This window comes from Microseira sp. BLCC-F43, assembly GCF_041929235.1.
Classification (GTDB): domain Bacteria; phylum Cyanobacteriota; class Cyanobacteriia; order Cyanobacteriales; family Aerosakkonemataceae; genus Microseira.
In genome coordinates, this window is record NZ_JBHFNP010000200.1 from 1 (window position 1) to 41,055 (window position 41,055).

The 41,055-nt window shown below is 45.8% G+C and carries 25 protein-coding genes and 1 pseudogene; 14 read left to right on the forward strand and 12 right to left on the reverse strand.

The genetic code is table 11. The annotated features are described in order from the left end of the window. The first annotated feature begins 450 nt into the window (after positions 1-450). The 8 genes from ACE1CM_RS27535 to glgA all read left to right on the forward strand — a co-directional run bounded on the left by ACE1CM_RS27535 (position 451) and on the right by glgA (position 9,352). On the forward strand, positions 451-645 hold the full coding sequence (locus tag ACE1CM_RS27535; protein ID WP_374882046.1) for a type II toxin-antitoxin system HicB family antitoxin: 195 nt from the start codon (positions 451-453) through the stop codon (positions 643-645). A 2-nt stretch (positions 646-647) separates the two neighbouring features. Continuing rightward, on the forward strand, positions 648-860 hold the full coding sequence (locus tag ACE1CM_RS27540; RefSeq protein ID WP_374882047.1) for a type II toxin-antitoxin system HicA family toxin: 213 nt from the start codon (positions 648-650) through the stop codon (positions 858-860). Between the two features lie 126 nt (positions 861-986). Next, complete coding sequence (mnmG, locus tag ACE1CM_RS27545; RefSeq protein WP_374882048.1) at positions 987-2,945, forward strand: tRNA uridine-5-carboxymethylaminomethyl(34) synthesis enzyme MnmG; 1,959 nt, start codon at positions 987-989, stop codon at positions 2,943-2,945. A gap of 123 nt (positions 2,946-3,068) precedes the next feature. Continuing rightward, entirely contained in the window at positions 3,069-3,680 is a 612-nt protein-coding gene (locus ACE1CM_RS27550; RefSeq protein ID WP_374882049.1) for a PH domain-containing protein, read from the forward strand. A 249-nt stretch (positions 3,681-3,929) separates the two neighbouring features. After that, the gene (locus tag ACE1CM_RS27555) at positions 3,930-5,270 is read left to right on the forward strand and encodes an RNA-guided endonuclease InsQ/TnpB family protein (protein ID WP_374882050.1); all 1,341 of its coding nucleotides are present in this window, start codon (positions 3,930-3,932) and stop codon (positions 5,268-5,270) included. A gap of 10 nt (positions 5,271-5,280) precedes the next feature. After that, positions 5,281-6,981, forward strand: coding sequence for a type II secretion system protein N (locus tag ACE1CM_RS27560; RefSeq protein ID WP_374882051.1), 1,701 nt, complete (start codon positions 5,281-5,283; stop codon positions 6,979-6,981). Positions 6,982-7,127: 146 nt separating this feature from the next. After that, positions 7,128-7,703 carry a TIGR04376 family protein gene (locus ACE1CM_RS27565; protein WP_374882052.1) on the forward strand — a complete coding sequence of 192 codons (576 nt, stop codon included), beginning with the start codon at positions 7,128-7,130 and terminating at the stop codon, positions 7,701-7,703. A 173-nt stretch (positions 7,704-7,876) separates the two neighbouring features. After that, a complete protein-coding gene (gene glgA / locus ACE1CM_RS27570; RefSeq protein ID WP_374882053.1) occupies positions 7,877-9,352 on the forward strand; it encodes a glycogen synthase GlgA in 1,476 nt (491 codons plus the stop codon). A 284-nt stretch (positions 9,353-9,636) separates the two neighbouring features. Here glgA and ACE1CM_RS27575 read toward each other — a convergent pair whose 3' ends face one another. From ACE1CM_RS27575 to ACE1CM_RS27600, 6 genes are all read right to left on the reverse strand, one after another. Then, positions 9,637-14,793 carry a PAS domain S-box protein gene (locus tag ACE1CM_RS27575; RefSeq protein WP_374882054.1) on the reverse strand — a complete coding sequence of 1,719 codons (5,157 nt, stop codon included), beginning with the start codon at positions 14,791-14,793 and terminating at the stop codon, positions 9,637-9,639. Further along, complete coding sequence (locus tag ACE1CM_RS27580; protein ID WP_374882055.1) at positions 14,741-16,771, reverse strand: response regulator; 2,031 nt, start codon at positions 16,769-16,771, stop codon at positions 14,741-14,743. Before ACE1CM_RS27580 ends, ACE1CM_RS27575 begins: the two co-directional genes overlap by 53 nt. Beyond that, positions 16,752-16,877, reverse strand: a complete 126-nt coding sequence (locus ACE1CM_RS27585) for a hypothetical protein (protein WP_374882056.1) — start codon at positions 16,875-16,877, stop codon at positions 16,752-16,754. Before ACE1CM_RS27585 ends, ACE1CM_RS27580 begins: the two co-directional genes overlap by 20 nt. A 236-nt stretch (positions 16,878-17,113) precedes the next feature. Beyond that, a complete protein-coding gene (locus ACE1CM_RS27590; protein ID WP_374882057.1) occupies positions 17,114-18,775 on the reverse strand; it encodes an ABC1 kinase family protein in 1,662 nt (553 codons plus the stop codon). Between the two features lie 110 nt (positions 18,776-18,885). Continuing rightward, complete coding sequence (yidD, locus tag ACE1CM_RS27595) at positions 18,886-19,182, reverse strand: membrane protein insertion efficiency factor YidD (RefSeq protein WP_374882058.1); 297 nt, start codon at positions 19,180-19,182, stop codon at positions 18,886-18,888. 362 nt (positions 19,183-19,544) lie between these two features. After that, complete coding sequence (locus ACE1CM_RS27600) at positions 19,545-20,606, reverse strand: mannose-1-phosphate guanylyltransferase (RefSeq protein WP_374882059.1); 1,062 nt, start codon at positions 20,604-20,606, stop codon at positions 19,545-19,547. Between the two features lie 1,395 nt (positions 20,607-22,001). Here ACE1CM_RS27600 and ACE1CM_RS27605 point away from each other — a divergent pair. The 3 genes from ACE1CM_RS27605 (at position 22,002) to ACE1CM_RS27615 (ending at position 32,500) form a co-directional block, all read left to right on the forward strand. After that, positions 22,002-22,820 (forward strand): squalene/phytoene synthase family protein, encoded by an 819-nt coding sequence (locus ACE1CM_RS27605; RefSeq protein WP_374882060.1) that lies wholly within the window; start codon positions 22,002-22,004, stop codon positions 22,818-22,820. A gap of 495 nt (positions 22,821-23,315) precedes the next feature. Further along, entirely contained in the window at positions 23,316-29,801 is a 6,486-nt protein-coding gene (locus ACE1CM_RS27610) for an AAA family ATPase (protein ID WP_374882061.1), read from the forward strand. Between the two features lie 11 nt (positions 29,802-29,812). Next, the gene (locus tag ACE1CM_RS27615; protein ID WP_374882062.1) at positions 29,813-32,500 is read left to right on the forward strand and encodes a response regulator; all 2,688 of its coding nucleotides are present in this window, start codon (positions 29,813-29,815) and stop codon (positions 32,498-32,500) included. A gap of 507 nt (positions 32,501-33,007) precedes the next feature. Here ACE1CM_RS27615 and ACE1CM_RS27620 read toward each other — a convergent pair. Next, positions 33,008-34,609 carry a metallophosphoesterase family protein gene (locus ACE1CM_RS27620; protein WP_374882063.1) on the reverse strand — a complete coding sequence of 534 codons (1,602 nt, stop codon included), beginning with the start codon at positions 34,607-34,609 and terminating at the stop codon, positions 33,008-33,010. A 264-nt stretch (positions 34,610-34,873) separates the two neighbouring features. Here ACE1CM_RS27620 and ACE1CM_RS27625 point away from each other — a divergent pair, with 264 nt between their 5' ends. Beyond that, positions 34,874-35,587, forward strand: coding sequence for a hypothetical protein (locus ACE1CM_RS27625; protein ID WP_374882064.1), 714 nt, complete (start codon positions 34,874-34,876; stop codon positions 35,585-35,587). Positions 35,588-35,737: 150 nt separating this feature from the next. Here ACE1CM_RS27625 and ACE1CM_RS27630 read toward each other — a convergent pair whose 3' ends face one another. From ACE1CM_RS27630 to ACE1CM_RS27650, 5 genes and pseudogenes are all read right to left on the reverse strand, one after another. Continuing rightward, positions 35,738-36,679 carry a calcium-binding protein gene (locus ACE1CM_RS27630; protein ID WP_374882065.1) on the reverse strand — a complete coding sequence of 314 codons (942 nt, stop codon included), beginning with the start codon at positions 36,677-36,679 and terminating at the stop codon, positions 35,738-35,740. Between the two features lie 226 nt (positions 36,680-36,905). Then, a complete protein-coding gene (locus tag ACE1CM_RS27635) occupies positions 36,906-37,208 on the reverse strand; it encodes a Calx-beta domain-containing protein (protein WP_374882069.1) in 303 nt (100 codons plus the stop codon). Continuing rightward, positions 37,109-37,894 (reverse strand): Calx-beta domain-containing protein, encoded by a 786-nt coding sequence (locus ACE1CM_RS27640; protein WP_374882070.1) that lies wholly within the window; start codon positions 37,892-37,894, stop codon positions 37,109-37,111. The genes ACE1CM_RS27635 and ACE1CM_RS27640 overlap by 100 nt, the downstream gene beginning before the upstream one ends. 36 nt (positions 37,895-37,930) lie before the next feature. Next, positions 37,931-39,187 (reverse strand): annotated as a pseudogene (locus ACE1CM_RS27645) (Calx-beta domain-containing protein); the annotation flags it as partial. Positions 39,188-39,199: 12 nt separating this feature from the next. Further along, positions 39,200-39,793 (reverse strand): DUF4347 domain-containing protein, encoded by a 594-nt coding sequence (locus ACE1CM_RS27650; RefSeq protein ID WP_374882066.1) that lies wholly within the window; start codon positions 39,791-39,793, stop codon positions 39,200-39,202. Between the two features lie 23 nt (positions 39,794-39,816). On the opposite strand from ACE1CM_RS27650, the gene ACE1CM_RS27655 reads away from it, so the two are divergent. Further along, entirely contained in the window at positions 39,817-39,978 is a 162-nt protein-coding gene (locus ACE1CM_RS27655; protein ID WP_374882067.1) for a hypothetical protein, read from the forward strand. Positions 39,979-40,512: 534 nt separating this feature from the next. Beyond that, on the forward strand, positions 40,513-40,704 hold the full coding sequence (locus ACE1CM_RS27660) for a hypothetical protein (RefSeq protein ID WP_374882068.1): 192 nt from the start codon (positions 40,513-40,515) through the stop codon (positions 40,702-40,704). Positions 40,705-41,055: the final 351 nt, after the last annotated feature.

The following is a 41,055-nucleotide window of genomic DNA, read 5'->3' on the forward strand; positions in this document are numbered from 1 at the left end:
AAGACTCTCGATTGAGCATTGATTCAACGCCTTCTATGCAAGTAAAGATTTAATTAGAAGAGCGCCCTGATGCAGTTTAATCCTGTGGTTTGTGGCAGTGCTTTTACACCACTGTTAGCAGATTTGATTGCTTAATATCCACGATATTAGATTCACGGGCGTAGTGGTGACAACCGTATAATTACTTAAGCTATTTTTAAAGATTTTGAAAAGAGGCCGTGTTAATTCTAAGTTATCCGTATGTATAATTGTATTGATGGCGAGGTGTACCGAACTGCACGGGAAGTTATGGCGCGATATGCCAAAGGCACGCTAGCGCGATCGCAATACCGCGCGCCTAGTCGAGACTAACAACATCGAATTTACGAACCCACTGCGACAACAGTCGTAGGTTCCTGATAAATTCCTTTCTTCGGCGTATGCAGCAAACTAGAAACTGAGAATTTAGCTATGCGATACAAAGTAAAGTTAAAAAAATCGGATGAAGGATATGCCGTGTGGTGTCCAGCTTTGCCCGGTTGTTGGTCGCAGGGAGAAACAGAGGAAGAAGCTTTAGACAATATTAAGGATGCTATTCAAGCATACCTTGAAACGCTTGAGGAATTAACTCAGGATGCAGAATTTCGTTATGTGGAAGTTGGATAATTATGCCTAAGCTTCCAGGTATCAATCACTTACGAGCCGTTAATGCTTTTGAGAAAGCTGGTTTTAGGATTGTACGGCAAGGTAAGCACATCATAATGACAAATGGTGAACGAATTATTACCATTCCTAGAGCGAACCCAATCAATGCTTATACGATGGCTGGTATTGTTAGAGATGCTGGACTAACGATTGAGGAATTTCAGCAGCTTTTGTAATTTCAAGAAAGAAAGATTGTTGAACGGGTGGGATATGCATCCGGCACGAGTAGAGCGATCGCTTCAATGTCCAAAGGGGAACGGCTAAAATTAATCAAGAGTCCTTGCTGCATCTTGCCCTAACCCATGACCATGCACGCTCCAGTAGAATTTCAAGACGAATTTGATGTCATCGTAGTAGGTGCAGGTCACTCTGGCTGCGAAGCTGCACTCGCTACTGCACGACTCGGTTGTCGTACGCTGCTGCTGACACTAAATCTCGATAAAATTGCTTGGCAACCTTGTAACCCGGCGGTGGGTGGCCCAGCGAAGTCGCAATTAACCCACGAGGTAGATGCGCTGGGTGGGGAAATCGGGAAGATGAGCGATCGCACCTACCTACAAAAGCGGATTTTAAACTCTTCCAGAGGGCCTGCGGTTTGGGCGTTGCGCGCGCAGACGGATAAGCGCGAATACGCCGCTGTAATGAAGGGAATTGTCGAAAATCAGGAAAATCTCAGCATCCGCGAAAGCATGGTGACCGATTTGGTGCTGGGTACAAATGATGAGATTATCGGCGTCGAAACTTATTTTGGTGTGGGGTTTGGCTGCAAGGCTGTAATTCTGACAACTGGTACGTTTTTGGGCGGTAGAATTTGGGTGGGTAATAAATCCATGTCCGCTGGACGTGCGGGGGAATTCGCCGCTGTTGGTTTGACGGATACTTTAAATCGGCTGGGTTTTGAAACTGGACGCTTGAAGACGGGAACTCCGGCGCGGGTGGATAAGCGGTCTGTAGATTACAGTAAGATGGAACCCCAACCAGGGGATGCAGAGGTGCGCTGGTTCAGCTTCGACCCCTCTGTTTGGGTGGAAAGGGAACAAATGTGTTGCTATCTCACCCGCACTACCGCAGAAACTCACCGACTGATTCGGGAAAATTTGCACTTGTCGCCAGTATACGGCGGTTGGGTGGATGCGAAAGGGCCGCGTTATTGTCCCAGCATTGAAGATAAAATTGTCCGCTTTGCGGATAAGGAAAGCCACCAAATTTTTATCGAACCAGAAGGTCGAGATATTCCGGAATTGTATATCCAAGGGTTTTCTACTGGGTTGCCGGAAAATTTGCAGTTGCTTTTGCTGCGGAGTCTTCCCGGTATGGAAAACTGCGTCATGCTGCGTCCGGCTTATGCGGTTGAGTATGATTATTTACCCGCGACTCAGTGTTATCCCACAATGATGACTAAGAAAGTTCAAGGGTTGTTCTGTGCGGGGCAAATTAACGGTACTACTGGATACGAAGAAGCGGCGGCACAGGGAATCGTAGCCGGAATTAATGCGGCGCAGTTTGTGCGCGGACAGGAAATGGTAATCTTTCCCCGTGAAGAAAGTTACATCGGGACGCTGGTAGATGACCTGTGTACCAAAGATTTGCGCGAACCTTATCGAATGCTGACTTCGAGGTCAGAGTATCGGTTATTATTGCGGTCGGATAATGCGGATCAGAGACTAACGCCTTTGGGGCGGGAAATTGGGTTAATTGATGACCGACGGTGGGAATTGTATAGCCGGAAACAGGCGAATATTGCAGCGGAGAAAGAGCGGTTGCAACAGATGCGCGTAAAAGAGCATGATGAAGTGGGAATTGCGATCGCTAAAAACACCCAGCAAGCAATCAAAGGTTCGATTACCCTGGCAGAACTATTGCGCCGTCCCGGTTTCCACTATATTGATTTAGACCGATACAATTTGGGCAACCCCAACCTGGAACAGGCAGAAAAAGAAGGGGCAGAAATCGATATTAAATATTCTGGCTATATCCATCGCCAGCAACAGCAAATCGATTTAATTGCGCGTCAAGAGCATCGCAAACTGCCGCCAGACCTAGATTATGGGTCAATTTCCACCCTGTCGAAGGAATCCCGCGAAAAACTTGCCAAAGTAAGACCGCTGACAATTGGTCAAGCAGCGCGGATAGGAGGGGTGAATCCGGCAGATGTGAATGCTTTGATTGTATATTTAGAGCTGTGTAAGCGCAGCCTCTCCACAGCAGATCGTCCTGATGCAGAAGAGAAGGTGTATAAGGTTATAGCTGCTCAAAACTAAACTTTGGGGTGGCGGATGTAAAATTAAGACCGGGCGCGCGCGATCGCATTACTTGCTGCATCAAGCTTTAGTATGTTAGCGCGCGCAAAAGCACAATACAGTCAAGATAAAGGAAAATTTACAATGTTTAAGAAGTTAGCCGCAGAAACGCTGGGAATTAGCGATATAGGGACAATCGTCGCACCGGCAAATTACGACAAAGTAGATGCGGATGATTATTTGTTTCACGAAGATGGCGAGAAAATATTTTTCCTCATCAAATCAAAGAAAGATGAATATTGCTTTACAAACTTTGCCTTAATTCACGTTGATGGAGATTCGGCGGTTTCCAGCAAGCGGGTTGTCAAGCGTTATGAATACGCTGACCATAAAGTTTCAAATGTAGTAATTCAAACCGCAGGCACCATCGATTTGGATGTGGAATTGAAGTTTGGCTTAGAGGGAGGGGCTGAATTTATCATTAACGTAAATAAAAATTGCCTAGAAGGGCTGAAAGATATTTACAAAGCTTTAATTGCTATAAACAGAATTCAGAAAAAAGAAGAGATCGCCCTCAACAACGCCTACCATAGCCTGGAATTATTAAAATCAATGTATAAAATCGGTAACGTCGAGAGCGAGGAAGAAATTGTCAAGCATTTCAATGCTGCTTTCAGTAGCCTCAATGTCACGATATTAGACCGCTGCAACAAACGTAACTTTAGCGATGTGTTTGAAAAATACATTCGCGCATAAACCAAAGTTGAAGCCGCTCAACCAGCCTAACCTGCTGGCTAGCTTAAGTTTTGTATCAGCAGTTGCAGCGATCGCTTTTTTCAACATAATTCGCCAGGATTCCCCCATCCTCGCTCGCGAGTGAGCGTCCAGCTCACGATGCTCAGGTGGGGGAGGAATGGCTCGACGGCTCCGGTATGGAGCCGTCCAACACAATGCTTGCTTCTTACGACTGTGGTAACATAAGAGAAAGTCGTAAGACCAAGAACAATGTTGCAGTCCCTGACCGCCAAACTAAAACTCGTTGCAACTCCAGAGCAGAAAGAAATGCTCGCCCGTGCTTCTTTGGCTTATAGGGACGCTCTAAACTTTACTTCTTCTGTTGCTTACCAGATGGGTAAAACCTACAACGGGACTAAGATTCAGAAGGAAGTTTATTACACATTGCGGGAGGGGTTTAAACTCCCGTCGCAGATGGCTTGCAATGTTCCTCGACAAGTGGGAGCAACTTACAAGTCATTGCGAACAAAGTTGAAACAAAATGAGGAGGCTCTGATTGCAGGTCGCACAAAGAAGCGATACAAGGGACTGGATAAACCGCCCAAGTTTGTTTCTCGTACCTGCACGCTTAACTACCAACGTGATTACTCATTTGTGAAAGACCAGAAAGTAAGTGTCATCACTCTAGATGGTCGAATTAAAGTTAGTTATCAGGGCTACTCCAAACACTTGCAAATGATTCAGTCAGGAGTAGCCAAAATCGGAGCAGCAAAACTTTGGTACTCGAAATCCACTAAGACTTACTACTTGCTAGTGAGTATGTCCGTCGAAGTATCAGACTTAACGCCAACCGATATTAATCGAGTGATGGGTGTGGATGTTGGACAGCGATACATTGCTGTTGCAGCAGACACTCGAAACAAGACTCAGTTTTTCAGTGGCGCATATGTGAGACACAAAGCTTCTCGTTACGTCAGAGCGAGAAAGTCTTTGCAGCGTAAAGGCACCCGTAGCGCAACTCGTAGATTAGTTGCATTGTCAAGACGGGAGAGACGGTTTATCGCTGATACGAATCACTGCATTGCCAAGAAAGTCGTAACACCTAGAACCCTAATCGGACTGGAGAACTTAACCCATATTCGAGAACGGACAAAGCCCAAGAAAAAGGGGAAGAAAGCATCCAAAAAAAAACGCAAGGCTAACAGCAATAGGGCTAGATGGTCGTTTGCCGAATTACACGGCTTTATTGACTACAAGGCTGTGTTGTCTGGAAGTTTGGCGGTAAAGGTAGATGCTCATTACACCTCTTGTGCTTGTCCGTGCTGTGGTCATACATCTAAAGAGAATAGACCCAACAAGGGTTTAACTTTTGTGTGTCAGCAGTGTGGTTATACTCTCCATGCCGACTTAGTTGGGGCTAGGAATGTTGCACTTAGAGTGTTGCTCTCTCGGCAAAGCTGGGAGAGTACGGGGCGTTTTTCAGCCGTCCCTGATGTGTCGTCGGATGAAGGTAAAGCCGAACGCCTTTCGAGGTATTCGGAACTGCGCTGGACGGTAGATACAATCTCCACCCTCAACGAAACGAAGCCCTTTGAGGGCGAAGTGGAGTAGGGTGGAGTCGTTGAAAATAAGCCCTAAATTAGATTCAGCAACTTTCACTAGCGAGGGATATATGTCTTTAGATGTGAGGAATAGCCAAGTTGCCCTCAAGCCGTTGAGCGAAGATATTAAGAGCCAGCCTTGGTCAATGGAAGCCGCTGCTGACCGCTTAATGGATGATGTATTTGCAGAAGTTGACACGATGCTCAAAACTGGCGGCGAACTCAGAAGCGAACCTGCCGAACCAGAATATGTGACGATGCAGCAGATTGCGGTGCCTAGAATCAACATGCCACCGACGATGCAGGCGCGTCCACTAGAAGCAGAACCGCCCGCGCCTGAAAAAGCCGAAAAACCGGAAAAATCGGGGAAGTCGTTTGAAAAATTGCTATTGGTTGCGGCTTGTACTTCCTTGGGAATTACCTTGCTGTTGTGGCTGGCAAGTTCTGGTAGGTTGAATGGGTTGCTTGGGGGTGACGCGCCGTCAAAATCCGTGGCGCAGAAAACAGTATCGCCCGCAGATAGCCAGTTTATGGATTATATGCAGCGATCGCTCGACAGGTTGGACCAACAATCAGCAGCGCCTCAATCAGAAGCCGCCCCCCAAGCAGCACCCCAAGTCGCTAACGCTCAAATTCCGGTTCCCTTTCCCGGAACGCTGCCAGCCTTGTCGGATCGCCCCCAAAGCGTTCAGCGATTTTACATCCCATCTGCGCCACGAGTCCAGACCGTCTACATCGATCCTACTGTTGTACAGCCAGCGCCATCCCCCCAACCTAGTCCAGCACCAAGGAATCGTCCGGCTGCCCCAGCGGCTGCCTCTGGTGCTAACGCTGCGCGGGCGCGCGTTGCTGCCCCAGTGACCGCCGCTGGTGTTACCCTGGCACCAAGGACTCGCGTTGCTGCCCCAGTGACCGCCGCTGGTGCTAACCTGGCACCAAGGACTCCCGTTGCTGCCCCAGCGCTATCTCCCCAAGCTACCCCAGCGCCAAAGCCTCGCCCAGCCGCCCCATCCCCCATGTCTCGACCGGAGATCAAAACCTCCCGTCCCGCCATCCCAGTCCAAGGCCCTCAACCAAAGGCACTTGGGGTAAAACTAGGGCCACCATTGCCCCAGGAAATGGTTACCTCCCGTTCCCCCATCCCAGACCCGGTCCCACGGTCAACGGTAGCCTCGCGGAGCGCCCCCGCACCATCCCCCAGACCCTCGATAGCCGCGTGGCGTCCCGCTCCCGCTCCATCCCCATCCCCGAGAGAGACGGTAGCGGCGCGTCCCGCTGCCGCCCCATCGCCATCCCCGAGAGCGACGGTAGCAGCGCCTGCCGCCGCCCCATCGCCATCCCCGAGAGAGACGGTAGCAGCGCCTGCCGCCCCCGCCCCATCGCCATCCCCGAGAGCAACGGTAGCAGCGCGTCCCGCCGCGCCAGCACCGGCTTCTACCAGTGCAGCAACTCCTTCTGCAGTACAACCAACAAGGCGAGCCGAGTCTACCCAGGCAGCTGCGCCTCAACCTGCTATTCGGCACGTTCTCAGGGGGGTGTTCAAAGCAGAGGATAGCTCTAAAGATGCCGCCCTGTTTGAAGTCAACGGCGTGACGCGCCGGGTGAGTGTGGGCGAAAGCATTAGCTCTAGCGGATGGAGTTTGGTGGAAATCACCAACGGGGAAGCAGTTATCCGCCGCAACGGCGAAGTGCGATCGATTTACTCAGGACAAGAGTTCTAGTCGAGTGGGGGAAGCATAAAAGAGGGAAATAGTCAAGTGTTCGCGCGGTGGAAGGGAAATTCCGGCTACGACGCGATCGCTTGACCTATGATGAAAGTGAGCCAGCATGTGGCGATCGCTAACGACCAGCAGGGGAGTTGAAAGCTGTGAGTTTATTTGAAGATTTCAGCCGATTTTTAGAGACTCGCTTGGAAGAATTTATGCGGAAGAACCCGCATCTAGAATTACAAGCGCTAGAAGAACAGCTGCGGGAACAAGAAGAAGGCACCCTGCGACTGATTGCAGATTCACAGTTGCAAGAGAAAAAGCTACAAGATGAAATTCTCTCTACCGCTCAAGAAATCCAGCGCTGGCATATCCGGATAGAGAAAGCCAAAGCAGCTAATAGAATGGATTTGGTTAAACCTGCCGAAGAGTACGAAGCAACTTTACTGCGGAAAGGTAACCAGCTTTGGGGACAGATGCAAGGGATTAAAGCGCGAATCCAAAAAGCAAAGGAATTGCAGAATCAAATACAGCAAAGGCGGCAGGAAGTACGCACTAAAGCCGCTGAAGTTGCCGCAGCGCGATCCAACCCTAAAACCGAGCAAAGCGGGGAAACAGCTGGTTGGAACAAGAGTAATTATAAACCTTTCACCGGGCCAGATTCTTTGGAAGACAAATTTAAACGCTGGGAAGCGCAGGAAGAGTTAGACCAAATGAAGCGGAATATGGGGCGGTAAATGTGCAATTTTTATGCTAATGGCTAATGGCTAATGGGTAATGGTAAAAGCTACTACTCCAGGATTTACCTAAAAGCCCAACAACAAAATAAAGCCGCTGGGGTGTTTCTCATCTTTGCCAGAAAATTGTAATCTTTTTTAAAGATGAGGATTCTAATCGGTGAGGGGTCACAATGTACATCGTACAAATTGCGTCTGAATGCGCTCCAGTTATTAAAGCTGGAGGGTTGGGCGATGTTGTTTTTGGACTGAGTCGGGAGTTGCAGGTTCGGGGACATGCGGTAGAGATTATTCTACCAAAGTACGATTGCATGAGGTACGACCATATTTGGGGACTCCACGAAGCCTATCGCGATTTAGAAGTACCTTGGTTTAACGGGGCGATTCGCTGCGATGTCTATTGCGGCTGGGTACACGGACTGTTATGCTTTTTTATCGAACCCCGCTCTAGCGATAATTTCTTCAATCGGGGTTGTTATTACGGTTGCTTGGACGAACACATGCGCTTTGCTTTTTTTAGCAAGGCAGCTTTGGAATTTATGCTCAAAACGAACAAGCGTCCCGATGTGATTCACTGTCACGACTGGCAAACGGGTTTAGTTCCAGTCATGCTTTACGAGATTTATCAATATCACGGCATGGCGAATCAACGGGTATGTTACACGATTCACAACTTTAAACACCAGGGAATCGCAGGTGCAAATGTTCTCCACGCAACGGGGTTGAATAACGAGGCATACTACTACGACGAAAGCCGCCTTTTGGATAACAATGACAAGACGGCGATTAACTTTATGAAAGGGGGAATTGTTTACTCGAATTTTGTCAACACGGTTTCGCCCCACCATGCCTGGGAAGCTCGTTTTTCAGAAATTGGCTGTGGGTTGCAGCCCACCTTGGAAATCCACCAAAATAAGTTTGGCGGCGTTCTCAACGGCATTGATTATAATGTGTGGAATCCGGAAGTTGACTCGTACATTCCCCATCCCTATGGTGCGGATAATTTGAAGGGGAAAATGCTGAACAAAAAAGCTTTAAGGGAGCGTCTCTGGCTGGGTAATAGCGATAAGCCAATTATTTGCTATATCGGTCGTTTGGACGATCAAAAAGGCGTGCATCTGGTGCATCACGCGATTTATTACGCGCTGGGTAAAAAAGCGCAGTTTGTTTTGTTAGGCTCGGCTACAGAACCGGGTATTAATTCTTGGTTCCGCCATGAAAAAGACCACTTGAACGATAATCCGGACGTTCATATAGAGCTGGGTTTTAATGAAGAATTATCCCACTTAATTTATGCGGGAGCCGATATGATTGTCGTCCCCAGCAATTACGAACCTTGTGGGCTAACGCAAATGATTGGTTTGAAATACGGAACCGTGCCAATTGTGCGGGGAGTTGGCGGTCTTGTGAATACGGTTTTCGACCGGGATTATGACGCTGATAAGAAGGCTAAAGAACGCAATGGTTATGTATTCTATCAGACGGATAATCAGGCGATTGAATCGGCACTGGATCGGGCAATTAGTTTGTGGTATCGCCATCCCAAAGATTTTCGCCAATTGATCGATCAGGGGATGGAATGTGACTATTCTTGGAACAATCCGGGCGGTCAATATGTGGGGATTTACGACTATATTCGACACAAGTAAGAATTTCAGATTGCAGATTTCAGATTGCAGATTGAATTCAATCGGAAATCCGATCTAATCTCCGGCGGCATTGATATCAATTCCGTTGGCATCGGAATTATTTATCTCTCTCTTTTCTTCCTCTGCGTTCTCTGCGCCTGGAGCGGTTTTAATCATTCAGATGCAAACGGAAACGATATGATATTGGATAAAGACGGGGGGGTTTATAAGTTCGTAGCTTTGATGGTGCGTTACGTTTCGCTAACGCACCCTACATATAGAGACTGAAATCTGAAATCTAAAATCTAAAATTGCTCCAATGTTTGTTTAATTTGGGGAAATTCATCGATGGCTTTGTAGAGGTGTTCGATTTCAAAAGTTTCTAATGCTGTTTGCAGGGTTTGGGAATATTCGAGTAATAAAGAACATTGGTGTTCGGTTCCCCACTCCTGCAAGCGTTGGATAAATTTACGAATATCTCGCGTAATTAAGGACTGGCGAAGAAACTGCCATTGTGTTTCTTCTTGGCGGAGTTTTTCTAGCAGTTCTGGTAGGTTTTTTATTGTTTCTGAATTTGAGGATGGGGAGGTTGAGGGGACATCAGTTATCTTGTCGTTTGATAGGGCTGAATCTTGAGGGAAAAGGTTTTTGAACTGGGAAACTAATTCATAGCGGGTAACGGGTTTGCGTAAGAATCCTTGGCATAAAGAACTCACCTGTTGCTCTTGTTCAAAGGCAGCGGTAACGATAATAATCGGAATTGACTGGGTTTGAGGATTGTTTTTCAGAAAAAGTGCGGTTTTATAACCATCTAAATTCGGCATTCGCAAGTCTAGAAGAATCAAATCAAGATGGTAATGTTGCGACATATTAATCGCTTCTATTCCATCTTTTGCCATCAAGAGTGCGTGTTTTGTTCCGGCAAAATAGCCTTGGATTAAGTTGCGGTTGGATGGGACATCATCTACTACTAAAATTGTCATTGTTGGAAATTGATTTAGGTTGCAGTATAATTCGGGTTGGGCGGATGGATTGCAAGGTGAAGCAGCGCAACTTATGTCTGGGAAAATGAAGCGGAAGGTGCTACCTTTACCTAATTCGCTTTGTAATTGAACGGTTCCGCCCATCATTTCTGTGAGGCGCTTGGTGATGGCGAGTCCTAATCCCGTCCCGCCGTATTTGCGATCGCTTTGTCCTTCGGCTTGAATAAAAGCATCAAAAATCCGTTCCTGTTGTTCGGGAGCAATGCCAATTCCCGTATCTTCGATGACGAGTTCTAGTTGGATTTTGCCTCGTTCCCAGGCAGGAGCCTGGGAATGGGGATTTTCGATTGTTTGGCTTTTAAGGGTAATTTTTACATAGCCAGTTTCGGTGAATTTGAGGGCGTTACCAACAACGTTAAACAGGATTTGGCGCAGGCGAACTTCATCGAAAATGATGCTGGGGGGTAAATTTGGCTCGATCTCGGTGAGGATAGCTAAATTTTTTTCGGTAGCTTTTTGGGAAAAAATCTGCATTATTTCGTTAATTAAAACTTTCAGATTAAGCGGTTCGTAGCGCAGTTGCAGTTTTCCTGATTCGATTTTGGAGAGGTCGAGGATATCGTTAATTAGGGCAAGTAAAGTTTTACCGCTAGAAGAAATTGCATTCAAATAAAAACGCGACTGCGCCTCTGTTACTAAGTCTTGTAGCAAATGGCTAAAACCGAGAATCGCATTCATCGGGGTGCGAATTTCGTGACTCATATTTGCCAGGAATTCGCTTTTGGCACGATTGGCGGCTTCGGCTTTTTCTTTGGCTTGAGCTAGTTCGGCTTCTGCAAGTTTGCGCGAGCTAATATCCATCACAATCCCGTGCCAACAAATATCGCCGTTTTCTCGTCGTTCGGGTTGAGAGTTTGCTTGCAACCACTTGATTTTTCCAGAGGGGGTGATAATGCGCCACTCATGCTGGAACCTGTCTAAAGTCTTGACATTGCGCGCGATAGCAATATCATAAGCAGATCGATCCTCTGGATGGATTTGAGCAAAGAGGATTGCTGCATCTTCAAAAACTTGCTCGGCGGTAACCTCGTGAATTTCCTCAACCGCTCGATTGATATATTCACATTCAAAAGAATTGTCTGGATGCATTACCGCCGAGAACATCAATCCTGGTGTAGCTGCTGCCAGGTTTTGCAGTTGATTTTGACGTTGCTGCAAGGCTGCTTCGGCGCGTTTTTTGTCGCTAATATCGCGACAGACACAGATCAGTCCCCCTCCTTCCACCAAGGTGAGAGAAACTTCTTCTGCGAATGTAGTACCATCCTTTTTTTTAGCAGTGGCTTCTCCTTGCCAACACTTCTGTTCCAACAGGATGGGAAAAACATCGCGATCAAATCGACTAATTTCTTCCGGATAGTAGAGTTCTTTCCAGGTTGTGCCAATTAGTTCGCTGGCGTCACTGTAGCCAAATATAGTGACATGGGCTTTATTCAGATAGGTGTATTCACTATTTTGATTGAGAATAGCAATACCTTCTGTAGCGGCTTCGATCACTGCTAAATGGTTTTGCAGAGTTATTTGTGCTTGTTTGCGTTCGCTAATATCCAGGGTAGTACCAAACAGACGAACCATCTCCCCTCTCTCGTTTAAGATAGGTTCCCCTCTCGTTTCGATGTAACGGATCGATCCATCTGGTCGGATAATGCGTATATCTGCCTCAAAAGGTTGTCCGGCAATGGCTTTCTCGGAGACTTGTTTGAAATAGATTTCCCGATCGTCAGGATGAATATAATTGATTTGTTCATCCACTTGAGGTGCCATTTGACTGGAGTCAAAACCGTGAATGCGATAAAGTTCTTCACTCCAAGTCGTTGTTTCGGTGGCGACATCGTACTCCCAACTGCCGATGTGGGCAATCCTTTGGGCTTCTTGCAGTTTGGCTTCGATTTGCTTGCGCTCGCTTATTTCCACCACAACAACTCCTAGATAAGACGCCTTTCCATCTGGGTCGAAAATCGGGAAAGAAGACACTAACCAGTGACGGAAAATACCCGGTTGACTGGGAATTTCACCGCTCATTTCTTGGTTGATAATCGCAACGCCTGTATCGAGTACCTGTTGATGTATTGGTTCTATTACAGCTGCCAAATCCGGCAGAAGCTCGCCCATTGTTTTACCAATATGCGCGGCGACGGGTAGTCCGTTAATATCTGCCATCACTTGATTAATTTGGACGCACCGCAATTGCCGATCTCGGATCAGCATTCCGATAGGAGCAGCGGCGAAGAAAGCATTGAGTTGCGCTTCTCTCAGCGCGATTTCTCGTTCTAAAACTTTGCGCGAGCTAATATCTTGAATTTGGGCAATACAATACAGCGGTTGTTTTTCTTCATCCCGCACTAGGGATACAGATACAAGAACCCAAACAATATGACCTTGTTTGTGGAAATATCGCTTTTCCCTTTGGTAGGTGCGAATTTCCCCCGCCAGCATTTGCCGCATGTATTCCCAGTCTGTTTCTAAATCATCAGCATGGGTGATATGCGGGCAGGTCAAAGTTAATAATTCTGCTTCGCTGTATCCCACGATTTGGCAAAGCGAGGGATTGACCTTCAACCAGCGTCCATCGAGGGCGACTAATGCCACCCCAATTGCTGCATCCTCAAACGAACGTCGAAATCTATCTTCGCTCTTTTGTAGTGCTTTGGTGCGCTCGCTCACCTCACGTTCTAACTCGCGTTCGTAGTTTTTCCGTAACTGTTCGATTTGCTGGCGATCGCTGATATCAGAAAATGTAGTAATCGCGTAAATAACATTACCCGATTTGTCGAATACGGGAATGCTACGCACTTCTAAAGGAATAATCTTGCCATCGGTTCGATGAATTTCTATATCTTCTGTAAAGACACTTTCTCCTTTTAAAGCGCGTAAGTTTGGCAATTGTTCGATGGGATAAAGTTGGTCGGTGCCAGCAATGTAAACTTGGGAGTTTGAGGATATATTTTCGGGAAATATATCAGTGATGTCTCGACCAATAATTTCAATTCCGGATCGATTTATCCCCTCGATGCGACCGCTGTCATTATGAATTGATATGCCTACGGGAATGCTCTCGAAAAATTTGGCTAATCTTGCTTCGCTTTTGCTGAGTGATTGGAATATGGCTTTGAGTTGATCTGCCATCTGATTAAACGATGTGGCTAACTCGCCTAATTCATCTGCCCGGTTGATATTTACGTGGTTATCCCACTGACCGATTGCTATTTCTTTCGCTGCATTGTTGAGGCGTATAATCGGTTTTGTCACCCAATTAGCGGTAATAATGCCAATAATAATTGACCCTAATGTAGCCGCAATACACAGCACAATCGTGGTGTGATTATTGGCATTAATTTTATCCATAAAGTCTGATTCGGGAACAACCACCACAATCAGCCAATCCAAACCTAACCGATCTCGCCAAGGCGTGACATGGATAAATTGGCGTTCAGAATCAATTTTAAAATCCAGCTTTTGGTTTCTATCAATTTTGCTCAGGTTACCAAAATGGTCTGTTAAATACTGAGTCGTCAATCGAATTAAAGCATCTTTACTATCGATTGCCTTGATTCTCTTTGCTTTGCCGTTAACTACTCTAAACGGTCGTTCCCCTGTGGAATTGGCTACCAGAAAGCCGTTACGTTCTAATATAAAAGTCTTTCCCGATCGACTCACTTTTAGGCGAGCAATAAACTTACTCATCTGAGAAAGAAGATGGTCAATGCTAAGAACGCCGCTAATTTTTTTCGTTTTGTTGTAGATGGGATAGCTAGCAGAAATAGAGATTACATCCGGCTGATCTTGCCATTGATAAATTTGACTCCAGATAGGTTTACCCGCTTTTACCGCATCGGTATACCAAGCTTCCTGGCGCGGTTCCCAGTCTTTAACTGCTAGAAGTTTAGTGCGATTTCCCTGCTTGTCTGTGGCATAGATGTAAAGTTTACCAGGTTTAGATCGAGAAACTTGATTGATTAACAAGCTGCCATTTTCTAGGCGTTCAACTCCGATAAATTCTCCTTGCGTATTGCCAAAGGAAATATAGCCGACATCAAACACCTGCATTTGTTTCCAAAAGTAGCGCCCCGTGGTTTCAAAGTCAGAGGTGTTCAACAGTCCTAACTCGATCGCACTCGCATTAATTTGATTAATTTGATGAGGGAGCGAGAGAAAATCGTCGAGTTGGTGAGCGATGCGATCGCTTATTTCCTGCCGTAATTTTAAAGCCAGTTCGTTGACATCTTGTTGCCCATTTTTAAACGCGAGATACCCCACCAACCCCACGGTGCTAATTAGTTGCACCACAAAGGGGACAATGAAGACGGTTCGCAGTGGCAGTTTATTCAAGGCTTTATTCAACAATAAAATAAAATTGTTATAATGGCTTTTATTCAGTTTGGGCGGGTTTAATTTTAGCGATCGCTTCCAATATTTTGTCATATTGAAAGTTGTCTGTGTAACTTATCAGCACCTTTGCTAACTCGGTTTCTTGGTTTTCAATTTGGGCAATCACCCGATAGATAGCTTGATCGTCCAAAGCTATAGCGGATGCTTCTAACGCGGTCAGCCATGAGTATGGTAGGTTTTGCATAGCCGATAAATTTAGAGTGGAGTCACCCCCGGTGGATTTATCCGTTCCGCTTTGTTCGTAAAGAAAACGCACCCCTAAATATTGTATTATTTTGTCAAATATAACCCAATCTACAAAAGGTTTGTGGATGATATCATCGCACCCAGACGACAATATATCTGGTTTTTGTTCCTCAAATACACTAGCAGTTATGGCGATAATAACTGTGGCTTGACCTTTTAAAGTTGCTTTAATTTCTTTGGTGGCTTCGTAGCCATTCATCACCGGCATCAGCATATCCATAAAAATCAAATGCGGCTCAAATTTTTCCCAAATTTCAATCGCTTCTCGACCATTTTCTGCGACTCGAACCTCAAACCCCACTTGGGAAAGCATTTGGATCAATAGTTCGCGGTTACTCAGTTTATCGTCTACGACTAAAATTCGGTAACGGCGTTGGTTGGGTGCGAGGCCAATCACGCGATTAAGCGGTAATTTACATTGATTATTTGCCAAAGTTTCAATTGGGGTGACTGGGATTTGGAATTTAAAAGTTGTTCCCACATTTACTTGAGAATTTACAGCCAGATTGCCGCCTAAAAGTTCTATGTATCTCTGGCTAATTGTTAATCCTAAACCCGTTCCTTCCCCAGCGTCAATCCCCGCTTTGCTTTGCACAAATGGTTGGAAAATTTTATTGATTTCTTCGGGATAAATTCCCACGCCTGTATCGGAAATTTCAAATTGAAGCGTCAGTTGTCCGCTGGGAAGAGGACGGGGTGACAAGGGAGAGCGGTGACGCGGTGATGTTTGAATTTGAATACTCTCCGCGTCTGGTTGTCTCCACGTCCCCTTGTCTTCTTCTGCCGCGTCTTCTTGGTCAATTGTCAATGATTCTTTGCTACTGACTACTGATGCTCGTAGCATGACACTTCCCGATTTAGTAAACTTAATTGCATTGCCGATTAAGTTAATTAAGACTTGACGGAGTTTTAAGCGATCGCTCACAATCAACTGGGGAAGATGGGGAGACATCACAAAATCTAAATCCAACCCTTTTTCAATAGCTCTGAGTCGGAACATCTCTTCTATTTCCAACAGCATATTTGACAAATTGAAGTCAGTATTGTTAACCGTTATCCGTCCCGCTTCAATTTTGGATAAATTTAAAATGTCGTTGATTAAATTGAGTAAGTGTTCTCCACTCCTACGGATAATATTCAAATTTTTTTGTTGTTCCAATGTCAGGTTAGAACTGTTCTGCATCAGTTGGGTAAAGCCAAAAATCGCGTTAAGGGGAGTCCGCAATTCGTGACTCATATTAGCCAAAAATGCACTTTTAAAGCGGTTAGCTGCTTCCGCTGCTTGTTTTGCATCCTGCAATTTTTCTTCCGTGCGGCGGTGCGCCTCAATTTCTGCTTGGAGTTGTTGATTTTGCTCTTCTATTTGTTTTTTCAACCTTTGGTTAGTCAGTTGAGTTTCAATTCTGATCAGAACTTCTTCCGGACGAAACGGTTTAGTGATGTAGTCTGCTGCGCCTGTTTTAAAAGCTTCCAGCAAATTGTCTATTTCGTTGCTTGCCGTCAGAAAAATAATCGGAATCTGGCAAAAATATGCGTCGGTTTTTAATTTTTTACAAACTGCTATCCCGTTCATCCCTGGCATCATCAAGTCGAGTAAAATCAGGTCGGGATGGGCAGTCTTAACCCGCTCTAAAGCTTGCTCTCCGCTAGTGGCAAAAGTAGTTTCGTACCCTGCCTGCTCCAGCATCTTGCCCATCACTTGCAGATTTTGAACCACATCGTCAACGATTAAAATTAAGCAGTCTTCAGGGTGGAAAGGTTTCATCTTGTACTTCATTTGGAGGCATGGGTGGATTGGGCGATGGCAATATATCTTTCTCTATATAAGCTAAACTGAGACTTGGAAAACCATAATAGTTATTTTCTCTCATAAAACATTTGTTTTCACTTTAATATGCAAACAGCCCCCTTGTATCCCCCCAACTTCAGTCGGCGGATGGGTTAATCTTTAAAGGTAAATCCTAAATGTGCATTTCTTGTGCAGAAATAAACTCTTTAATAAAAAATTAATAAATCTTATCCAGCGAATCGGCTAAACATACCATAAAAGCTTTATTCTTACAATGGGTAAGAACCCCGGTTTTTTGAAAAAACCGGGGTTCTGAGGTTAAGACCTGAGACGGCCAGAGCGCAGAATACTAATAATTAACCACAACCCTAAAAAACTCGCGACCCCAAATAAAGCATTGCTTAAAATAGATAGCTGACTGGTTTGTGTCGAGATAATTGCTGCCCCAATAATCAGCGAACCCACCACGATGCTAAAAGAAAGTCGATTCGCCGCAACATCGACGGTGCGGCGTACAAGATCCAGGTCTTTTAGGGTTAAATTCCACTTTAAAGTTTCCGACGTAACCCGGTCTAAAAGCAATTCAATCTGGCGGGGAGATTGTAAGGAAAGACTTTTAATATCAAGCGCCGTTCTCAACAGCGCTTGCACCGGGTCGTTGCCAATTAATTGCCGTCGAAACAAATCTGTAATCAACGGTTTAACTTCATCCAAAAGGTTGATTTCTGGGTAAAACGAGCGCGCCACTCCCTCTAAATTCGCCAGAGTTTTAGCATACAATCCCAGATTTCCAGGCAAGCGAATTTTATTATTCCGGGCGACTTGCAGCACCTCGTAAAATGCCTGACTGAAATTAAATTGAGCCAGATTGATATTGTAGTACTTCCTCAACATGCGCTCGTAGTCATTCTCTAACTGAGACACGCTGGTAGACTTAGTAAATTCGGCGAGTTGCAGCGTTAACTGAGCGCACCGCTGAGCATCTAAATCCACAATTGCTAATATCATCTCGGTCAAAATACGCTGGGTGCGCGGGTCGAGGCGACCGACCATGCCGCAATCTAGCAGCGCTACGCGACCATCTTTGAGATAAAATAAATTGCCCGGATGGGGGTCGGCGTGAAAGAAACCATCAATATATAACTGTTGAAAAAAGGCGCGGAATAATAGGGTTGTAATTTCCTGTCGCCTTTCGGGGGTTAAGACTACACCCGTACCATTGCCGTTATTTTCCTCGTATATAACAGGCGCTGATAACAACGGTACTCCATCCATCCATTCCATTACGAGTAATTTTTCCGTCGTCAAATCCCAAAAAATTTCTGGCACGACGAGTTGAGAGGGATCGAACCAGCGACTAGAGGATAAATTGCGCCGCAATTGGTCAGTAAACCCAGCTTCTCTGCTAAAGTCTAATTCTGCCTCTAGAGCGTTGCTGAATTCTTCTGCTAAAGACCTAATATCATAGTCTTGACCAAACTCAGTTAGCGCGACTAAATCTGCTACCCCTTTAATCAGAGAAATATCGCGGGCAACAATTGCATCAATTCCCGGACGCTGCACTTTAAGGGCGACTTCTCGACCATCAGCTAATGTAGCGCGATGAGTTTGGGCAATCGACCCCGCCGCGACGGGTTGTAAATTAATAGTGGCAAAAGTTTCTTCCAAAGGTTGTTTAAGTTGCTGCCGAATCATCACGTCAATTTCTGACCAGGGAACCGGCGGCACATCATCTTGAAGCGTGGATAATTCTTCGATATATTCCCCTGGCAAAAGGTCGGGGCGAGTACTCAACAACTGTCCTAATTTGACATAAACGGGGCCTAATTCGATCAAGATTTTGCGTAGAACCGCAGGCGGGGGTAATTGGGGTTCATCAGCTTTTGCGCCTGTCAGCAACCGTCGCATGTAGTCCCAACCGTTGCGTAAGACAACTTCGATAATATCTTTTTGGCGCGAAACGCTTTGGGTTAAAAACATAATGGCTAATGGCTAATTGCTAATGGCTAATTGCTAATGGCTAATTGCTAATGGCTAATTGCTAATTGCTAGGAATTGTTGACGATTAGCAATTAGCAATTCGCGATTAGCTAAATAGGTAAACAACAAGGAATTATAATGCACTTGAAACCGGCGGTTGTTTGTGCGGCTTTCAGGGTAAGGCTGGCGGCGGTGCAATCTCTGAAACGTTGAACGGAGGATTGCACCGCCGATAACAAATTTTGCTCTGCGAACATGCGCTTGACATATTCCGAGCAAGATTCGTCACCGTGTAACAGTCTATGGGGGCAAGAAAAGCCCTTGAGCGGCGAGATGTGCTGCTGATAGGCACTAATTGCGTTTAGTGCCACTGTTCTGGTTGGTGTATCAAAGGTGCTAGTTTGCATGGGAATCCACTGACTCGACAAGCGACCTTTAAGTTTTAGCGGCTCAAGCAGTTTCAGTGCATCTACCTAGAGTTTAATACTATTTTAGATTTTAGATTGCAGATTGCAGATTGAGGAAACACGACGAGCCCAGAAACCGAGGCGAGAAACCCGGTTTCTTTATCGCTATCTCATTGCCAAATCCAGGATTTTTCAGAGAAACCGGGTTTCTTTTAGATTGCAGATTGCAGATTTCAGATTGAGTAGGGGCACGGCTAAGGTAAGTTTTGTCGCCAAATCAAAGTTTTTCGGATGCCGTGCCCCTACCGTGTTGCTCGGGGAATGGGCTATTACCAATTACCCATTACGCATTACCCATTACCTCATAACAAATCTGAGAATTTTGGATTGTCTTGCAGGAGTTTGAGTACCTGTTTAATTTCTTGGGTGCGGTCTTTTTTGACGATGAGGGTGGCGTTGCGATCGCGCACAATCACGATATCTTCCAATCCAATCGTCACGATGACTTCAGTGTCATCGCTCGAGTAGAGAATTGCCCCTGATGTATCCAATCCTACATGATTGGCTAATTCTACATTTGGCTTATCCCCTTTCAGCAGGCGTTCGATCGCGTTCCAATCTCCTAAATCGTCCCAGCCAAACGACGCGGGGATGACGTGTGCCAGTTGGGTTTTTTCCATCAAGGCGTAGTCGATACTTTTCTTGGGTAACTTTGGATAGGCATCGACGCCAGATTCTGCCAAAGGAGTGATGATTTCTGCTGCGTGGGCGTATAGTTCTTTTAAAACTACCCCAGTGCGAAAAATAAACATACCGCTGTTCCAGGAGAAGCGATTCGTCGCCAGAAACCCTTCTGCGGTTTGACGATCGGGCTTTTCGGTAAAGCGGTTGACGCGGTAAGCGGGAAAATCGCCAAACGTGGCAATTTGTTCGCCTTGTTCGATGTAGCCGTAACCCGTTGATGGGTAGTCCGGCTTAATTCCCAAGGTAACAATTGCATCTTCTTTAGCTGCCAGTGTTGCGGCGGCTAATAGGGTGTTTTGATAGGTTTCTTGGTCTGCGATCCAGTGATCCGCGGGGAAAAAGCCGACTACGGCGTCTTCTCCATAGCGTTTCTGCGTTTCCAAAGCTGCCCAAGCAACTGCGGGGGCGGTGTCCCGTCCTTCAGGTTCTACCAACAAGTTTTCCGGTGGCAGGTGGGGCAGTTGGGAGGCGACGCCATCGGCTAACTGACCACTCGTTACCACCCACAGTTTTTCCCAACCAAGAGCGAGTTCTAGCAGCCTTTGGGCGGTTGATTGCAAGAGACTGTTGCCAGTTCCGTCTAAACTTAAAAACTGTTTGGGTCGGTGCTTGCGGCTGAGAGGCCAAAAGCGTTCGCCTTTACCACCAGCAAGAATTACAGGAATTAAGGATGTACTCATTGGTAACCTATTGCGGTATCTAGTATTTTGATTGAGCCACTTTGCCCACGCTTCGTGACGCGGATTGGGGCCAGGAGTTAGAGTTAACTTTTCGCTCTTTAATAACTCAAGTTGCTAGTTATCTCTCTGGGAGCGGCTAATGGCTAATGGCTAATGGCTCAATCAGTAAAAATCCTATATTAGCAATTAGCAATTAGCAAGCTTGCAACGCCAAAGTTTATAACTAGCAACTTGCGTTAATAGCTATCTGGTCAACCGTTCCTAGCTTTTGGGAGAACCGCTTTGGGGGAGCATGACACTGCCCACTTTCAGACTCGCTTACAAGGGTTCGCGGCTTGTTGAAATTACTTCCATGCCTCCACAAGGATCGACTCCGACCCTGGATACCGACGGGCAGCATCCTGCAATAGAAGCGTATCGTCATTACTCAGTCTACTCAACTAAGAAAACGAGACAATAATTCTCTGTGCTGTTGGCTATCTACAATCAGTGTAATTTCTGTGATAAAAATCAATGATGAAGTCTTGCTTTTAGCCAATTACTATCACCTCCTGTTAAGTGGCTTTTTAAGCATACACTACTGTTTTAAATACCTAGCCAATATTAATTTACAGCGGATGGCAATCTTTGTGAGGTACAGCATCACTGAAGATGTACTTCTACTTCAAGAGTCTCCATCATCTCCATCAAGCTCCCAGTGCAACCCCCTATTATCCGCTCAAATCAACTGCAAAGGTCGGTTTATTAAGCGAACAGGACTTACGCACGGGATGCCTCAAATGCCGATCCCCCCTTAGCCCCCCCTTGCCATTGGGGGTTGGGGGGATCGATGGGTCATATCATGTCCTTAGGCATCGGTTGTATACAGCAGATTGCAAGCGAGTGAAGTACAGCCAATAGGCTTCGAATGCAATAGCGGCACCCTTAAGGGTGCCGCTATTGCATTCGAAGGTGTACCTCATGCGCATGCAATCCGCTATATAGTCGATTGTGCGAAAAGCTGTTTTTTTCCCTCCCATCTGCCCTTTGAGCTCACCTGCTCACCTGCTCACCTGCTCACCGCGCTACCGCAGCAAGCGGACATGATATCAGTCCTGGGGAAGAGTCCCGTGCCCGCCGATGCTGACGCGAACCGCCCTGCGGAATTTACGTAGTGGCGATTGTATCTTACTTCACCCTACTCTAAATCTGATAAGTTTCACTCATGGTAAAGAACACGACATGGTTAGATAGGGTGGTGCGTACAACAGCCAAAATTTGGCAGGGTCGCCCTGTGGTTTCACCCGCAAGCGGGCGTGTCTAATGGTTGCGATCGCTATCATGAGGTGGCACAACAGCAGTGCCTGTGGCACAAGCCTTAGTCTAAACTCCATAAAGAATGTGAGGAGCGAGCAAATGGAATTGCGTCAAGATGCCTTGGAGATTCTCAAACAAACCAGTCGAACTTTTTACATCCCCATCAGTGGTTTGCCCCAGGGACTGCAAGAAGCCGTAGCATCGGCTTACCTGTGTATGCGTGCGATTGACGAAATTGAGGATCATCCACTGCTAGATAACTCCGTCAAAGCAAAGCTGTTGCGAACAATTAGCATGAAATTGCAAGCAGCCGTCGATCGCAGCAGTCTGGAAGACTTATCCCCTGCTTTGAAGAGCCACCCAAGTCCGCTACCGGAAGTCACTTGGAGGATAGGAGAATGGGCAGTCCTTGCCCCCGCAACCATTGCTCCTCGGATTTGGGATGCCACCGCTGCAATGGCAGATCGGATGGCACACTGGTCTGAAACCAACTGGAAAATTCACACCGAAGCCGATCTAGATCGTTACACGTTTGGGGTAGCGGGTGCGGTGGGATTGTTATTGTCTGACTTGTGGGCTTGGTACGATGGAACGCAAACCAACCGCACCCACGCCATCGGCTTTGGTAGAGGCTTGCAAGCGGTTAACATTCTACGCAACCACATGGAAGATCGATCCAGGGGTGTTGACTTCTTTCCCGATGGCTGGAACAAAGACCAGATGTACGCCTACGCCCGCCGCAACCTCTTTCTTGCCGACGCCTACACCCAAGCTTTGCCCCTCGGTCCGGCTTTAGATTTTTGCAAAATTCCCCTGACTTTGGCTTACGCTACCCTGGACGCCCTGGCACACGGTGAAGAGAAACTCAGTCGCAGTGCGGTGATGGCTTTACTCGCCCAGGTGAGTGCCGGGAAGTAAGCTCTTCGCGACGCCAAAGCAGGGGACCAGGTGGGCAGAGGAGACAAGGGAAACAGGACTTACGCCAAGAAACCGGGTTTCTAGGATCGTGGCGCGTCAGTCCTGGGAAAGCTATCCTATGCCCCCTAGCTGGGCGGTTGGTTTAATTGTGATTTCCTGGGGATCCGGATGGGCGATCGCATTCAATCAACTTGAAAAATATAATGCAAGAGCCAAACAACTCGCTTCACCCGGCAAAGAAAGGCTTTACAGTAACCTATGCCCCGATTTCCCAGAGCCAAAAATATGCAGCAGGCGAAACGGTAAATCTGCGGCTTTTAGGTTTGACTCAAATAGGTTCAATTCGCGGGTTCTTCTCCAGGTTTTCAATCCTTGCGCGCTCCTGGTAAGTCTTGTGCTAACCTGCGTTCCACTAAAAGTGTTACATATAAATAATACGCCTAATCCTCATGGATTCTGTCTTTTTTTTTTAAATCCCTGACGCCAACTAAATTTATGATTTCTTTAGCAAACGTTGTGATTCGAGACAAAATTTACGAAAGCGCTAATTCTTTTGTTTATCGAGCTACAAGAAAATCAGATAACACGGCTGTAATTCTGAAGGTTCTCAAACAAGACTATCCCACCCCAGCTGAACTGGTGCGCTACAAGCAGGAATATGAAATCACTCGCTCCTTTAATATACCAGGAGTCATCAAGGCTTACGACTTACAAGAATACCAAAGAACTCTAGTCATTATCCTGGAAGATTTTGGCGGAGAATCTTTACAGAAATTGCTCGCCTCTTCCCCCAACCCCCCTTGTTTGCTACAAGTCGAACAAGGGGGGTTGGGAGGATCGCCCTTAGCCGAATTCTTGCGGATCGCCATCAAAATTACCGACATTTTGGGTCAAATTCACGCTGCTAATATTATTCACAAAGATATTAACCCAGGTAATATAGTTTTAAACCCAAAAACTGGGGAAGTTAAAATTATCGACTTTGGCATTGCCACTCGATTAACCCGCACTAATCCCAGCTTGTCTCATCCTAATGTTTTAGAAGGCACTTTAGCCTATATGTCCCCGGAACAAACGGGAAGGATGAACCGTTTTCTAGATTACCGCACCGATTTTTACTCGCTTGGGGTTACCTTCTACGAACTGATCGCAGGAAAACTACCTTTTACTACCACAGATCTGCTGGAATTGGTGCATTGTCACATCGCCAAACAGCCAGTCCCTCCCCATATTTTAAGAGAGGAGGATGTGCCTAAACCAGTTTCAGATATTGTCATGAAACTGATGGCGAAAACTGCTGAGGAACGATATCAAAGTGCTTGGGGAATCCGCGCCGATTTAGAAACATGTCTCAGACAGTTAGAAACCACGGGTATTATTGAAGAATTCCCCATAGGTTCTCAAGATATTTCAGATAAATTTCAAATTCCCCAAAAACTTTATGGGAGGGAGAAAGAAGTTGCAACTTTACTAGCTGCCTTTGAAAGAGTCGCAGGAGAATCGGTCGAAAAAACTTCGTCTCCCCCCTATTTGCGAAACGAAATGATGCTAGTAGCGGGTTATTCTGGGATTGGAAAATCAGCACTTGTCGCCGAACTTTATAAACCTATAACTAAACAAAAAGGCTATTTCATTTCAGGCAAATTCGACCAATTTAAGCGGAATATCCCCTATTATGCTGTTGTTAATGCCTTGGCTGGATTGGTGCGGCAACTGTTAACCGAAAGTCAAGCTCAGTTAAACCAATGGCGAGGCAAAATATTATCGGCTTTAGGTGCTAATGGTCAGATAATTATTGATGTGATTCCCGAAGTAGAATTGATTGTGGGAAAACAACCCACCTTACCCGAATTGGGGCCAACAGAAGCGCAAAATCGTTTTAATTTGGTGTTTCAAAAATTTATTGGGGTATTTTGTTCTCCCGCACATCCATTAGTTATCTTTCTCGATGATTTACAGTGGGCAGACCTCGCCACGCTTAAATTAATTCAACTAATAATGACCGAGGCAAAGACCCCATATTTGTTTACGATCGGGGCATATCGGGATAACGAAGTTAACTCCACCCATCCCTTGATGATAACCCTTGATGATTTACGCAAAAGAGGCGCAATTATCAATCAAATTACCTTAGCCCCTTTACCACTCGATTGCGTCAGCCAGCTAATTGCCGAGACTCTGCATAGTTCCGTTAAAAATGTTAAACCTTTGGCAAAATTAGTTTGGCGAAAAACGGGGGGCAATCCTTTTTTTATTAATGAATTTTTAAAAGCTATTTATGCAGAAAACCTGATTGCCTTTAACCCAAATGTTTCTCAGGAAAGATGGAAGTGGGATTTAGCTCGGATTGAGGCGATGGGGTTCACAGATAATGTAGTGGAATTGATGATAACCAGATTGAAAAAACTGCCTATTTCTACTCAAAAATTGTTGCGTGTTGCCGCTTGTATAGGAGAATATTTTGACTTAAATAACCTGTCAATAATTAGCAAAAAATCTTTAAAATACATCGATAAAATTATTCTATATGCCGTGCAATTAGGGGTAATATTGCCGACGTCAGAACTGGACGATCAACTTTTAATTCAAAAATACAAATTTGCACATGACCGCATCCAACAAGCTGCTTATGCTTTAATTGCCGAAGAGGATAAAAAAGCAATGCAATTACAAATCGGTCGATTGCTATGGCAGAATAGCTCAACCGAACGGCTATCAGAAGAGATATTTAAAATTGTCGATCATCTCAATCTTGGCGTTGAACTTGTAACCAATCGAAAAGAACGAAATGAAATAGCCAGATTGAACTTGATAGCGGGGAAAAAAGCCAAAGCAGCAACCGCTTATGATTCAGCCGTCAGGTATTTGAATTTGGGGCGGGAAAATTTGGCAGAAAATAGCTGGGAAACCGAGTATGAATTGACGCTAAATCTCTATGTTGAAGCCGGTGAAGCCGAGTACTTAAATACTAACTACAACCAAGCCGAAACTCTATCCAATGTTGTGCTGAAGCAAGCAAAAACGGTACTAGACAAAGTTAAAGTTTATGGAACGCGAATCCTGTTTTATAGCGCTCAAAACCAATTGCAAACGGCTATAGAAACTGGGTTAGAAGTGCTAGAAATTCTAGGAGTGTCCCTGTGCTTGTCCCAACCTCAAACCCTGTCGGTGGAGGAACTCTACAACCTGCCAGAGATGACCGATTCCTATAAGCAGGAAGCTATGCGGATCTTAATGATGCTATTCGCTCCTGCTTATTCTACCAATCCAGCACTGTTGCTACAAATTTCATTCACAATGGTCGATCTATGTATCAAATATGGCAATTCGCCCCTGGCTGCTTACGCTTATGCTTTGTATGGCTTACTGTTATGTGGGGTACTCGAAGATATCGAGTTGGGTTATCAATTTGGCAAACTTTCTTTAAGGATATTAGATAAATTTGATGCCAAAGAAATAAAATCTCGCGTTTACAACAAATTTAATTCTTTTATTATCCACTGGAAAGAGGCTGCCAGAAAATCATTAGAACCTTTGCGCGAAACCGTTCAAATGTGTTTAGAAACTGGGGACATAGAATTTGCTTGTTATGCTTCACTTAACTATTGCATCAACCTTTCTTTGGTAGGAGAACCTTTGGAATATGTCGATCGTCAAAACAGGCAATATTGTAGCTTTATGCAAAATCTAAAACAGGATTTGCCTCTGCATGTCAACCAGCTATGGGCTGAATTTGTTGGTGATTTGATCGAGAAAAAACCAGATAACAACCTGGGTGTAACTGAAAAAAAACTGACCAGAATGGTAGAGAATAATACAATTAGTTTTCTTTATACTTTTTATCTGTTAAAAACTATCCTCAGTTATTTTTTTAAAGATTCGGCTCAAGCTGTTGCGATCGCATCTGAAGCCGAAAAATACGAAGCTGGTTTGTCCGGGTTGTTGCCGATTACCCAAATGCCTTTCTACTCTTCTCTGGCTCTGCTTTCCCATTATACCAATAATTCAAGCACCGAGAAAATAGCAGATATCCAAAAAGTAGATGCTAACCAAGAAAAACTGAAAAAATGGGCGGAACATGCTCCGATGAATTTTCAGCATAAGTACGATTTAGTGGCAGCAGAAAAGGCCAGAGTTTTAGGGGAAAATTGGTCAGCAGCGGAACTTTACGAACGCGCGATTAAAGGCGCAAAGGAAAACGGATATCTTCACGAAGAGGCATTAGCTTATGAGTTAGCGGCAGAATTTTATTTGGCGCGGGGAATGGAGAAGATTGCCCAAACTTATATGACTGAAGCTCGCTATGGTTACGTTCGCTGGCAAGCAACGAGTAAGGTAAAAGATTTAGAGGAACGCTATCCACAGTTTTTGGTTCAAAAGTCCCTAAGCAGTACCCAGATTGCTACAACGACTTCAAACAGTAGCACGACTGCATCGAGTGCTTTAGATTTGAACAGCGTCCTCAAAGCTTCCCAAGCGCTTTCGGGTGAAATTGTGCTGGGGAACTTGTTAGCCAAGATGATGAAAATTGCGATGGAAAATGCGGGAGCGCAAACAGGTTATTTGATTCTGCAACAGCGGGGAGAATCTGGGAACGAGAACCCACAATGGACGATTGAGGCATCGGGAACGATTGAATCCGAGCAATTCCAGGTTTTACAATCGATCCCGATGGGGGACGCGATACTGTCTACTGCAATAGTTAACTATGTAATCCGCACCCAAAAGAGCCTGGTTTTAGATGATGCGGCGAAGATAGATGATTTTGCTGAAGACCCCTACATAGTCAAACAGCAACCTAAATCTATTTTATGTACGCCGCTGTTAAATCAAGGCCACTTGGTGGGTATTCTTTATTTAGAAAACAATCTGACGACTGGGGCATTTACGCCCCAGCGACTAGAAGTGTTAAATCTCCTATCTTCCCCAGCGGCTATTTCAATTCAAAATGCTAAACTTTATGCCCAGTTGCGCCAAAGCGAGAGCAAGTTGATGCAATTTTTAGAAGCTGTACCCGTTGGGATAGCTGTATTTTCTCCCAATGGTCAAATCTCTTACATGAATCAGACGGGACAGCAGATACTCGGTCAAGGTGCTAGACCTGAAGCTGCACCGGAAGAATTAGGGTTAACTTATCAACTCTATATTGCCGGAACCGATCAAATATACCCGACCGAACAAATGCCAGCAATGCTGGCTCTCAAGGGTGAAACTGTAAGGATTGATAATATGGAGTTTCATGGCGATGGAAAGATTATACCCTTGGAGGTGATATCTACACCAGTTTTCGACGAAAAAGGAAATATTATATATTCGATTAATGCCTTTGCTGACATCACCGAACGCAAACAGGCAGAGAAACTATTAGCAGATTACAATCGAATTTTACAGCAGCAGGTGCAAGAGCGGACTTTGGAATTACAGCGGGAAATTGAGGAGCGAAAACGAGCGGAGAAAGCGGCTTTGGCAGCAAGCGAAGCTAAAAGTACTTTTTTGGCGAATATGAGTCACGAATTACGTAGTCCACTTAATGCGATTCTCGGTTTTGCCCAGTTGATCAGTGGCGATGGCAACATCACCCCAGAACACCAAGATAGCTTGGGCATCATTACTCGCAGTGGGGAACACTTGCTCGCTCTGATCAATCAAGTTTTAGATTTAGCCAAAATTGAAGCCGGACGTACAACCCTTAACGAAGTAAACTTCGACTTGCATCGCCTGCTATTAGACTTGGAAAATATGTTCCAGCTCAAAGCTGAGGAAAAAGAATTGCAGTTGGTGTTTAATAAAACTCTAGACGTTCCCCAACACATCCGCACCGATGAGGTAAAGTTGCGCCAAGTATTGATTAACCTGCTTTCTAACGCGATTAAGTTTACCTCCTCAGGCACTGTATCGGTGCGGGTACAGTTGGTAATGGGTAATACCCCACCCCCCACAGACCCCCAATCAACTAAACCCACTTCCTTAGTACCTCCTCCTGTTAGCGGGGATAGGAAAAAGTCGGGGGAAGACTCCGAAGACATTAGTAATTACCCATTACCCATTACCAATTACCGATTGCGCTTTGAAGTTGAAGATACTGGTTGCGGGATGGCGCCAGAGGAATTAGAAACATTATTTGCAGCGTTTGTACAAACGAAAGCAGGTAAAGAATCTCAGGAAGGGACGGGTTTGGGGTTGACAATTAGCCGCAAATTTGTAGAGATGATGGGAGGTGAAATGACGGTTAGCTCGCAAGTGGGGAAGGGGAGTATTTTTAAGTTCGAGATTGAAGCAATAGCTATTGCTCCCGCCTCGATGGAACGCTTGCCATCCACCCGCCGCCCGATCGGATTAGCACCCAACCAAGGAGAATATCGCATCCTGATCGTGGATGATAACCGAGATAATCGCCAACTGCTGTTCAAGATGCTTTCCCGCTTTGGTTTTGAACTGCAACAAGCTAGCAACGGCGTTGAGGCAATGGAAATTTGGCAAGCTTTTGAACCGCAGTTAATCTTTATGGATATGCGGATGCCGATTATGGATGGTATGGAGGCGACTAAACGAATTAAAGCCACCGCCAAAGGTCAGGAGACGGCGATCGTTGCCTTGACTGCTAGTAGCTTAGAACAAGAGCGAGCCGCGATCCTGGCTGCGGGTTGCGATGATTTTATCCGCAAACCGTTCCTAACGACAGAGATTTTGGATGCCCTACACAAACATATCGGAGTGCAATACCTTTACGAGCAACCTGCTGCCCCAATTGGCTCAACTGCAACCTCATCAGATATCTTGAGTAGATCTGCGATCTCTGCGTTGCCTGCCGATTTGATTGCTGACTTTCGCCAAGCCATAATCGATCTAGATGTGGAGATGATACAGACCTATATCGAGCGCATCCAAAAGCACGATCGCCCCCTCGCCGATGCTTTAGCTACTTTGGCTAAGAACTTTGAGTTTGAGCAGATCTTAGCTTTAATCAACCCGGAAACATAAACAAAACAAATATGAGTCAGGATAAAATCACTTCATTTAAAGGCAATATTTTGGTGGTGGATGATATCACCGCCAATTTGAATCTATTGAGCGAGCTTTTATCTTCTGCCGGGTATAAAGTGCGCCCCGCCCCCAGCGGCAAACTAGCGATTCAGTCGGCTCAATCAACGCCACCCGACTTAATTTTGCTGGATATTTTGATGCCAGAAATGGATGGCTATGAAGTTTGCGCCAAGCTAAAAGCTTCATCAAAAACCAAAGATGTCCCCGTTATCTTTGTCAGCGCTTTGCACGAAGTATTTGATAAGGTGAAAGCTTTTGCAACTGGCGGCGTAGACTATATTACTAAACCGTTTCAAGCTGATGAGGTGATAGCGCGGGTCGAAACTCAACTGCGAATTAGTCGGTTGGCGAGACAATTAGCCGAGCAAAATATCCGGCTGCAAGCGGAAATTGAAGAGCGCCAGCGAGTTGATGCCGAGATGCAATCGGCGAGAGCTTTCGTTGACTCGATCGTGGAAAATATCCCGAACATGATTTTTGTTAAAGATGCAGCTCAGCTGAGGTTTGTCAGCTTTAACAAAGCGGGTGAAGAGCTATTGGGTTATTCGCGCGAAGAGCTAATAGGTAAAAATGATTATGATTTTTTCCCACCCGAAGAAGCTGATTTTTTCGTCGCTAAAGACCGGGAAGTGTTGGCGAGTGGAGAAGTTTTAGATATTCCAGAAGAACCGCTTCAAACTAAAAATAAAGGGATCAGAATACTGCATACAAAAAAAATAGGAATCAGGGACGCAACTGGAAAAACGCAGTATTTGTTGGGGATTTCTGAAGATATTACCGAGCGCAAAATTGCCGAAGAAAAACTCCGCACTTCCGAAGCGAATTTGGCAGCCGCTCAAAGAATTGCCCATATGGGTAATTGGGAATATAACTTTGTTACCCAAAAGTTTACTTGGTCGGAAGAACTTTTCCGCATTTTTGGTTTAGATCCCAGCGGATATGAGCCAACTTACGCCGAACTTTTAGAAAAAATTTATCCCGATGACCGAGAGATGTTTGAATGGCACGTACAACGAGCGATCGCATCGGGAATTCCCTACGACATCGATTTTCGCTTTTTTCTTCCCTCCGGTGAAATCCGCTACTTGGGAACAAGGGGAGAAGGTATTGCAAATGAAGAGGGAGAAGTTGTCAAGTTATTTGGCACGGCGATAGATATAAGCGATCGCAAACAGGTAGAAGAAGCACTCCAACTAGCCAAAGAAGCCGCCGAAGTTGCCAATCACGCCAAAAGCGAATTCCTGGCAAATATGAGCCACGAATTGAGAACGCCGCTCAATGCCATTTTAGGCTTTGCCCAAGTGATGCAGCGCAATTCTTCCTTATCAACTCAAGACCGGGAATATCTCAATATTATTATGAATTCTGGCGAACATTTGCTGGGATTAATCAACGATATTTTAGATATGTCCAAAATCGAAGCGGGCAAAATTAAATTCACCGAAACCAGCTTCGACCTGCATCGCCTGCTTGCGAGTATGGAAGAAATGTTCTGCATCCGCGCGTCATCAAAAGGCTTGCAACTCCTAATTGAATGCTGCGAAGAACTTCCTCAATACGTGCAAACCGACGAGGCAAAATTACGTCAAATTTTAATTAATTTGCTAGATAATGCCATTAAATTTACCGAATCGGGTCTAGTGAAATTGCGAATAAAAGCCGAGTTGGTGCAACAGAAACAATTACCCATAACCGATTATCAATTATTCTTTGAAATAGCAGACACAGGCCCCGGTATTCACCCAGAAGAAATAGAAATTTTGTTCCTCCCCTTTATCCAAAGCACAAGCAATCGAAGATATAACGAAGGCACTGGTTTAGGTTTACCCATCAGTCGCAAATTCGTCCAACTGATGGGGGGAGAACTCACAGTGGACAGTCAACTGGGTAAAGGTTCTACTTTTAAATTTGATATTCCGGTGCAGCTGGCTCAATCGACTGACATTAAAATTGAACAACCAATCGGACGGATAATTGAATTAGCACCAAACCAAAGAAAATATCGCATTCTGGTCGTAGAAGATAATTTAACCAATCGGCTTTTGCTGATAAAACTATTGACATCAGTAGGCTTTCAAGTAGCAGAAGCTGTTAACGGTCAAGCAGCAGTTGACGTATGGAAGAGTTGGCAACCCCATCTAATTTTGATGGATATCCGGATGCCGGTGATGGATGGTTTTGAGGCAACAAAATTGATTAAGCAAGCACCAAACGGCAAGGAAACTGTGATTATTGCCTTAACCGCCAGCGTGTTTGAGGCGCAGCGAGAAGCTATTCTAAAAGCAGGCTGTAATGATTTTATTAGTAAACCGTTCCAAGAAAACCTATTGTTTGAAAAAATTGCCGCTCATTTGGGGGTGTTATATACTTATCAAGCGCAAGCGCAACCAACTTCCCCAGGGGGAGAAAGCATTGAGCAACTCACCCCTGAAGCTTTAACTGTCATGCCAAAAGAATGGCTCGCTCAGCTCAACGAAGCCGCCGAAACCTGTCAAGATGAAAATATTCTCGCACTGCTCGATCAAATCCCCAAGTCCCAGGAAGCTTTAAAGCTAGCTTTAATCGATTTAGTCGAGAACTTTCGCCTTGATATTATCTTCGAGCTAACTCAAGCAGCGACTCAAGAAGCTGCATGAGCGAGTCATATTATGTCCGGTTACATCGAAATGATTAGCTTTCTTGGTAATTGGTAATTGGTAATTGGTAATTGCTAATTGCTAATTGCTAATTGCCCCTACACCCGGTTTCTGGCCTCGTAGGTGCTTAAGTCCAGTATATGTAGGGTGCGTTAGTATATGTAGGGTGCTCTCTTCCAGCAGAGTACGGCACCAGAACACCATATTTATAGCAGTTCGCGCTGGCGTATTTACAAATACTGAATTGAATCTCGTGTAGCGAGCGTGTACTCTATTCTAATCTGTAACTATACCAGCGCTTCGCGCTATAGCGCTCTTCTGTCACTCTCATGGGAGTATAAAAGGAAAAGCCTTGCGGGCCAAGGGTTTTATGCTTTTTGCATTGATTTTGACCCCGCAAGGCTTTTCCTCAGTTAAATCAAGGGTTTCAGAATATTCTCTGCTTAGAGTGACAGAAGCGCTATAGTTTTGTTGCGTAAGTCCTGAAGTAATTAAGCGGAGATGATATCAGCGGATGGGGTTGGGGGAGGTATTTAAAATAGTAAAGGGTTCGAGTTGGCGATCGCTCCACCTTCTTTGAGATAATTCGGCAATCAAAGGTCGGACAACAAACTTAGGCGGACACCCGTCAAACACGTCAATTCGCAAACAAGAATAGGGGCGTCGCTTTTGCAATCCTTGACCGTTGCGACCGACAAAAAGTAAAGAATCCGCTACTTTAAGGGAAAGCTGCTTCTCCCCCTCTCTAAAAGTTTCCATCAATTGAGGCCCTTCTGTGCGCTGACGGCGCAAACTGTGACCGCTACCCCCGCAAACAATCCAGTTTAAATGAGAATCGGCATATCCCGTATTCCCGGTGCGAAGATATTCCAAACAGTGGGCGTGACCGCTCAAGCATAAATCTACAATTGGACGATCTTGGGCAAGATTTCCCACATCTTTCGCTACTCCATCCAACACCCAACGAATCCGCTGACGCACCGCTAGAGTTTGCGCCTGACGCCACTTTGTTGCTTCAGTTACGTAGGGGGGATGGTGAAAATAAACCACGCGCCCGCGCACTTCTTTTGTATGCCAAGATTCGATTAGCCTTCGCCGCAACCATTCCAATTGTTCAAAATCTGTGGTAGTTTGGTCATCGGCTACCAATTGTTTCTCAATATCAATCGTAACTTCATCAATTTGTTCTAATTTCGCGCGCAAATCGTCGAGTTGTTCGGCATCTTCGGGCGAGTCGGGATTAAGCTGGGCAGATGCTTCGAGGATTTCCAATTTTTCCCGTTCCAAGTCATTTTTGAGTTGGTTTAACTCGCGGCGGTAGCGTTCCCCTTCTTTAGTATTGGGTAGGGGTGCGGGTGCGTTAAAAGTATTCGAGTCAAGGGCAAAAAAATCGATGCCGCCATAACGAAAGGTGTAATAGCGGTTCGGTAATTTAGTAAAGCGTCCGGGTTGATAAACTAGACAGCGTCCCGTGTCTGTACTAGCCGTGTAATGACTATCTAAATGAACGCTTAATTCCCCTTCATTATTGAACGCCAGCAGGTAATCAAGAAATGCTTTAGCATAAGCTTTACCTTGAAACGAACCGTGCCAACCAATATCTAAATCTATTTTTGAGCGCAACAGGCGGCGCAAAGGCCAAGTTGCTTGTGCTAGGACACCATACAAGATGGGCAAATCGTAATAATCATGATTGCCGGGGACGGGGAGAAAGGGTAACTTGAAAATCATGCGATCGCTATCAATCTGTTTCGGTTCTTCCCCGCCGACCAAAAACTCCTGGTAAGGTTGAATAAAGTTTTGCAAGTAATACTCGCTAGAACCCACCAGATAAATTACATCCCCCGTATGGAGGACAAAACGGCAACCCTCGCCTTGTTGCAACATCAGTTGGGCAACTCGTCGCTGGGGGTTATCTCCCCCGTGGGCGCCGGACCCACTATCGCCTATAACTAAAAAGGAAAATTCTGGATCGTCCGCCGCGCCATCTTGTATTACCATACGGGTTTGATCGATACCCCGTTTGACCAAACTCGGTTCTTGCCAGCGCACCCGTTCCTTCATTTTGCGGATTTTAACATCGATTGGCGGATCGGACACAAATTCCATACTCGCGGTTTCCCTTCACACTGCGGATCTTTCCTTGCAATGTCGATTGTACCTATTTGCACCAGAGATTCTGCATCTGCCTTTGTGTCGGGGTTGTTGGCAAAAGTTATAACTTGGGTTGAGCAACCAAACCCAACTGGTGAGGTTGTAGATCGCAGCCGTTATAGTTGTAGGTTGGGCCCTAGGTCCGAAACCCAACTTGTGAGGTTGTATGCTAGTACCTAACGCACCTAAATTTAACTGCATAAACACGAGCATTTCTAAATGAATGCAGACACAATCAACACCATCCTGTCCCTAGCTGAAGAAAGCGACATCTTGCTCTTCGGCGAAATACATGGAACCCAAGAATTTACCCTGGCGATCGCATCACTTCTGGATGATTTTTATCGGTTGAACTATCGCGCGATTGGTCTTGAAATCAGCAGTTCGCAACAAGAAATGCTGCACCGTTGGGCAACTGGAGAAACCAACGATATCCCAGACTTCTTTACTCATCCTTCTTGGGAAGGGGGTAGGGGCAATCAACAAGTTCTCAGCTTTGCCCAGAATGCAATTGTGGCTGGCTGGCAGATAATTTGCTTTGATATATCTATTGGGAATGAGTCGATGGATTGGAGCGAGCGCGATTTGGGTATGGCTGAGAACTTGCTCGCACAATGGCATCAGCTTTGTCCAAATAATAAAGTAGTTTGCATCTGTGGCAACCTTCACTCTCGACACGCACCTTTACCTGAAGATTGCGCCGATTTATGGCCTTCATTTGCGGCTCACATTCAAAGACTCCGACCCGACGTTAAAGTCAAGAGCATTAATATAATTTTCCACGACGGCGCTTTTTTTAACATGGAAGTCCGCAACTTCGTTAGCAAACCCATCCAGGAGCCTTACTTTTCCGAAGATAAAAAACTAGGACATACAGCCGCATTACACTTGCCCTATGCAACACCAGCTACGTTTCTATCGCCCCCCAGCTAGCATAACAGTTGTAGGTGAGGTTGAGAAACGAAACCGTAGGGGCACGGCATCAGTAAGCTTTGTCGCCAGCGCAAAGTTCTTCGCTTGCCGTGCCCCTACGAATGATTCAGATACAACCGGATTCGATATGATAACCCAGCGATCGCAACCTTAAGCGATCGCAATAAAATCCTGCTGTCCGAGCAAACTAGCTTGAACTCCCGGTAAAATTGCCAGAATTTCACTGCTATTTTGCACCCCAATCAAAGCACTACCGTTGCTATCGATCAAATTCAGTTGTGCGAATGTCAACCCACCCCTTAACACCAACAGATCTTCACCATCGGTAAAATCGAGAATTACATCTGTAACTTGACTCCTTGTCAAAGCAAAGAAGTCGCGTCCTTCCCCGCCCCGCAACAGATCTTGACCGAGATCCCCGAACAACCAATCATTTCCAGTACCGCCGGTGAGGATGTCATTATCTTTACCGCCGTATAGGGTATCGTCGCCTTCATCGCCATTAAGATTGTCTCGCCCTTCGTTGCCGAATAACAAGTCATGCCCTTTGCCACCGCACAGCCAATCTTCCTCGCCATTATCGACGCTGCTGCCGTTACCGCCGTACATCGTATCGTTGCCATCGCCACCGCACAGACTATCGTTCCCCTGATCGCCATACAACAAATCATCGCCCGCATCCCCAAACCCAATGTCATCATTTTGACCGCCGTATACCGTATCGTTGGCGTCATCGCCCACAAGGGTATCGTTGCCTTGATTGCCCGAAAGCAAGTCATTGTCCGCCCCGCCAAACAGCAAGTCCCGTCCGTTATCCGCACCGCCGTAGAGGGTATCGTTCCCCTGATCGCCGCCCAAGGTATCGTCGCCAAAATCGCCGAACATCAGGTCGTCGTTTTGACCGCCCCGCCCGAAGTCATTTCCTTGACCACCATAGACCGTATCATTACTTAAACCGCTAGCAATCCAGTCGCCGCCTCTGTTGCCGTTGATCGAGTCGTTTCCAGCTTCGCCTAGAATCCAGTCGCGCCCTTGACCGCCATAAATCGTATCGTTCTCCGCACCGCCAAAGATATTATCGTTACCTTGCAACCCGAAGATTCAATCCTTACCGCCAAAGCCGTTTAATTGGTCGTTGGCGTTTGTACCGATGAGGATATCGTTGCCTTTGCTACCGGAATTGATGGCTGTCACGGGGTTGGGGGAATGGTCTACGCCAGGGATAGAATCGATATTGGGACGCACCAAATTGTCGCAGAAGCAATCCTCTGGGGGCTGCGTAGGTTTATCGTCGTCGATAATACTAATAATGCCCGTATTATCCGCAAGCGTGGTTGCACATGAAAGTTTCGGTAGGTTCTGGGAGGGTATCGGAGTTAACCGCGACGGTGATGGTTTTGCTGGTTTCGCCTCGGTTGAAAAGCAAGGGGGTAGAAGCAATGGCAGTATAATCGCTACCAGCATTAGCAGTGCGATCAGCGGTAGCATAATTTACCGTCACCGGCAGTCCGCTAGCCGCGCTTAAACTAACGGTAACGACAGCGTTTGTTGTACCACCAGTGCCTTCGGTAACGCTGACATCGCTGATAGAAATACTAACCGGATTGTCATCATCGTTAATCGTCGCAACGCCTTGGTTATCGGCAATAGTTGCATTGGTAGGATTAGAAAGATTGAACTTTCTAATAAACTATCGCCATTGACAACAACGCTAACAATTTTCTTCGTTTCTCCCGGATTGAAATTTAACCCGGTTGCAGAAATAGCATTGTAATCGCTTCCCGCCGTCGCCGTGTTATCTGCTGTACTGTAACTAACGGCGATCGGTTGATAGCTAGGGTTAGAAAGACTAACCGTAAAGTCAAAGTTAACCGTGCCGGAATTTCCTTCGCTGCGGGTGACATCATCAATCGAAATTGTGGGTTGGTTATCATCGTTGGTAATCTCACCCGTTACTTGTGTTGTCGCACCTAAGTCGGCATTGGTGGCACTATTGAGTTTAACGGTAAAGTTTTCATTTCCCTCAAATTGGCGTTCTCCATTAACATTAACGGTGATAGTTTTAGTTAAGGGGTCACCTGGATTAAACACCAGGTTGCCATCGTTATCCACATAGTCACTATCCGCAACAGTCGCAGTACCATCATTCGTACTGTAATTGACAGTAACGGTTTGGAAGGTGGGGTTGGAAAGATTGACTGTGTAGGTGTAAGCAGTTATTCCAGAATTACCTTCGTTATTAGTAATAGGGGGGGGGGAAATAATGATGACAACAGGTTGGTTGTCATCATTTTGGAGCAGTCCCACAGCAGTTCCAGTACCAGCAATCGTCCCAATATTGGCATTACTCAGTATGAGTTTAAATGCCTCATCGGGTTCGGCGATGTTGTCTGCTTTGACTTCTACGGTAATCGATTGGGTTAAGTCACCACCCGCAGTAAATGTTAGCGTACCCGATTTGGCGGTATAGTCGCTGGTGCTGGATGCTGTATCGTCTACTGTGGTGTAATCGACGGTAATATCTTGACTGGTGGGATTGGAAAGGGCGACATTGAAGGTGAAGTTAGTAATGCCGCTGTCGCCTTCACTTTTACTGACGTTGCTAATACTAATAATCGGCGTATCGTCGTCAGCAATTGTCCCGATTGCACTCGCCTTGTCGTTCTTCGCACCCGTGTTGGTTAAATTAACGGTGAAGGTTTCGTTGCTTTCATAAATATCATCGCGAGTGATATTAACGGCGATGTCTTTAGTCGTTCCCGATTCCGGATTAAAGGTAAGCGTACCCGCCGTAGCGGTGTAATCTTTTGTTGAATTAGCCGTACTGTCGGCTGTGGTGTAATTGACGGTGACGGGGATGTTGGTTGGGTTCGATAAACTGACTGTAAAGTTAGCTGTTGTTGTGCCTGCACCCGTTCCTTCGGTGACGCTAACTGGGTTAATGCTAACGGTGGGTGTGTCGTCATTGGTAATCGTTCCCTTACCCTTTCCTGCTGTTGGGGAAATGATGGCGTTAAGCGCATTTGTCAGTTCGACTTGGAAGAATTCGTCGGCTTCGTTAATGTTATCGGTTGCGATGGGAATTTCAATCGTTTGGGTGAGGGAACCTCCGGGAGTAAATTTAACGGTTCCTTTGCTAGTTGTATAGTCGATATCTGCTGTCGCTGTTCCACCGCCTGTAAAGTAATCGACGCTGATGGTATCGCTAGCAGCACCCGAAAGACTAATCGTAAAGCTGAGATTTTTTGTCCCACCTGTTCCTTCGGTAATTGTGGGGTTGTCGATGCTGACGGTGGGGAGGGGGGGTGCAAATGTGTTTTTGTACAGTCGGGCAATCGGCGCTGAATCCGCGTCACCCGTAAGCAGGAAATCCGGTTTGTTATCGCCGTTGTAATCCGCCCAGGCGACGGAACTAAAGTAAACACCAGGCAAGGTGACAGAGGTGTCTTGGGTGAAGGAGTTTGCTAGCAAGCCGTTGTAGGTTTGGGCGGTGTCGCCCAGAAATGGCAGGGTGGCTTCTATATTGCCTGCTTTCACTTCCAAATCCCAGTCTCCGCCTAGTGCAGCACCTCCTGTGAAGTCATCAGATGCGGCGATATCTGCCCCGGTGAGTTAGGCGAGGCGGGTGAGGAAGTTGGTAGGTTGTGTTGTTAGCCCGCCGGGGAATAAATTCCCCGTCTCATAGCTTAAGTCGGTTGAAACCGACTGATTTGACGCGCTTTCAGCCAGCCCGCCGGGGAATAAATTCCCCGTCTCATAGCCCAAGTCGGTTGAAACCGACTGATTTGACGCACTTTGAGTCGGTTTTAACCGACTTTCGCTATTAGCCTGGGGTTTTAACCCCAGGCGGGTCGTGTCGCCTTGAGAGTCTGCCCCAACCTTGCAGCCGTAGAGCAAAATATCCGCATCGGGGGTGAGGCTTTCTCGCCACTGTTGCAGGGATGGGGCGTATTGGGTTTCTAACGTCTGTGCGTTGAGAATGCTATTTCCCAGTTGGATGCTGCCTTCGCTGCCGTGGGAAACGATGTGAACGGCGGAAAAATTACCGCCTTTTAAGGCTGCGGTGATTTGCTCTACGCCGTCTTTTGTCGGGTCGAGAATAACAAATTGAACATCTGGTTGAAGGCCGCTAATTAAACTTTCCCGGTCGGGAACATTGGCATCGATGAAGGCGATTTGGGTAGCGGGGCGGCGGAAATCTGACATAATTTACCTACAGAAAATTGACAATGAACAATAATTCTGCAAGGCTTTATAGCCGATTGCCGCCGTATGAGGTACGGCTTGACAAACAAAGCGAAAACGCTGTACCTCACTCGCTGGCAATCCGCTGTATTGTTGCGCTTGCTATTGGCAACCGACGCACCCAAGACACGCAAATTTTGCCGTAAGTGTCTTTTTTCCCTTGCCAAAATCGCGTTAATTAACGCTTTTAGCGCGGGTAAAATTACCTACCAGTCTTTAAAACCTGTTGACAGGCAAGAAATAGCCGATTTTTTTGGTAAAAAAGTCAGGCAATAATTTAATCAGGTTGTTTTAGCCTTGATTACTATTTATTCAAGGAAAAAAGAATGCCTATAGTAGATCCACCGAAACAGAGATTAGGAAGATACTCATCTGGTTAATATAGCAATTTCCCGGAAGAAAAATTAGGCATTGCTGCGAGCGTATACGAAATTTTACTTAAGCTTCATAACTTGTTATAACCTACTTTCCGCACCCTGAAGTGTCACACTACGAATTTTGGTCAATAGGCGACTAGGGACTAGCGGCTAGCGATCAAATTTTTCGGATTTTAAGTATTTTAAGTTACCAGCCCCTAGTCGCTGATTCCGAGAAAACCGATTGTGCCAGTTGAGGTTGCGCGTGGGTGGGTTATGATCGGGAGTAAATTTACGAGAAATCACTAAGCTAAAGCGTCGAATTTGCTACTAAGAGGAGAGATTTTAGGAAAAAATACGGGGGTTTGTCGGGGCGATCGCTTTCACAGAGGTAGGATAGAACAAAGCGATCGCGCCCTGAGAAGGTATGCGATGGCTAGCATCCGTATTTTTGACGAAAAAAGCTTTGATCGGCTAGATACCCGACTTTTCCAAGAAGTCGGGTATCTATATTAGATCTAGGTGCGTTACTTTAAAAGCCCCCCAAGGTATCCCCCTCTTCCCTTAAAAAGGGGGATGTGAGGGGGATCGCTTTTTTTCTCCGGGGTTTGGGGGGATCGATTTTATAGCTAGCAACTTGGGTGATTAGATCTAGGTGCGTTACGGCTAATGCCTAACGCACCCTAGGTGCGTTACGGCTAATGCCTAACGCACCCTACGTCTATACTAAAATCTCATCTTAACTTTCTATATTCTATTAAGCGATAATTAATTTTATATCGCCTTCCTTGCACATTTTAAAACCCGGACCAAAATGACTCAACCATCCTCTGTCTATCAGTTCATTCCATCTCATAATCATGATGT

Coding starts and splice junctions, on each gene's coding strand:
- ACE1CM_RS27655 (WP_374882067.1), top strand. CDS start 39,817: ATGAACAATAATTCTGCAAGGCTTTATAGCCGATTGCCGCCGTATGAG.
- glgA (WP_374882053.1), top strand. CDS start 7,877: ATGTACATCGTACAAATTGCGTCTGAATGCGCTCCAGTTATTAAAGCT.
- ACE1CM_RS27600 (WP_374882059.1), bottom strand. CDS start 20,606: ATGAGTACATCCTTAATTCCTGTAATTCTTGCTGGTGGTAAAGGCGAA.
- ACE1CM_RS27580 (WP_374882055.1), bottom strand. CDS start 16,771: ATGAAACCTTTCCACCCTGAAGACTGCTTAATTTTAATCGTTGACGAT.
- ACE1CM_RS27590 (WP_374882057.1), bottom strand. CDS start 18,775: ATGTTTTTAACCCAAAGCGTTTCGCGCCAAAAAGATATTATCGAAGTT.
- ACE1CM_RS27605 (WP_374882060.1), top strand. CDS start 22,002: ATGGAATTGCGTCAAGATGCCTTGGAGATTCTCAAACAAACCAGTCGA.
- ACE1CM_RS27540 (WP_374882047.1), top strand. CDS start 648: ATGCCTAAGCTTCCAGGTATCAATCACTTACGAGCCGTTAATGCTTTT.
- mnmG (WP_374882048.1), top strand. CDS start 987: ATGACCATGCACGCTCCAGTAGAATTTCAAGACGAATTTGATGTCATC.
- yidD (WP_374882058.1), bottom strand. CDS start 19,182: ATGCAAACTAGCACCTTTGATACACCAACCAGAACAGTGGCACTAAAC.
- ACE1CM_RS27650 (WP_374882066.1), bottom strand. CDS start 39,793: ATGTCAGATTTCCGCCGCCCCGCTACCCAAATCGCCTTCATCGATGCC.
- ACE1CM_RS27615 (WP_374882062.1), top strand. CDS start 29,813: ATGAGTCAGGATAAAATCACTTCATTTAAAGGCAATATTTTGGTGGTG.
- ACE1CM_RS27535 (WP_374882046.1), top strand. CDS start 451: ATGCGATACAAAGTAAAGTTAAAAAAATCGGATGAAGGATATGCCGTG.
- ACE1CM_RS27610 (WP_374882061.1), top strand. CDS start 23,316: ATGATTTCTTTAGCAAACGTTGTGATTCGAGACAAAATTTACGAAAGC.
- ACE1CM_RS27585 (WP_374882056.1), bottom strand. CDS start 16,877: ATGAGAGAAAATAACTATTATGGTTTTCCAAGTCTCAGTTTAGCTTAT.
- ACE1CM_RS27550 (WP_374882049.1), top strand. CDS start 3,069: ATGTTTAAGAAGTTAGCCGCAGAAACGCTGGGAATTAGCGATATAGGG.
- ACE1CM_RS27625 (WP_374882064.1), top strand. CDS start 34,874: ATGAATGCAGACACAATCAACACCATCCTGTCCCTAGCTGAAGAAAGC.
- ACE1CM_RS27620 (WP_374882063.1), bottom strand. CDS start 34,609: ATGGAATTTGTGTCCGATCCGCCAATCGATGTTAAAATCCGCAAAATG.
- ACE1CM_RS27575 (WP_374882054.1), bottom strand. CDS start 14,793: ATGACAAAATATTGGAAGCGATCGCTAAAATTAAACCCGCCCAAACTG.
- ACE1CM_RS27555 (WP_374882050.1), top strand. CDS start 3,930: ATGTTGCAGTCCCTGACCGCCAAACTAAAACTCGTTGCAACTCCAGAG.